Annotated in this window: 47 protein-coding genes, 1 tRNA gene and 2 pseudogenes; 23 read left to right on the top strand and 27 right to left on the bottom strand. The window is 71.0% G+C overall.

Going from position 1 to position 56,554, the window contains the following annotated elements; genetic code table 11:
• Window positions 1–171 precede the first annotated feature (171 nt).
• Window positions 172–993 carry a DUF4352 domain-containing protein gene (locus ACFXOA_RS15890; RefSeq protein ID WP_385027661.1) on the top strand — a complete coding sequence of 274 codons (822 nt, stop codon included), beginning with the start codon at window positions 172–174 and terminating at the stop codon, window positions 991–993.
• Between the two features lie 223 nt (window positions 994–1,216).
• On the opposite strand, the gene ACFXOA_RS15885 is transcribed toward ACFXOA_RS15890, so the two are convergent.
• From ACFXOA_RS15885 to ACFXOA_RS15875, 3 genes are all read right to left on the bottom strand, one after another.
• The gene (locus ACFXOA_RS15885; RefSeq protein ID WP_385027658.1) at window positions 1,217–1,582 is read right to left on the bottom strand and encodes a hypothetical protein; all 366 of its coding nucleotides are present in this window, start codon (window positions 1,580–1,582) and stop codon (window positions 1,217–1,219) included.
• Entirely contained in the window at window positions 1,579–2,322 is a 744-nt protein-coding gene (locus ACFXOA_RS15880; RefSeq protein ID WP_385027655.1) for an HNH endonuclease family protein, read from the bottom strand. The genes ACFXOA_RS15885 and ACFXOA_RS15880 overlap by 4 nt, the downstream gene beginning before the upstream one ends.
• Window positions 2,323–2,402: 80 nt before the next feature.
• Window positions 2,403–3,269 (bottom strand): hypothetical protein, encoded by an 867-nt coding sequence (locus ACFXOA_RS15875; protein ID WP_385027652.1) that lies wholly within the window; start codon window positions 3,267–3,269, stop codon window positions 2,403–2,405.
• Between the two features lie 103 nt (window positions 3,270–3,372).
• Between ACFXOA_RS15875 and ACFXOA_RS15870 the strand changes: the two genes are divergently transcribed.
• Window positions 3,373–3,975, top strand: coding sequence for a TetR/AcrR family transcriptional regulator (locus ACFXOA_RS15870; protein ID WP_385027649.1), 603 nt, complete (start codon window positions 3,373–3,375; stop codon window positions 3,973–3,975).
• On the opposite strand, the gene mfd is transcribed toward ACFXOA_RS15870, so the two are convergent.
• Entirely contained in the window at window positions 3,953–7,483 is a 3,531-nt protein-coding gene (mfd, locus tag ACFXOA_RS15865) for a transcription-repair coupling factor (RefSeq protein ID WP_385027646.1), read from the bottom strand. The genes ACFXOA_RS15870 and mfd overlap by 23 nt on opposite strands.
• Window positions 7,484–7,665: 182 nt before the next feature.
• Between mfd and ACFXOA_RS15860 the strand changes: the two genes are divergently transcribed.
• Together ACFXOA_RS15860 and ACFXOA_RS15855 are read left to right on the top strand one after the other, a co-directional pair.
• The gene (locus ACFXOA_RS15860) at window positions 7,666–7,911 is read left to right on the top strand and encodes a type II toxin-antitoxin system Phd/YefM family antitoxin (RefSeq protein WP_267075256.1); all 246 of its coding nucleotides are present in this window, start codon (window positions 7,666–7,668) and stop codon (window positions 7,909–7,911) included.
• Window positions 7,908–8,282, top strand: a complete 375-nt coding sequence (locus ACFXOA_RS15855; protein ID WP_385027643.1) for a type II toxin-antitoxin system VapC family toxin — start codon at window positions 7,908–7,910, stop codon at window positions 8,280–8,282. Before ACFXOA_RS15860 ends, ACFXOA_RS15855 begins: the two co-directional genes overlap by 4 nt.
• Window positions 8,283–8,360: 78 nt before the next feature.
• Here ACFXOA_RS15855 and ACFXOA_RS15850 read toward each other — a convergent pair whose 3' ends face one another.
• Complete coding sequence (locus ACFXOA_RS15850) at window positions 8,361–10,943, bottom strand: ABC transporter permease (protein WP_385027640.1); 2,583 nt, start codon at window positions 10,941–10,943, stop codon at window positions 8,361–8,363.
• Window positions 10,940–11,728: an ABC transporter ATP-binding protein gene (locus ACFXOA_RS15845; RefSeq protein WP_385027637.1), complete on the bottom strand. Its 789-nt coding sequence runs from the start codon at window positions 11,726–11,728 to the stop codon at window positions 10,940–10,942. Before ACFXOA_RS15845 ends, ACFXOA_RS15850 begins: the two co-directional genes overlap by 4 nt.
• 383 nt (window positions 11,729–12,111) lie before the next feature.
• Here ACFXOA_RS15845 and ACFXOA_RS15840 point away from each other — a divergent pair, with 383 nt between their 5' ends.
• Window positions 12,112–13,725 carry an MFS transporter gene (locus ACFXOA_RS15840; RefSeq protein ID WP_385027634.1) on the top strand — a complete coding sequence of 538 codons (1,614 nt, stop codon included), beginning with the start codon at window positions 12,112–12,114 and terminating at the stop codon, window positions 13,723–13,725.
• Window positions 13,726–14,026: 301 nt separating this feature from the next.
• Here the strand turns inward: ACFXOA_RS15840 and ACFXOA_RS15835 are convergent, their stop codons facing one another.
• From ACFXOA_RS15835 to ACFXOA_RS15825, 3 genes are all read right to left on the bottom strand, one after another.
• Window positions 14,027–14,926, bottom strand: a complete 900-nt coding sequence (locus ACFXOA_RS15835) for a cellulose-binding protein (RefSeq protein ID WP_385027631.1) — start codon at window positions 14,924–14,926, stop codon at window positions 14,027–14,029.
• A gap of 204 nt (window positions 14,927–15,130) precedes the next feature.
• The gene (locus ACFXOA_RS15830) at window positions 15,131–17,644 is read right to left on the bottom strand and encodes an SUKH-4 family immunity protein (protein WP_385027628.1); all 2,514 of its coding nucleotides are present in this window, start codon (window positions 17,642–17,644) and stop codon (window positions 15,131–15,133) included.
• Entirely contained in the window at window positions 17,641–18,618 is a 978-nt protein-coding gene (locus ACFXOA_RS15825; protein WP_385027625.1) for an SMI1/KNR4 family protein, read from the bottom strand. Before ACFXOA_RS15825 ends, ACFXOA_RS15830 begins: the two co-directional genes overlap by 4 nt.
• A 237-nt stretch (window positions 18,619–18,855) precedes the next feature.
• Here ACFXOA_RS15825 and ACFXOA_RS15820 point away from each other — a divergent pair, with 237 nt between their 5' ends.
• Together ACFXOA_RS15820 and ACFXOA_RS15815 are read left to right on the top strand one after the other, a co-directional pair.
• Entirely contained in the window at window positions 18,856–19,377 is a 522-nt protein-coding gene (locus tag ACFXOA_RS15820) for a YwqJ-related putative deaminase (RefSeq protein WP_385027622.1), read from the top strand.
• Between the two features lie 10 nt (window positions 19,378–19,387).
• Window positions 19,388–19,906 (top strand): SUKH-3 domain-containing protein, encoded by a 519-nt coding sequence (locus ACFXOA_RS15815; protein WP_385027619.1) that lies wholly within the window; start codon window positions 19,388–19,390, stop codon window positions 19,904–19,906.
• 77 nt (window positions 19,907–19,983) lie between these two features.
• On the opposite strand, the gene ACFXOA_RS15810 is transcribed toward ACFXOA_RS15815, so the two are convergent.
• Window positions 19,984–21,300, bottom strand: coding sequence for a sensor histidine kinase (locus tag ACFXOA_RS15810; RefSeq protein WP_385027616.1), 1,317 nt, complete (start codon window positions 21,298–21,300; stop codon window positions 19,984–19,986).
• Between the two features lie 154 nt (window positions 21,301–21,454).
• Between ACFXOA_RS15810 and ACFXOA_RS15805 the strand changes: the two genes are divergently transcribed.
• The 7 genes from ACFXOA_RS15805 to ACFXOA_RS15775 all read left to right on the top strand — a co-directional run bounded on the left by ACFXOA_RS15805 (window position 21,455) and on the right by ACFXOA_RS15775 (window position 27,136).
• On the top strand, window positions 21,455–22,327 hold the full coding sequence (locus ACFXOA_RS15805; RefSeq protein WP_385027613.1) for a hypothetical protein: 873 nt from the start codon (window positions 21,455–21,457) through the stop codon (window positions 22,325–22,327).
• 6 nt (window positions 22,328–22,333) lie between these two features.
• Window positions 22,334–22,404, top strand: a tRNA-Gln gene (locus ACFXOA_RS15800).
• A 107-nt stretch (window positions 22,405–22,511) separates the two neighbouring features.
• Window positions 22,512–23,960, top strand: a complete 1,449-nt coding sequence (gene glmU / locus ACFXOA_RS15795; RefSeq protein WP_385027610.1) for a bifunctional UDP-N-acetylglucosamine diphosphorylase/glucosamine-1-phosphate N-acetyltransferase GlmU — start codon at window positions 22,512–22,514, stop codon at window positions 23,958–23,960.
• Window positions 23,961–24,079: 119 nt separating this feature from the next.
• Window positions 24,080–25,057 carry a ribose-phosphate diphosphokinase gene (locus ACFXOA_RS15790; RefSeq protein ID WP_362540510.1) on the top strand — a complete coding sequence of 326 codons (978 nt, stop codon included), beginning with the start codon at window positions 24,080–24,082 and terminating at the stop codon, window positions 25,055–25,057.
• A 204-nt stretch (window positions 25,058–25,261) separates the two neighbouring features.
• Complete coding sequence (locus tag ACFXOA_RS15785; protein ID WP_385027607.1) at window positions 25,262–25,849, top strand: 50S ribosomal protein L25/general stress protein Ctc; 588 nt, start codon at window positions 25,262–25,264, stop codon at window positions 25,847–25,849.
• 147 nt (window positions 25,850–25,996) lie between these two features.
• The gene (gene pth / locus ACFXOA_RS15780) at window positions 25,997–26,590 is read left to right on the top strand and encodes an aminoacyl-tRNA hydrolase (RefSeq protein ID WP_385027604.1); all 594 of its coding nucleotides are present in this window, start codon (window positions 25,997–25,999) and stop codon (window positions 26,588–26,590) included.
• 75 nt (window positions 26,591–26,665) lie between these two features.
• The gene (locus ACFXOA_RS15775; protein WP_385027601.1) at window positions 26,666–27,136 is read left to right on the top strand and encodes a hypothetical protein; all 471 of its coding nucleotides are present in this window, start codon (window positions 26,666–26,668) and stop codon (window positions 27,134–27,136) included.
• A 50-nt stretch (window positions 27,137–27,186) separates the two neighbouring features.
• Here ACFXOA_RS15775 and ppc read toward each other — a convergent pair whose 3' ends face one another.
• Complete coding sequence (ppc, locus tag ACFXOA_RS15770; RefSeq protein ID WP_385027598.1) at window positions 27,187–29,916, bottom strand: phosphoenolpyruvate carboxylase; 2,730 nt, start codon at window positions 29,914–29,916, stop codon at window positions 27,187–27,189.
• Between the two features lie 327 nt (window positions 29,917–30,243).
• Between ppc and ACFXOA_RS15765 the strand changes: the two genes are divergently transcribed.
• The 4 genes and pseudogenes from ACFXOA_RS15765 (at window position 30,244) to ACFXOA_RS15750 (ending at window position 33,309) form a co-directional block, all read left to right on the top strand.
• Window positions 30,244–31,230, top strand: coding sequence for an acyl-CoA desaturase (locus ACFXOA_RS15765; RefSeq protein ID WP_385027595.1), 987 nt, complete (start codon window positions 30,244–30,246; stop codon window positions 31,228–31,230).
• Window positions 31,227–31,913 (top strand): TetR family transcriptional regulator, encoded by a 687-nt coding sequence (locus ACFXOA_RS15760; RefSeq protein WP_385027592.1) that lies wholly within the window; start codon window positions 31,227–31,229, stop codon window positions 31,911–31,913. The genes ACFXOA_RS15765 and ACFXOA_RS15760 overlap by 4 nt, the downstream gene beginning before the upstream one ends.
• Window positions 31,914–32,004: 91 nt before the next feature.
• A pseudogene (locus tag ACFXOA_RS15755) lies at window positions 32,005–32,601 on the top strand (Uma2 family endonuclease).
• Between the two features lie 210 nt (window positions 32,602–32,811).
• Entirely contained in the window at window positions 32,812–33,309 is a 498-nt protein-coding gene (locus ACFXOA_RS15750; protein ID WP_385027589.1) for a MarR family winged helix-turn-helix transcriptional regulator, read from the top strand.
• Here the strand turns inward: ACFXOA_RS15750 and ACFXOA_RS15745 are convergent.
• Complete coding sequence (locus ACFXOA_RS15745; RefSeq protein ID WP_385027586.1) at window positions 33,268–34,059, bottom strand: LuxR C-terminal-related transcriptional regulator; 792 nt, start codon at window positions 34,057–34,059, stop codon at window positions 33,268–33,270. The genes ACFXOA_RS15750 and ACFXOA_RS15745 overlap by 42 nt on opposite strands.
• Before the next feature lie 277 nt (window positions 34,060–34,336).
• Between ACFXOA_RS15745 and ACFXOA_RS15740 the strand changes: the two are divergent.
• Window positions 34,337–34,774 (top strand): annotated as a pseudogene (locus ACFXOA_RS15740) (GNAT family N-acetyltransferase); the annotation flags it as partial.
• Here ACFXOA_RS15740 and galK read toward each other — a convergent pair.
• Genes galK through galT form a run of 3 tightly spaced genes read right to left on the bottom strand, consistent with a single transcriptional unit; the run spans window position 34,764 to window position 37,953 of the window.
• Window positions 34,764–35,939, bottom strand: a complete 1,176-nt coding sequence (gene galK, locus ACFXOA_RS15735) for a galactokinase (protein WP_385027583.1) — start codon at window positions 35,937–35,939, stop codon at window positions 34,764–34,766. The pseudogene ACFXOA_RS15740 and the gene galK sit on opposite strands and share 11 nt — an antisense overlap.
• Window positions 35,936–36,913, bottom strand: coding sequence for a UDP-glucose 4-epimerase GalE (gene galE / locus ACFXOA_RS15730; RefSeq protein ID WP_385027580.1), 978 nt, complete (start codon window positions 36,911–36,913; stop codon window positions 35,936–35,938). The genes galK and galE overlap by 4 nt, the downstream gene beginning before the upstream one ends.
• Window positions 36,910–37,953, bottom strand: a complete 1,044-nt coding sequence (gene galT / locus ACFXOA_RS15725; RefSeq protein ID WP_385027577.1) for a galactose-1-phosphate uridylyltransferase — start codon at window positions 37,951–37,953, stop codon at window positions 36,910–36,912. The genes galE and galT overlap by 4 nt, the downstream gene beginning before the upstream one ends.
• 237 nt (window positions 37,954–38,190) lie before the next feature.
• On the opposite strand from galT, the gene ACFXOA_RS15720 reads away from it, so the two are divergent.
• Window positions 38,191–39,861 carry a sodium:solute symporter family protein gene (locus ACFXOA_RS15720; RefSeq protein WP_385027574.1) on the top strand — a complete coding sequence of 557 codons (1,671 nt, stop codon included), beginning with the start codon at window positions 38,191–38,193 and terminating at the stop codon, window positions 39,859–39,861.
• 15 nt (window positions 39,862–39,876) lie between these two features.
• The gene (locus ACFXOA_RS15715; RefSeq protein ID WP_385027571.1) at window positions 39,877–40,173 is read left to right on the top strand and encodes a hypothetical protein; all 297 of its coding nucleotides are present in this window, start codon (window positions 39,877–39,879) and stop codon (window positions 40,171–40,173) included.
• A gap of 32 nt (window positions 40,174–40,205) precedes the next feature.
• Here the strand turns inward: ACFXOA_RS15715 and ACFXOA_RS15710 are convergent, their stop codons facing one another.
• From ACFXOA_RS15710 to ACFXOA_RS15690, 5 genes are all read right to left on the bottom strand, one after another.
• Window positions 40,206–40,901 (bottom strand): LuxR C-terminal-related transcriptional regulator, encoded by a 696-nt coding sequence (locus ACFXOA_RS15710; RefSeq protein ID WP_385027568.1) that lies wholly within the window; start codon window positions 40,899–40,901, stop codon window positions 40,206–40,208.
• Window positions 40,902–41,142: 241 nt separating this feature from the next.
• Window positions 41,143–43,071 (bottom strand): PQQ-binding-like beta-propeller repeat protein, encoded by a 1,929-nt coding sequence (locus ACFXOA_RS15705; RefSeq protein WP_385027565.1) that lies wholly within the window; start codon window positions 43,069–43,071, stop codon window positions 41,143–41,145.
• 58 nt (window positions 43,072–43,129) lie between these two features.
• Complete coding sequence (locus ACFXOA_RS15700) at window positions 43,130–45,010, bottom strand: PQQ-binding-like beta-propeller repeat protein (protein WP_385027561.1); 1,881 nt, start codon at window positions 45,008–45,010, stop codon at window positions 43,130–43,132.
• A gap of 311 nt (window positions 45,011–45,321) precedes the next feature.
• Window positions 45,322–45,528, bottom strand: coding sequence for a hypothetical protein (locus tag ACFXOA_RS15695; protein WP_385027558.1), 207 nt, complete (start codon window positions 45,526–45,528; stop codon window positions 45,322–45,324).
• A 147-nt stretch (window positions 45,529–45,675) separates the two neighbouring features.
• A complete protein-coding gene (locus ACFXOA_RS15690; RefSeq protein ID WP_385027555.1) occupies window positions 45,676–47,490 on the bottom strand; it encodes an ABC-F family ATP-binding cassette domain-containing protein in 1,815 nt (604 codons plus the stop codon).
• Window positions 47,491–47,637: 147 nt separating this feature from the next.
• Between ACFXOA_RS15690 and ACFXOA_RS15685 the strand changes: the two genes are divergently transcribed.
• Window positions 47,638–48,279 carry a lipoprotein gene (locus ACFXOA_RS15685; RefSeq protein WP_385027552.1) on the top strand — a complete coding sequence of 214 codons (642 nt, stop codon included), beginning with the start codon at window positions 47,638–47,640 and terminating at the stop codon, window positions 48,277–48,279.
• 62 nt (window positions 48,280–48,341) lie between these two features.
• Here ACFXOA_RS15685 and ACFXOA_RS15680 read toward each other — a convergent pair whose 3' ends face one another.
• The 7 genes from ACFXOA_RS15680 to rsmI all read right to left on the bottom strand — a co-directional run bounded on the left by ACFXOA_RS15680 (window position 48,342) and on the right by rsmI (window position 54,578).
• The gene (locus tag ACFXOA_RS15680) at window positions 48,342–49,655 is read right to left on the bottom strand and encodes an acyltransferase (RefSeq protein ID WP_385027549.1); all 1,314 of its coding nucleotides are present in this window, start codon (window positions 49,653–49,655) and stop codon (window positions 48,342–48,344) included.
• A 73-nt stretch (window positions 49,656–49,728) separates the two neighbouring features.
• Window positions 49,729–50,628: a 4-(cytidine 5'-diphospho)-2-C-methyl-D-erythritol kinase gene (locus ACFXOA_RS15675; RefSeq protein ID WP_385027546.1), complete on the bottom strand. Its 900-nt coding sequence runs from the start codon at window positions 50,626–50,628 to the stop codon at window positions 49,729–49,731.
• A complete protein-coding gene (rsmA, locus tag ACFXOA_RS15670; RefSeq protein ID WP_385027543.1) occupies window positions 50,625–51,497 on the bottom strand; it encodes a 16S rRNA (adenine(1518)-N(6)/adenine(1519)-N(6))-dimethyltransferase RsmA in 873 nt (290 codons plus the stop codon). Before rsmA ends, ACFXOA_RS15675 begins: the two co-directional genes overlap by 4 nt.
• Window positions 51,498–51,506: 9 nt before the next feature.
• Window positions 51,507–52,088: a ubiquitin-like domain-containing protein gene (locus ACFXOA_RS15665; RefSeq protein ID WP_385027540.1), complete on the bottom strand. Its 582-nt coding sequence runs from the start codon at window positions 52,086–52,088 to the stop codon at window positions 51,507–51,509.
• Between the two features lie 136 nt (window positions 52,089–52,224).
• Window positions 52,225–53,094: a TatD family hydrolase gene (locus tag ACFXOA_RS15660; protein ID WP_385027537.1), complete on the bottom strand. Its 870-nt coding sequence runs from the start codon at window positions 53,092–53,094 to the stop codon at window positions 52,225–52,227.
• A 33-nt stretch (window positions 53,095–53,127) separates the two neighbouring features.
• Window positions 53,128–53,508, bottom strand: a complete 381-nt coding sequence (locus tag ACFXOA_RS15655) for a hypothetical protein (protein WP_385027534.1) — start codon at window positions 53,506–53,508, stop codon at window positions 53,128–53,130.
• 173 nt (window positions 53,509–53,681) lie between these two features.
• Complete coding sequence (gene rsmI / locus ACFXOA_RS15650) at window positions 53,682–54,578, bottom strand: 16S rRNA (cytidine(1402)-2'-O)-methyltransferase (protein WP_385027531.1); 897 nt, start codon at window positions 54,576–54,578, stop codon at window positions 53,682–53,684.
• 53 nt (window positions 54,579–54,631) lie between these two features.
• On the opposite strand from rsmI, the gene ACFXOA_RS15645 reads away from it, so the two are divergent.
• Complete coding sequence (locus ACFXOA_RS15645) at window positions 54,632–56,398, top strand: dolichyl-phosphate-mannose--protein mannosyltransferase (protein WP_385027528.1); 1,767 nt, start codon at window positions 54,632–54,634, stop codon at window positions 56,396–56,398.
• The last annotated feature ends 156 nt before the right edge of the window (window positions 56,399–56,554 follow it).

The raw sequence follows: 56,554 nt of genomic DNA, 5'->3' as shown, positions 1-56,554 counted from the left end.
CGTCGGTGTCGCCTGCTGTGTGGGGCGAGCATACCGACTCCCGTGAACCCACCGGTTCACAACAGATACCCTGTTGACTCGGTTCACAAGCAGTGATCTTATTGACCCGACGCACACAGATCCCGTGGATCGCGCCGCTCACAGTCGTCTCCCTGCCGGAAGGGCACAGCCATGTCCCAGCACACCCAGCCGTATCCGCCCCAGCAGCCGTACGCCCCGGCGCAGACGCCCGGCACCCGGCCGGCCCGCAACGGCCTCGGCATCGCCGCGCTCGTCCTCGGCATCATCGGCACCGTCTCGGGGCTGGTTCCGCTGCTCTTCTGGCTCGCGGGCGTCCTGGGCCTGATCGCACTGATCCTCGGCCTCGCCGGCCGGGGCCGTGTCAAGCGCGGGGAGGCCACCAACAAGGGCGTGACGACGTTCGGCGCGGTCCTCGGACTGGTGGCGCTGATCCTCTCCGTGGTCGGAGCGGTACTGACCTTCAAGGCCGTGGACGACGTGGTGTCGGAGCTCGACAAGGCCGTCGTGGACTCCTCCGCCTCGGCGGAGCCCGCCGCCGGTGAGGGGGCGGCCGCCGATGCCGCGGACGGGAAGGACAAGGGCGAGAGCCTGGAGGGCGGCGACTCCGCGGTCTACGACGACGGCCTGCAGATCACGGTCGGAGCGCCGGCGGCGTACGAGCCCGGCGAGTTCGCGATCGGCCACACCAAGGGCAACAGCGCCTACTCGGTGTCGGTCGTCATCGAGAACAAGGGCAAGGAGAAGTTCGACGCGACGCTGGTCACCGTCGACGCCCGCGCGGGCGAGGACGGCGTGAAGGCGGAGCAGATCTTCGACGACAAGACCGGCGAGGGCTTCTCCGGCACGGTCATGCCGGGCAAGAAGGTCACCGCCACGTACTCCTTCGACGCCCCCGCCGACGCGGGGCACCTGACGGTGGAGGTCGCCCCGGGCTTCGAGTGGGACGCGAGCCAGTGGGAGTTGAAGCTCTGACCGCCGGCCCCGCCGGAAGGGCCCGCTCCGGGGCCGCCCGCCCTCACGCGGGACGGCCGGCCCCGGGACGGGCCCTCACGGCGGTCCGGGACGCGGCGGGACGGCGGGGCTGGGGCCCGGCGGGGCGGGCCGGCGGCGGGCTCGTGGCACCGCAGACCGGAGCGCGGGGCGCGGTAGGGCCCGGGGCGCGGTAGGGCCCGGGGCGCGGTAGGGCGCGGTCGCCTCAGACGAAGCTGTCGACGACGAGCAGCAGCGTCGGCACGAGTGTCAGGAGGACGCCCCCCGGCCAGTACAGACGCGGGGCGAGCCCCGCCCTGCGGCACACCGGGTCGTTGGCGAGCCACCAGATCCCCGCGAACACCGCCACCACCGGCACGACGATCACCAGCCACAGCAGCATGCCGTCGTTCTCCGTCGGTTCCCGCAGCGTCCACCCCATTTCCGCGAACGGGCCGTTCGCGAGGACGTACCAGACCAGCCAGACCGGTACGACCCCCGGCACACCGAGCGCCAGGTTGACCCCCAGGGCGGTCAGCCGCCATCCCCAGGTGCACCGTCCCGTGTCCCCCGCAACGGCTTCGGCGCTCATCGGGCGGGCGCCTCCGTCGGGTTGCCGCCGGCTGTCAGCTTCTGCCGCGGGCACCCGCTCAGCACCTTTTTCATGGCGTCCAGCTCGGCAGACGTCACCCACAGGCCGTACTTCTTCTTCACGGAGACCTGCCCGGCGACGTAGTCGCACCGGTAGTCCTTGTTGGGCGGCAGCCAGGTCGCGGTGTCCCCGTCGCCCTTGCGGCGGTTGGTGGACGAGTCGGCGGCCACGAGATTCAGCGGATCGTTGGCGAAAGCCCGCCTCTTGCCGTCGCTCCACTGCTGCGCGCCCTTCTGCCAGGCGTCGGACAGGGCGACGAGGTGGTCTATGTCCACCTTGCTGTGGCCGCGTTCGAACGTGATGCGGGTGCCGGTGTAGGGGTCGGGGTCCAGCACACCGCTGAGGACCTTGCAGCCGTCGGAGTCCCGCGAGACGTCCTCGAGCTGCTCGGCCAGCACGTCGTCACGGGTGCCGCACCCGTTGTGGTCCGTGTCGGCCCAGGCGGACCCGAACTCGTCCCGGTCGTAACCGGTCTTCGGGGCCCGGCCCTTGACCGTGAGCCCCTCCGCCGCCTTGAGCGCGCTGCCCGCAGGAGCGGGAGCCGCCGCACCCGAGGACTGCCCCGGGTCGGGCAGGTCGTCGAGCCCTTCGCACCCGGTCAGGGCCAGGGCTCCGGCGAGGGCCGCGGTCGCGAGAGCGGTGAAGCGGAATCGGGGGCTTGCGGTATGAGGAGGCGTCACAGCCGACCAGGTTAGGCGCCGCACGGCTCTCACGTCACGGGGGTGGCGGAGCTCCGGTGCTCCGCCACCCCGGCCGCCCCTCACACCTTGCCGATGCCCAGCGTCGTCTCGGACGGCAGCAGTCCCGAGCCGATGACCTCCAGCCAGACCTCACCCAGCAGCTCCACGAGCCGCTCCCGGTCCGCGTCGCCCAGCACCGACCAGGGGGCGGCCGCACTCTCGTCCGTGCGGCGCTCCACCTCGGCGCGCAGCGCACGGCCGGCGACCGTCGCGGAACCGTCCGGCCCCACCAGGCCGCGCTCCTCCAGGCGGCCCCGGGCCGCCTCCCACTCGTCGGCGGTCCAGCCCCGGCTCTCGAACACCTGGGGCCGCGCGGCGCCGACGGCGGCGAAGGAGACCAGGGACTCGACGGGGTCGAGCCCCGCCTCCACGAGTGCGGCGACGTGGCCGTCCCCCCGGTGCTCCCGCAGGACCGTCGCGGCCTGCCACAGCGCCAGGTGCGGGGCCTCGGGACGGGCGAGGGCCGCGTTGGCCGCGGCGAGCGGGCGTCCTGTCACGTCAGCGGCCTCCGCCACCCGCCACGCGAGCGCCGAGGCCTCCGCGAACCCCTCACCTCCCACGCCATCACCGAGCAGGGCGCGGTACGCCCGGTCGACCGCCCTCGTCCTGGCCTCCAGCACCGCGTCCGGCGCGGCGACGGACCAGACCGCCGGGACGTACCGCCCGACCATCGCGGGACTGAAACTGTGGAACGTGGAAGCCACCCGGTCCGCGCCCGCCTCCCCCAGCGGCGCGGCCCGCCAGGCGAAGTAGCTCGGCCAGCGCTCGTCGGTCGCGTATCCGAGCGCGGCGGCCTCCTCGAAGCTCTCCGGCGCGTAGTAGACGAGGGCGTGCAGCGGCTCCAGCAGATGCCACATCCTGCGTACGAATCCCAGCTCGTCGGACATGCCGGCCTCCAGCTCCTCAGCCCATCTTGTCAGTGACTAGATTCCCAGAATGCGCCCCACTCACGAACTTGTCAATGACTAGATTGGGCGTACGGTATGCCCCATGACCAGTGAGCGCACCTACCACCACGGCGACCTGCGGAGGGCGGTCCTCACCGCCGCCCTCGACGCGATCGCACAGTCGGGACCCGACGCCCTGTCCCTGCGCGACCTGGCGCGCAGGGCCGGCGTCTCGCACGCCGCACCGGCCCACCACTTCAAGGACCGGACGGGGCTGCTCACCGCCGTCGCCGCGGAGGGCTTCGCCCTCTTCGCCGACGCGCTGTCCCAGGCCCCGGACCTACGGGAGCGAGGCGTCGCCTACGTACGCTTCGCGGCCGGGCACCCCGCCCACTTCCAGGTGATGTTCCGGCCCGAACTCCTGCGCGCCGACGACCCGGACCTCCTCACCGCGAAGGCCCGCGCGACCGCCGCACTGCGTGCCGGGGTCAGCGACCTGCCGGGGGCGGCCCGGGGCGAGGACGAACGCCTCGCCGGCATCGCGGCCTGGTCCCTCGCCCACGGCTTCGCGACGCTCCTGCTCAGCGGCAACCTGACGGACCCGGTCGGCGGCCGGGACCCCGGCGAGGTGTTCCGCGCCCTCGCCGGACTCCTCTTCGACCCGTCCGCGGAGCCCGGACCGCCTACGACCCCAGGATCGTCGTGAGGAACTCGCCCGTCCACGCGAGGAGTTCGCGCCCCACCACCGGCTTCCCACCGATCCGCCCCGCCGTCGGGCGGGGCACCAGGATCTGCTGGGCGGTCTGCTTGATGACGGTCTTCGGGTGGAGGCGCTTGAGCCGCAGCTCCTGCGACTCCCTCAACTCCACCGGCGCGAAGCGGATGTTCGGGCCCTGCAGCACGATCTCGCCCACCCCGCAGGCCCGGGCCAGCATCCGCAGCCCCGCCACCAGCAGGAGGTTCTCCACCGGCTCGGGCAGCTTGCCGTACCGGTCGGTGAGCTCCTCGCGCACCGCCCGGATGTCGTCCTCGGAGTTCGCCGCCGCGATCGCCCGGTAGGCCTGCAGACGCAGCCGCTCGCCCGGGGCGTAGTCGTGCGGGACGTGCGCGTCGACGGGGAGCTCGATCTTCACCTCCAGCGGCGGTTCCTCCTCCACCCCGCCGTCCACCGCGGCCCGGTAGTCCGCGACCGCCTCACCGACCATCCGGATGTACAGGTCGAAGCCGACCCCCGCGATATGACCGGACTGCTCACCGCCGAGCAGGTTCCCCGCGCCGCGGATCTCCAGGTCCTTCATCGCCACGTACATGCCCGCACCCATCTCGGTGTGCTGGGCGATCGTCGCGAGGCGCTCGTGCGCGGTCTCCGTCAGCGGCTTCTCCGGCGGGTACAGGAAGTAGGAGTACCCACGGTCGCGGCCGCGCCCGACCCGGCCGCGCAGCTGGTGCAGCTGGGACAGGCCGAAGTTGTCACCGCGCTCCACGATCAGCGTGTTCGCGTTCGAGATGTCGATACCGGACTCGACGATCGTCGTGGAGACGAGCACGTCGAACCGCTTCTCCCAGAAGTCCACGACGACCTGCTCCAGCTGGCTCTCACCCATCTGCCCGTGCGCCGTCGCGATCCGCGCCTCCGGCACGATCTCGCGCAGCCTGGCCGCCGCCCGGTCGATCGACTCGACCCGGTTGTGGATGTAGAACACCTGGCCCTCACGCAGGAGTTCACGGCGTACGGCCGCGCCGATCTGCTTCTCCTCGTACGGCCCGACGAAGGTGAGGACGGGGTGCCGCTCCTCCGGGGGCGTCGTGATCGTCGACATCTCGCGGATGCCCGTGACGGCCATCTCGAGCGTACGGGGGATGGGGGTCGCCGACATGGTCAGCACGTCCACGTTGGCCCGCAGCTTCTTCAGCTGCTCCTTGTGCTCCACACCGAAGCGCTGCTCCTCGTCGACGATGACCAGGCCCAGGTCCTTGAACTTCGTCTCCGACGAGAACAGCCGGTGCGTGCCGATGACCAGGTCGACCGAGCCGTCCTTGAGCCCCTCCAGCGTCGCCTTCGACTCGGTGTCGGACTGGAAGCGGCTCAACGCCCGCACGTTGACGGGGAACTGCGCGTACCGCTCGGTGAAGGTGCCGTAGTGCTGCTGCACCAGCAGCGTCGTGGGCACCAGTACGGCCACCTGCTTGCCGTCCTGGACCGCCTTGAAGGCGGCGCGCACCGCGATCTCCGTCTTGCCGTAGCCGACGTCGCCGCAGATCAGCCGGTCCATCGGGACGGACTTCTCCATGTCCTCCTTGACCTCGGCGATCGTGGACAGCTGATCGGGGGTCTCCGCGTACGGGAAGGCGTCCTCCAGCTCGCGCTGCCAGGGCGTGTCCGGGCCGAAGGCGTGCCCGGGGGCGGCCATCCGTGCCGAGTACAGCTTGATCAGGTCGGCGGCGATCTCCTTGACCGCCTTCTTCGCGCGCTGCTTCGTCTTCGTCCAGTCCGCGCCGCCGAGCCGGTGCAGGGTGGGCGCCTCACCGCCGACGTACTTGGTGACCTGTTCCAGCTGGTCGGTCGGGATGTACAGCCGGTCCCCGGGCTGGCCGCGCTTGGCGGGGGCGTACTCGACGAGGAGGTACTCCCGCGTCGCGCCCTGCACCGCGCGCTGCACCATCTCGATGTAGCGGCCCACGCCGTGCTGCTCGTGGACGATGTAGTCGCCGGCCTGCAGGGTCAGCGGGTCGACGGACTTGCGGCGGCGGGCCGGCATCCGCCCCAGGTCCTTGCTGGCGGTGCGCTGCCCCGTCAGGTCCGTCTCGGTCAGCACGGCCAGCTTCAGGGCCGGATCGACGAAGCCGTTGTCGATCGCGCCGCACGAGACGTGCACGAGCGACGGGGTGATCTCGGCCAGGTCCTGGTCGAGACGGGCGGCGATGCCCTCTCCCCCCAGGACCTCCACGGTGCGGGAGGCGGGCCCCTGGCCCTCGGTCACGTAGACCGTGCGCCAGCCGTCGGCCAGCCATCCCTTGGTGTCGGCGAGCGCCCGCGCGGTGTCCCCGCGGTACGTCTCCGGGGCGCGCATCCCGAGCTTGAGGGTGTCCTCGGCGATCTCCTCGTCGGCGGCGAAGGGCGCCACCGACCACCACATCATGCCCAGCTCGCGGGCCCGGTCGCGGACGTCGGCGATACCCCACAGGGAGGCCGCGCCCACGTCGATCGGAGCCTCGCCACCGCCCGCGGTGGCCGCCCAGGACGCCTGGAGGAACTCCTGGCTGGTCGCGACGAGGTCCGCGGCCCTGGTGCGGACCCGCTCGGGGTCGCAGACCACCGCCATCGAACCCTCCGGCAGGACGTCGAGCAGCAGCTCCATCTCGTCGACGAGGACGGGGGCCAGCGACTCCATGCCCTCGACCGCGATGCCCTCCGCGATCTTCCCGAGCAGCTCACCCAGCTCGGGGTGCCGCTCCGCGAGGGCCGCCGCCCGCTCCCGGACCTCGTCGGTGAGCAGCAGCTCACGGCAGGGCGGGGCCCACAGCCCGTGCTCGGCGACCTCCAGGGACCGCTGGTCCGCGATCTTGAAGTAGCGGATCTCCTCGACGTCGTCGCCCCAGAACTCCACCCGGATCGGGTGCTCCTCGGTCGGCGGGAAGACGTCGAGGATGCCGCCGCGCACGGCGAACTCACCACGCTTCTCGACCAGCTCGACCCGGGCGTACGCGGCCGCCGCGAGGGCGTCGACCACCTCACCCAGGTCCGCCGTCCGCCCGCTGCTCAGAGAGACCGGCTCCAGGTCGCCGAGCCCCTTGACCTGGGGCTGGAGCACGGACCGTACGGGGGCGACGACCACCTGGACCGGTCCGGTCTCCGGGTCGTCCTGCCGGGGGTGCGCGAGCCTGCGCAGCACCGCGAGACGCCGTCCGACGGTGTCCGAGCGGGGTGAGAGCCGCTCGTGGGGCAGGGTCTCCCAGGAGGGGAACTCCGCCACGGTGTCCGGGGGCAGCAGGGTCCGCAGGGCGGCCGCCAGATCCTCGGCCTCACGGCCGGTCGCGGTGACGGCGAGCACGGTACGCCCCGCGTCGCGGGCCAGCGCCGCCACGGCGAAGGGACGGGCGGCGGGCGGGCCGACCAGGTCCACGTGGGCCCGGTGGCCGTCGGACGCGGCCTTCACCGCTTCGGAGAGCGCCGGGTCGGTGACGACGACGTCCAGCAGACCGTGCAGGCTCATGAAGGGATTCCGTCCGGTGTGGCGAGTGAGCAACGCGAAGGGCCCGACACGTGGAACGGGCCGGGGTGTCCAGAGTACGACGCCGGTGTGTCACCCGCGCGAGGGAACGCCGTTGTCCGGACGGCCGCACCGGAGCTAGCCTTAGTCTGCTAGCTAGTCCGCCTTGGCCCTGTGAGGCAGTCATGGCAGCAGCCCGGCAGTACAACGTGCATGAGGCCAAGACTCACTTTTCGCGCATACTGCAGCAGGTCGAGACCGGTGAGGAAGTCGTGATCAGCCGGGCGGGCGAGCCCATCGCCAAGGTCGTGCCGCTGCGGTCCAAGGTCAACCGCACCGACTACGGCGCACTCAGGGGCCAGATCCACATCCCTGAAGACTTCGACGAGCTCCCCGACGACATCGCCGAAGCATTCGGGATGCGTGGATGAGGATCCTCCTCGACACACACGTCGTCCTGTGGTGGCTCAACGCCTCACCCGAGCTTCCCGAGGACACCAGGGAGCTGCTGCGCACGGAGTCCGACGTCTTCGTCAGCGCTGCCACGCCTTGGGAGATCGCGATCAAGCAGAGTCTCGGAAGGCTGGAGGGCTCCCCGTACCTCGCCGAGCGGGCCAGAGACATGCAGTTCAGGCCTCTTCCGATCACCGCCGAGCACGGCGTCGAGGCCGGCCGCCTCCCCCCGCTCCACCGTGACCCCTTCGACCGCGTCCTCGTCGCCCAGGCAAGGACCGAGGGGCTGACGATCGTCACCCGGGACAAGTGGATCCCCCAGTACGACGTACCCGTCCTGTCCGTCTGAAGGCCGCCACACGAACCGGCCCCGGGGTGTTTGGAGGAACACCCCGGGGCCGGATCCGTCATCCTACGTCCGCCACCATCACCCGTCCGTGGCGATCGCGTTGAGGACGTTCATCCTGCCCGCCCGGAACGCCGGGACCAGGGCGGCGAACAGTCCGACGAAGGCCGAGGCGGCGAACACGGTGAGGATCGTCGGCCACGGGATCTCCAGGACCTGGAGTCCCTCCAGCGCCAGCAGCTTCTGCGCGGAGGTGCCCCAGCCCATGCCCAGGCCGAGGCCGAGCAGCGCACCGAACAGGGCGATGACCACGGACTCCAGCCGGATCATGCGCCGCAGCTGGCGGCGGGAGAGCCCGATGGCCCGCATGAGCCCGATCTCACGGGTCCGCTCGACCACCGAGAGGGCCAGGGTGTTCACCACGCCGAGCACCGCGACGATGATCGCCAGGGCGAGCAGGCCATAGACGATGTTCAGCAGCTGGCCGATCTGGTCCTTCAGGTCCTCCTTGAAGTCGGCCTGGTTCTGCACCTTGTACTGGGGGTACGCCGCGAGCGCGTCCTTGAGGGCGGCGTAGGTGTCCTTCTCCTGACCGTCCTTCGCCGAGGCGAACATCAGCATGTTCTGCGGCATGCGGTCCTCGGTGACGTACTTCCGCGCGGTCCCGGTGGAGAGGTACAGGGCGCCCTGGTCCACGTTGGTGTCGTCGGAGGTGATCGCGGCGACCTTCAGCTTCGCGGTCCGCCCGGCCTCGAAGGCGACGGCGATCTCGTCACCGACCTCGATGCCGTGCCGCGCGGCGTAGTCCGTACCGACCGACATGGCGTCCGCGCCGTACGCCTTGCCGAGGTCCCCGGCGACGGTCTCGCGCCGGAGGTCCTTCGGGTAGGTCGGGTCGGCCGCGGTGACGTGCTGGTCGGCGACCGAGCCGTCGGGGTTGGTGAGCTTCGCGGCCAGCATCCGGTAGTGGGTGACGTACTCGACGCCCGGGGTCTTCTCGATCGCGGCCGCGGCCTGCGGGACGATCAGCTGACCGCTCCCCGACTGGACGATGAAGTCGGTGCCCACCGACTTGTCCAGCTCCTCGGTGGCCGACGCGACCATCGACGACCCGACGACCGAGAGGCACGCCACCAGGGCGAGGCCGATCATCAGCGCGGCGCCGGTCGCCCCGGTACGCCGGGGGTTGCGCAGCGCGTTGCGCTCCGCGAGCCGTCCCACGGGACCGAACAGGCGCAGCACGATCGCGCCGAGGACCCGTACGACCACACCGGCCAGCAGCGGGCCGACCACGATGAAGCCGACGAGCGTGAGGACCACGCCCAGGCCGAGGTAGAGGGACCCCTCGCTCGCCTCGTCCACCCGGGTCGTCACCCACAGGCACGCGGCGCCCGCACCGGTGAGGACCAGGCCGGTCACCGCCCTGACCCAGCCGGACCGGGTGTCCGCCGGGGTGCCCGCGTCGCGCAGGGCGGCCATCGGCGAGACCTTCCCGGCGCGCCGGGCCGGGACGTACGCGGCGAGGACGGTGACGACGATGCCGAGCGCCAGCCCGGTCACCGGGGTCGTCCAGGCGACGGTGAGGTCGCGGGTGGAGAGCTCCATGCCCATCGCGCCCATGAGCTTCATGAGGCCCACGGCGAGGCCGATGCCGGCGGCCACGCCCAGGACGGAACCGACGATGCCGAGGAGGACCGCCTCGACGAGCACCGACCGGTTGACCTGCTTGCGGCTGGAGCCGATGGCCCGCATCAGGCCGATCTCGCGGGTGCGCTGGGCCACCAGCATCGAGAAGGTGTTGACGATCAGGAAGATGCCGACGAGGAAGGCGATCCCGGCGAAGCCGAGCATCGCGTACTTCATGACGTCCAGGAAGGAGCCCATGGAGTCCTTGTTGGCATCCGCCGACTCCTGCTGGGTCTGCAGCTTGTACGCGCCCGTGCCGCCCAGTGCGGCGGCGACGTTCCGCTTCAGCTGTCCGTCGCTGACGCCGGGTTCGGCGGTGACCGAGATCTGGGTGAAGACGTCGGGGGCGCCCAGCAGCTTGCGCTGCGCGGTGGCGGTGTCGAGGTAGACGACGGCCGCACCGGGGTTGGTCACGGTGAACGTGGCGATGCCGGTGATCCTTGCCCGGACGTCACCGGTGACCGTGACCGTGCGGAGCTCGTCGCCGATCTTCAGGTGGTGCTTCTCGGCGGTGTCGGCGTCGACCATGATCTCGGTCGGCCCGCGCGGGGCGTGTCCGGAGGTGATCTCCATGGACCGCAGGTCGTTGTCGGTCCAGTTGCCGGCGATGGTCGGGGCGCCGGTCTCCGATCCCATGTTGGTGTTGTGGGCGTCGACGACGGTGACGGACATGCTCATCACGCCGCCCTCGGCCTTCTTCACCCCGTCCACGGCGGCGACCTGGTCGACGAGGGACGCGGGGAGTGCCGCGGGCCGGCCGTTCTCCGGCAGGTCGTCGGCCTCCTTCGCCGCCTTCGGGCTCACCGTGACATCGGCGGACGAGGCCGCGAAGAGCTTGTCGAAGGTGGTGTTCATGGTGTCGGTGAAGACGAGCGTGCCGCAGACGAAGGCGACCGACAGCAGGACGGCGACGGCGGAGAGCGCCATCCGGCCCTTGTGCGCGAGGAAGTTGCGTCTCGAGGTCTTCCAGACGGTCATGACGTCCGCCCGCGTGCGTCGAAGTCCTTCATCCGGTCCAGGACCTGCTCGGCGGTCGGGTTCTTCATCTCGTCGACGATCGAGCCGTCGGCGAGGTAGAGGACACGGTCCGCGTAGGAGGCCGCCACCGGGTCGTGGGTGACCATGACGATGGTCTGGCCGAGCTCGTCGACGGACCTGCGGAGGAAGGACAGCACCTCGGCGCCGGCCCGCGAGTCCAGGTTCCCGGTGGGCTCGTCACCGAAGATGATCTCGGGCTTCGCGGCGAGCGCCCTGGCCACCGCGACACGCTGCTGCTGACCGCCGGAGAGCTGGGTCGGCCGGTGCTTCAGCCGCTCGGCGAGGCCGACCGTCTCCACGACCTGCCGCAGCCATTCCGCGTCGGGCCTGCGGCCCGCGATGTCCATCGGCAGGGTGATGTTCTCGATGGCGTTGAGCGTCGGGAGCAGGTTGAACGCCTGGAAGATGAAGCCGATCCGGTCACGGCGCAGCTGGGTGAGCTTCTTGTCCTTGAGGCCGGTGATCTCGGTGTCGGCGAGGTGGATCCGCCCCGACGTCACCGTGTCCAGGCCGGCCAGGCAGTGCATCAGGGTCGACTTGCCGGACCCGGACGGACCCATGATCGCCGTGAACTGCCCGCGGGCGATGTCCACGTCGACGTGGTCGAGCGCCACGACCCGGGTCTCCCCCGACCCGTACGCCTTGACGACCTGACGCGCCCGCGCAGCGACGGCCGTGTGCCCTCCGGTGTCCCCTTGCACGGGGGTGGTTACAGCCGTTGTCACGGTTTTTCTCCTATGTCGGTTCTTCTGCGGACGTCACTGCGCACGTTCTGAGTCTGGGTGCGAGGGGGGTCCGGCGCGCTGGTGCACGGCACCGTTTCCGACGGGGGGTTTTCCCCACCGCTCCCCCTGCGGCGGGCCGCATCGGCGCTGTAGGAACAAGGTAAGGAGCGGGACCGGCTCCTCACGTCCTCCGGCGGGAGGAACGGCCCCCGGTCCGCAGTGCGGAGCTTCCCCTAAGGGGCCGCGCCGACGGGATGGGACCTGGGAAGGGCGTCCGCCCGGCACCGGCCCGGCGTCTCACTCCTCGGCTCGGGACTGCCCCGCGGGTACGGCCGGTGAGACAGTGTCACCCCGGAGATAGATGCATAGGGAAGGAACCCTCTGTGGGCGGCACGGAGAGCGTCGGCGGCACGGACAGTCCGGAAGCGTTGCGCGGTCAGCTCCCGCCCCGGACGGCGAAGGAGACCGACCGGGCCCGCCGGCCGGTCGTGGCGGCGCTGATGCTCGGCATGGGACTCGCCGCCATCGACGGCACCATCGTCGCGACCGCCGTCCCGCAGATCGTGGGAGACCTCGGCGGGTTCTCCGTCTTCTCCTGGCTGTTCTCCGGCTACCTGCTCGCCGTGACCGTCACCCTGCCGGTGTACGGGAAGCTCTCGGACACCTTCGGCCGCAAACCCGTACTCGTCGCCGGGATCGTCCTCTTCCTGACCGGCTCGGTGCTCTGCGCCGCCGCCTGGAACATGGCGGCCCTGATCGCCTTCCGCGTCGTCCAGGGTCTCGGCGGCGGCGCCCTCCAGGGCACGGTGCAGACCATCGCCGCGGACCTGTACCCGCTGAAGGAACGCCCCAGGATCCAGGCGAAGCTGTCCACCGTCTGGGCCACCTCGTCCGTGGCCGGCCCCGCGCTCGGCGGACTGCTGGCCGCGTACGCCGACTGGCGGTGGATCTTCCTCGTCAACCTGCCGATCGGCGCCGTCGCCCTCTGGCTGGTGGTCCGCCACCTCCACGAACCCGCCCGGCCCCGCCCCGCGACCCGCCCCCGCGTCGACTGGGCGGGCGCCCTCGCCGTCTTCGCGACCGGGGCCCTCCTGCTGACCGCCCTCGTCCAGGGCGGCGTCGCCTGGCCCTGGCTCTCGGCGCCCTCGCTCGGGCTGCTGGCGGCGACCGCCGCGCTGGCCGCCCTCACCGTCGTCATCGAGCGGCGGGCCGCCGAGCCGGTGATCCCGGGCTGGGTCTGGCGCCGCCGCACCATCGCCTCGGTCAACCTCGCACTCGGCGCCATGGGACTCCTCATGGTCGCGCCGACCGTGTTCCTGCCGACCTACGCCCAGTCGGTCCTCGGACTCGGCCCGATCGCCGCCGGGTTCGTACTGTCGGCGATGACCCTGAGCTGGCCCGTCGCCGCCGCCTTCTCCGACCGCGCCTACAACCGCATCGGCTTCCGCCGCACCGCCATCGTCGGCATGTCCGGGGCGCTGCTGGTCCTGCTCTGCTTCCAGCTGCTGCCCTTCCCCGGCGCCGCATGGCACCCCGCACTGCTCATGCTGCTGCTCGGGGCGGCGCTCGGGCTCTTCCAGCTCCCGCTGATCGTCGGCGTCCAGTCGACCGTCGGCTGGGCCGAGCGGGGCACGACGACGGCTTCGGTCCTCTTCTGCCGCCAGGTCGGCCAGAGCCTGGGCGCCGCGCTCTTCGGGGCCGTCGCCAACGGCGCGCTCGCCTCCCGGCTGGCCGACGCTCCGGTGTCCGGGCTGCCCGGCGACCTGGACGCGGTCTCACACGCCCTGGAGGACACGGCGACCCTCTCCGCCGCGGCGACGGACTACCTGCGGCGGTCCGTGGACACCGCCGTGGACCATGTGTTCGCGGGCGCCGCCGGAGCGGCCGCGCTGGCCCTGCTGGTACTCGTCATCCTGGCGCCGAGACGCTTCCCGGTCCTCGACGAGCACGAGAACTCCGCCCGCACCGCGCGCGACTCCGCAGCCCCCGCCGACTGACCTCTCACCCGGCACGGCTCACCCACCGTCCCCGCTCCCGCGACACCCGCCGAGGGCCCCGGGACAGCCACCGCGCCCGCACACCCCCGCCGTCGGCGCACCCGCCGTGACGCCCGGCACCACGCCCCGGCACCGGCCACCCCGGCCTACGCGGGCGGCACCGACCGCCGGCGGCACCACCCGCCACCGAGCCCAGGACACCCCGGCCCGGCGCACCACCCGGCGTACCACCAGCCGCACCCGGCCAGCCCCGTGGCCGGTCCGCAGCGCCCCGGGACCGCGATCACACCCCGGGACCCGGTCAGTCCCGCACGGACCCCGACACCGCGCGCCCCGTCAGCGCCGCCAGGGAATTGCGCACATGCGTCATGTGCGCGTGCAGCTCCTCACGGGCCTCCTCGTGCTCCCGGAGGATCCGCTCGGTCTCCCGCTCCACACGCTCCTCGGCCACCCTCGCCCCCGAGATCAGCTCCTCCGCCCGCGCCCGGGCATCCTCCTGCTCGTGCCGCGCGGCCTCCTCCGCCTCCGCGAGCTCCTTACGCGCCGCCGCGAGCAGATCCTCCCCACGAGACGTCAGCCCCGCCTCACGCTCCGCCGCCGCGGACTCCGCCCCCGCGATCTCCGCCTCCGCCGCCTTTCCCCGCTCGGCGTGCTCCTGCTCCTGATGGGCCAGCACACCCGCCGTACGACGACGCGTCTCCTCCATCTCCGCCTCCGCGGCCCCCCGCACCTCGCCGGACTCACGGCGCGCCAGCGCCACCAGCGCCCCCGCCTCGTCCCGCGCCCCGGCCAGGGTGTCCTCGGCGCGGGCGTCCGCCTCCGAGCGCGCGGCCGCCGCCCGCTCACGCGCCACCTCACGGACCTCCCGGCCCGCCGCGTCAGCCGCGTCCCGCAGCCCCTGCGCCTCCTCCGACGCCGCACCCCCGACGGCCTCCGCCTCGGCCTCGGCCAGCGCCAGGATCCGCTGCGCCCGCTCACCCAGCGAGCTGTACGTCTGCGGAGCGAGCGACGCCACCACCTCACGCAGCCGCGCCGACTCCGCCGCCAGCTCCTCCGCCAGCGCCGTCAGCCGCGAGATCCGCTCCAGGGCCCCGTCCCGCTCCGCCTCCAGCGAGGAGAACGCCCGGTCCACCTGCTCAGGGCGGTAGCCACGCCCCCGTACGCCGACGAAACCGTGCGCGGACACCGGTCCACCACTCATCCCTGAAGCCCTCTTTCCCGCTCTCCGACTCCCCGACCAACCAGCAATACGTCAAGGATGCGGTAATTGGCCCGGAAGTCGGAATCGATCAGCTGCATTCAGGACGGAAGCGATCCGCGTCACAGGGCGACACGCAAAAGGCGCCCACCCTCACAAAGAGGGCGAGCGCCACACCTGCGACAGCTCAGAACCGGTCGCAACCGATCACAGCAGTCCGTCCCACATCTGCTCCAGCAACACCGACCACCAGCTCTCCGACGACGCCAGCGCCGCCGGATCGACCGCCGCGAGCTGCGCCTGGAAGTCGACCGTCCAACGGCCCGCCTGCTCCGGATTCAACCCGTACCGAAGCCGCCACATCCGGCCCAGCAACGCCATCGACCGCACGAACTCGGGCAGCCCCGTGTTCACGAACTGCGGCGCCACCGACCGGCCGTCCGGCCCCGCCTCCACCGGCACCGCCACGATGTTCGCCGTGCCGTACTGCACACAGATCGCACGGCCGAAGTCCGACCCCATCACCAGATACGAACCCGCGTCCGACGCGGGCTGGATCTGACGCTGCGCCGCGAGCTCCGCCAGCGTCGGCACCACCGGGTGCCCCGGCTGCGCCCAGAAGAACGGCCCGAAATCGGCGGGCAGCCCGGCCCACACCAGCGTCCGCGCGACCACCTCAGGGACACCCTGACGCGACACCGCACGCTGGTCGAACCGCAGCACACCCGGACCGAACGCCCCGTGCATCTCCTCCGCCAGCGCCTCCGGAGGCACCGGCACGGCGGGCGGCACCTGCGGCAGCGGCGCACGCACCGGAGCAGGCCGCGCCGGCCCGTCCGCCACCTGGTGCAGCTCACCCTGGTGCGTCAGCAGATGCTGCATGCCCTGCTGACGGCTCGCATGATCCGTGCCGTACGGAGCCACACTCGTGATCCGGACCTGCGGCCAGGTCTCCCGGATCATCCGCGCGCAGTAACCACCCGGCAGCTCACACGACTCCAGCTCCGTGTGCAGCTCGATGACCTGCTGCGGCGGCACGTTCATCGCACGCAACTCGTGCAGCATCTGCCACTCCGGATGCGGCGTACCAGGCGCCGAACGCCGGATCAGCTGCTGCTCACTGCCGTCGGCGGCACGGAACCGCAGCACCGCCTGGTACCCCGGACCGACCATGGGCTGCCCGGCGGGCTGCTGCGGGTACCCGTACGCACCGGGCGGAGGCGGCGGAGTGTGCGGCCCCTGCCCCCCGGGAACCCCCGGAACCCCCGGAACCCCGGGAGGACCCGGCGGCTGCGGTACGGACGGACCGACCTGCCCCGGACCCGCCAGCATCGTGGCAGCGTGGTGCACCCCACCACCCGGAGGCGGCGTGGAACCGGGCGGAGGACCGGGAGGACCGGGAGGCCCCGGAGGCGGCGTGGAACCGGGCGGCGGCGGTGGCGTGCCCCCCGGAGCACCGGGCGGACCCGGCGGACCCGGAGGACGCGGCCCGCTCGTCCCACCGAGGCTCGCGTCGGCGAACATCGTCGCCGCGTGGTGCACCCCACCACCCGGAGGCGGCGTGGAACCGGCCGGAGGACCGGGAGGACCGGGAGGCCCCGGAGGCGGCGTCGAACCGGGCGGCGGCGGTGGCGTGCCCCCCGGAGCACCAGGAGCACCGGGCGCCTGCGGCGCACCGGGCGGGCCCAGCTGGGACACCAGCTGCGTCGGAATGTAACCACCGGACGCCTCCGGCCCGGCCGGAGGCTCACCGGCCCCCGCCGGACGCGCACCCGGCACACCCGGCACACCCGGAGGCGGAGGAGTCGTCGGGCCATGACCGCGAGCACCACGGGGCGGCACGGCCGCCTTGCTCGTCGCCGCGTCCGAGATGTCCCCCGCCCCAGGAGCCCCGGCCGCAGCGGACGGAGACACAGAGGAAGGAGCCACGGCCCCCGGAGGCGGAGCAAGCGGATCCAGCCCCGGCCCCACAGCCGTCGGAGGCAGCTGACTGCCACCCGACATCAGAGCCGTCGGCGCCTCCGCCGACACCACCGGCGGAGGAGCCCCGTCATCGTCGGAACCCGAAAGGGGCGGCGCGAACACCGTCGCCGGCAGCGGCACACCCCCACCGTCACCGACACCGTTCGTATCCGTACCCGCCCAGGGAGTACCCCCGGCCGGCACCCCGTCATTCGCCGTCGGCTCGTGATCCGGCTCCCCACCGGCCGCCGGCCAGCCCGCACCACCGGCCGGCGCGGGAACAGAAGAAGAGGAAGAGGAAGAGGAAGACGCCGAAGAAGCGGGAGAGGACGGCTCGGCACCACCGGACGACCCGTCCACCCCCGCACGCCGGTCCGGAATCCCCAGCCTGTCCGCAGCCTCCTGAAGCCACTCCGGCGGAGTCAGCAGGAACGACGTCTGATTCAGATCGATACGCTCCGGCGGCTCCGGCGCGGCCGCCACATCCGCCGAAGCACCGTAGTCCTCCTCGTAACGCCGTATCACCTCACCCACCGGCAGCCCAGGCCACAACGTCGCCTCACCACTGTCCCGGGCGATCACCAACCGCTGACGGCCCCCGTCCGAGACAGGCCCCTCCGCCCGGTCCTCCGCCCACACCACGAAACCCAGCTCGAACTCACGGACCCGGACCTCACGATGCTGATACGCCGGCACATCACCGTTGATCCACTCGTCCGCACGCTCCTGCGCCTGCGCGAAGGTCACCACCGCGCTCACCCCTCCACCGGGACGGCCCGCGCGAAGCCACCGTCCACCATCAGGTTCGCCACCGTCTCCAGCTCCGGCGGATTACCCGCCAGACGCTGAAGGAAGGCATCGAAGTCCTCACCGCACGGCAGCAGAAGCCGGTCCACCCGCTCCTGCACACCCCAGCCGTCCCGATCCCGCGCGTCGTCATACGCACAGAACCACACCGACCCGGCATCCGAACCGCGCACCTTCACCGCCAGGATCCCGCCCTGCACAAAACCCACGCCCAGGAAATCCTTCGTGAAATGGTCCCGCAGACACTTGTTCACATACACAAGGTCATTCATCGCCGCCTCCTCACGAACCGTGAAGAACGGCTGGTCCACCAACAGACCCAGCTCGGCATCCAGCGCCGCACCCACCGGAGCCGACCCACCGGCCGCCTTCAGGAACGACCGGTACGCACCCGGAAGGCGATACCCCAGATCCTCCTCAACACCCAGGATCTGCTGCTCACCCACAGCCACCGACCCCTTCGGCAACCTGAAATGCGCAGGCCTCGTCTCCTGCAACGGGCGCGTCCCACGGCGATCCAGATCCACCGCAGTCGTCGCCAGACCACCGTGATGCCGCAGCAGCGCCTTCACCTCGACAGGAACCAGCTCCATCCGCCGGCCACCCGCCACGTGATGCCACGTCCAGCCATGCGGAGTCGCCACCGCGGGAATCGTGTCCCACAGCTCATGACCACTCGCAGCCAGCGCCGCGTTCGCCGACACGTAATCCGTCAACCGCAACTCGTCGACACCGAACCCCGGAGGCGGATCCGCGATCTCCGCGGCCGCACGCGCATACGGCGAAAGCACCGGATAGCCGTCCCCGTCCACGCGCACACCCCTCGGGTGACGCGACGCCCGGACCGGATCCGGGAAGTGAACGACCTGCCCGGCATAGGCCGCGTTCGGTGGCGCGGCTTGCTGCCCGAGCCGACCTGTCGTCATGGCGGTAGCCCCCTGCTGCGTCTGGTGTTCCGCACAGCCTAAGCGGTGACGCAACAGCGCCCCCCGCCCCCGCACCCCACTCACCGAACGTCACCACCGAGTGACTCACACACCACCTCCCACCCACCCCGCCGCGACACGCAGACACGTTTCACCCACCCAGCTTCCCGACCACGCTGCATATTTGGCAGGCTGTCCCCCGCAACTCGGGGGATTGCAGGGAGGGACAACAGCCACATGCACACAGCACAAACAGTGACACCCGGAGACCCGCGACTGAGCTGGAGCACCACCCAGCCCGACCACGCGCCACACCTCCACCACCGCCGCGACGGCATCCTGCCCGCCGTGGCCGCAGCCCTGTCCGTACGCGGAGAGACACTCACCTGCACCGCGGGCAAAGGAGACCAGCCACCGGTCCTCCACCCACTCGTCCAGGACTTCCTCGACACCCTCACCAGCAGCCAACGCGAACGCTTCACCGGACGCTGCCCCGAAGCCATACTCCTGTCACGCCAGCTCACCGCCGCCGACGACAGCCGCTCCAAACGCGCCCAGCGCAAACCCCTCACCAACGGCGAAGCCCGCCGCGCCCTCAAACACGCCCGCCTCACCGCCCGGCGCATCCGAGAGGACGGCGACCCGCTCCACGGCACCTACGCACCCCCCTGCCGCTCCTGCAGCGTGATGCTCGCCCACTTCGGCGTACGCCCCGTCGACCTCACCGACGGCGCGGCAACCACCGCCGAGAAGGGCTGAACCCACCACCATGCACGACCCGACCGGCCTGCCCACCCAGCACAACCGCACCACCGCCGCCCGCTTCCCCACCCCCGTCGACACCGCACTCCGCGACGCCGGATGGCAACCAGGACGCTGGGACATCCGCCAAGCCGAGGAATGGGCCGACGCCCTCCGCGCCCACACCTCCCCCGGCGGACACCGGCACGCCGTCTTCCCCGCCGCCGTCGAAGCCTGGGCCGAATTCGGCGGACTACGAATCACCGCCAACGCACCCGGCCGCCAGATCGCCACCGGCACCCTGCTCATCGACCCACTCAGCGGACTCCACCTCGCCCGCACACTCGGCGACCTCGGACGCGCCCTCGACACGGACGTCGCACCCCTCGGCGAAGAAGGCGACGGACAAGCCGTCCTCGCCATCGACAGCGAAGGCCGCGTCTACTCCATCGACCACACCGGCGACTGGTACCTCGGCTCCGACATCGACCGCGCCCTCGAAACCCTCATGACAGGCACCCAGCCCACACGCCTCACCTCGGCCTGAACACCCGGCACACCCCACACCCCGAACCCCGCCGGCACGAACCCCGCCCACAGCCCGAACCCCGCCAGGACACCCCGCTACGCCACCCCGCCGTCCGGCAACACAGCCGACACCCGGAAACCCCCCGCATCCGTCGGCCCCGACACGAAGACACCACCGAGCCCCAGCACCCGCTCCCGCATCCCCACCAGCCCGTTACCACCACTCGGCAACCCCGCGTCCGCCACCGCACCGTCCGCCGCACCGTTCTCCACCTGCATCGCCACCTCAGCACCCCGGTACGCCAACCGCACCCGCGTCCTCGCACCCGCCGCGTGCTTGTGCACGTTCGTCAACGCCTCCTGCACCACCCGGTACGCCGTCTGCTCCACCACCGGCGCATACGGACGCCGCTCCCCCTCCACCGACAACTCCACCACCATCCCGGCCTCCCGGGACTGCGCCACCAACGCCTCCACCTCGTCCAGCCGAGGCCCGTCCTCCACCGCCACAGCCGCCGCCGCGGCCGCAGCCCGCCCCACCGAAGCCAGCGGCACCCGCCCCGCCGACGGCACCACCGCCGCCTCCCCGCTCCGCAGCACCCCGAGCATCTCCCGCAACTCCGTCAGCGCCTGCCGCCCCATGTCCCCCACCAGCGCCGCGTTCCGCACCGCCTTCGCCGGATCCTTCGGAGCCACCGCCTGCAACGCCGCCGCGTGCACCACCATCAGACTCACCCGGTGGGCCACCACATCGTGCATCTCCCGCGCGATCCGCGTCCGCTCCTCCGTACGCGCCCACTCGGCCCGCTCCTCAGCCCGGTCCGCCAGCAGCGACAGCTCCCGCTCCAGCGAATCCGCACGCTCCCGCAGGCTCTCCATCAGCCTCCGCCGCGCCCCCACGTAGAGGCCGAACAGCACCGGGGGCGCAGTCAGCCCCAACGACATGAACAACGCCACCAACGGGACGTACCAGACACCGGGCCCGAAGTCCGCGTGCGCGTCCACGCTCTGCCTCAACCGGACGTACGACACGACGAGCGTGCCGACCATCGTCATCCCCGTCAGCACGACCGTGATCCGCCGCGGCACCTCGGAGGCCGCCAGCGTGTACAGACCCACGATCCCCATCAGGAAGCCCATCTCGGCCGGAGTCGTCGCGATCGACACCAGCACCACCGCGATCGGCCACCGCCTGCGCAGCACCAGAACCGACCCGGCCAGCAGCCCGAACAGCACCCCGAGCGGCACCGGCAACCCGGTGTCCCCGGCGAACTCCACCCCTTCCAGCGCACACTCCAGCGCCGAGACCAGCGCCAGCCCCACATCCAGGACGACACCACGCCGCCGCTCCCACCACCAGTAGCCGCGGGTGGTCGTTCCCGCCGCCTCCTGGTCTGCCCCCGTTGCGGTCATGGCATCCAGCGTACGGGCGGGCGCATCCCTTTTTCCGGAGACTCCATCAGCACGGAAAACAGCCGATCAAGGTGTAAACGCGGGTAATCGCACGATCCGGCGAATCAGACGCTCTTTCGACCCGGACGTCCGCATTCCGGACGAAGCTGGCCTCATGACACATGCCAGCGGCAAGTACGCGGACTTCGAAGGGCTGCGCGAGAAGGCCATCGCGCTGCGACGGGAAGGGCTCAGCGTCCGGCAGATCAGGGATCGCCTGAAGATCTTCAACAACGACATCCTGAACCGCCTGCTCCAGGGCGAGCCCGCCCCGGAGTGGACGAAACGCCCCCGCGCCAAGGACGACCTACGCGCCAAGGCGCGGGAGCTTCGGCTCCAGGGCATGACCTACGACCGGATCCAGGTGGAGCTGGGGTGCTCGAAGAGCTCGATCTCGTTGTGGGTGCGGGACCTGCCGAAGCCGGAACGCAAGCGGACGAGCGAAGAGGCCTCCGCCATCGCAAGGCGCGGCTGGGAGGCCACCCTCAAGCGGCGTGAGGCGGAACGTCAGGAAGCGAAGCGGGCCGCGGCCGCCGAGTTCGAGACGATGACCGATCGGGAGCTGTTCGCGGTCGGGGTGGCGCTCTACTGGGCGGAAGGCTCCAAGAGCAAGCCCCACCGGCCGCAGGAGAGGGTCACGTTCATCAACAGCGACCCCAACATGATCTCGGTGTACCTCGCATGGCTACGCCTCCTGGGCGTACCACCAGAACACCTTCGCTTCCACGTCCACATCCACGAGACCGCCGACGTCGCGGCCGCGGAGCGCTACTGGGCCGATCTCACGGGCGCCGCACGCTCGGCATTCGGCAAGACCACGCTCAAGAAGCACTCCCCGAAGACGAACCGTAAGAACACAGGGGAGGGATACCAGGGTTGCCTTGTGGTCCGAGTTCTGAAAAGCGCGGACCTGTACCGTCGCATCGAGGGCTCGTGGTGCGGCATAGTAGGTGCTGCAAATCGAGCCGATCACAAGAATCGGACATAGCACCCATCCCGGGTCGTCTAAGGGCAAGACGTCAGATTTTGGATCTGATCATGAGGGTTCGAGTCCTTCCCCGGGAGCTGCTCAGCGGGCCCCGACCCAACCGGTCGGGGCCCGTACTCGTTTCGGGCCTGAACGCCCCCGGTATCCTGCGGGTGTCCACCACCCGAAGCCGAAGGGCACATCCGTGAGCGTCCACCACCCGGCCGCCGTCATCGTCCTCGCAGCGGGTGAGGGCACCCGCATGAAGTCGAAGACGCCCAAGGTCCTGCACGAGATCTCCGGGCGCTCGCTCGTCGGACATGTCGTCGCCGCCTCCCACGAGCTCTCCCCCCAGCACCTCGTCGTGGTCGTCGGCCACGCGGGCGAGCAGGTCACCGCACACCTCTCCGCCGGTGACGTCCCCGTACGCACCGCCTTCCAGGCCGAGCAGAACGGCACCGGCCACGCGGTCCGCATGGCCCTGGAGGAGCTGGGCGGCACCGTGGACGGCACGGTGATCGTCGTCTGCGGCGACACCCCGCTGCTCTCCGGCGAGACCCTGTCCGCGCTGGCCGCCACCCACGGCGCCGACGGGAACGCGGTCACGGTGCTGAGCGCCGAGGTGCCGGACTCCACCGGCTACGGCCGGATCGTCCGTGACGCGGCCACCGGGGCGGTCACCGAGATCGTCGAGCACAAGGACGCCAGCGACGCCCAGCGGGCCATCCGGGAGATCAACTCCGGGGTCTTCGCGTTCGACGGCCGGCTGCTGGGCGAAGCCCTCGGCAAGGTGCGCACGGACAACAGCCAGGGCGAGGAGTACCTCACCGACGTGCTGTCCATCCTGCGTGAGGCCGGCCACCGGGTGGGCGCCTGCGTGGCGCCGGACCACCGGGAGATCCTGGGTATCAACAACCGGCTGCAGCTCTCCGAGGCCCGTCGTCTGCTGAACGAGCGGCTGCTGGAGCGCGCGATGCTGGCGGGAGTGACGGTCGTGGACCCGGCGTCGACGCTGATCGACGCGACGGTGACGTACGAGCGTGACGCGGTCGTGCATCCGGGGACGCAGCTGCTGGGCGCGACGCACCTGGCGGAGGACGCCGAGGTCGGTCCGAACTCGCGGCTGAAGGACACGGTGGTGCACGCGGGCGCGCGGGTGGACAACACGGTGTCGGACGGCGCCGAGGTGGGCCCTGGGGCCACGGTGGGTCCGTTCGCGTATCTGCGGCCGGGTACGCGCCTGGGTGCGAAGGCCAAGGCGGGTACGTACGTGGAGATGAAGAACGCCACGATCGGCGAGGGCACCAAGGTGCCGCACCTCAGCTACGTGGGGGACGCGACGATCGGTGACCACACCAACATCGGTGCGGCGAGCGTCTTCGTGAACTACGACGGGGTGTCCAAGCACCACACGACGATCGGGTCACACTGCCGGACCGGATCGGACAATATGTTTGTGGCGCCTGTCACGGTCGGGGACGGCGTCTACACCGCCGCCGGCTCGGTGATCACCAAGGACGTACCGGCCGGTTCGTTGGCCGTGGCCCGGGGCCAGCAGCGGAATATCGAGGGTTGGGTGGCCCGGAAGCGTCCCGGGAGCGCGGCCGCTCAGGCCGCGCAGGCGGCCGCGTCGGGGTCCGACGGCGAAAGCTGACCGGAAACAGGTGCGTCGCAGTCGGCGTACCGTGATAGATGCTCACCCATTTCGGCTGGCTCGTCGCACATCGGGACACATGCGCGCGGTGCCAGATACACGTCTGAGGAGACTGTGCTGTGACCGGGATCAAGACGACCGGCGAGAAGAAACTGATGCTCTTCTCCGGCCGCGCCCACCCCGAGCTGGCCGAGGAGGTCGCGCATCAACTGGGTGTCGGCCTCGTGCCGACGAAGGCTTTCGATTTCGCCAACGGTGAGATCTACGTCCGCTTCCAGGAGTCCGCTCGTGGTGCCGACTGCTTCCTGATCCAGAGCCACACGGCTCCGATCAACAAGTGGATCATGGAGCAGCTGATCATGCTGGACGCGCTGAAGCGTGCGTCGGCGCGGTCGGTGACGGTGATCGTGCCGTTCTACGGGTATGCCCGTCAGGACAAGAAGCACCGTGGTCGTGAGCCGATCTCGGCGCGTCTGGTGGCTGATCTGATGAAGACGGCGGGTGCGGACCGCGTTCTCACGGTGGATCTGCACACCGACCAGATCCAGGGCTTCTTCGACGGTCCGGTGGACCACCTGTTCGCGCTGCCGATCCTGGCGGACTACGTGGGTGCGAAGGTGGACCGGTCGAAGCTGACGATCGTGTCGCCGGACGCCGGCCGTGTGCGGGTCGCGGACCGCTGGTGCGACCGGCTGGACGCGCCGCTGGCGATCGTGCACAAGCGTCGTGACAAGGACGTTCCGAACCAGGTCAGCGTGCACGAGGTCGTGGGTAACGTCGAGGGCCGGGTGTGTGTGCTGGTCGACGACATGATCGACACGGGTGGCACGATCTGTGCCGCTGCCGACGCGCTGTTCGCGCACGGTGCGGAGGACGTCATAGTGACGGCCACGCACGGTGTTCTGTCGGGTCCGGCGGCCGACCGTCTGAAGAACTCGAAGGTGAGTGAGTTCGTGTTCACGGACACGCTGCCGACGCCGGGTGAGCTGGAGCTCGACAAGATCACGGTGCTGTCGATCGCGCCGACGATCGCGCGTGCGGTGCGTGAGGTGTTCGAGGACGGTTCGGTGACGAGCCTCTTCGAGGAGAAGGAGTAGTCATCACCCGCGGGCGCTGCCCGCGGGTGATCGACTTTGGGCGCGGCCTCTCCGCCGGGTAGACTCATGAAGTTGCTCGGCGAGGGAGGCCGTTCTCATGCGTGGTCATGAGGGCCGGTGGTCCGTTATCGACGCGCTCTTCGTAGCAGGCCTGTCGTGGGCCGGGTGACCATCGGTTTTTCGTCACCTCTCGAGGAGTGCAGCATGGCTGAGATCAAGCTCGACGCAACGGTCCGTACGGAGTTCGGCAAGGGCGCTGCCCGTCGTACCCGTCGTGCCAACCTGGTTCCCGGTGTGGTCTACGGCCACGGTGCCGAGCCGGTCCACATCAACCTTCCGGGTCACGACCTGCTGCTGGCGCTGCGTACGCCGAACGTCCTGATCGGTCTCGAGATCGACGGCAAGGACGCCCTGGTGATTCCGAAGGCCGTGCAGCGCAACCCGCTCAAGGGCGACATCGAGCACGTCGACCTGCTGACCGTGAAGCGCGGCGAGAAGGTCAACGTCGAGATCGCGGTGCACGCCGAGGGTGACCTGGCGCCGGGTGCGAACCTGCTCGAGTACGTGCAGAACACGCTGCTGGTCGAGGCCGAGGCGACGCACATCCCCGAGTCGGTCACGGTTTCCGTGGCGGGCCTGGACGCCGGTGACTCGATCGTCGCCAAGGACATCGAGCTGCCCAAGGGTGCCGTGCTGGCGGGCGACGAGGACGCGATCGTGCTCCAGGTCGTCGCGGCGCAGGCGGAGGAGGCCCCGGCCGAGGACGCCGAGGGTGAGGGCGCCGAGGCCTGAGCCTCGTCCCACCTGCTTGACTGACGGGGTGGTGGTTCCCTTCCGGGGGTTCCGCCGCCCCGTTTTCCTGTTCAGCCCCGGCGGCCCGTGCACCGGCCGTCGTCGACGACGATCCGTGCGTACGCACTGCGAGGAGACCGAGCTCTGATGTCCGATGCCACCGCCCCCTGGTTGATCGTGGGCCTCGGTAATCCCGGTCCTGATTACGCGGCGAACCGGCACAACGTGGGGTTCATGGTCGCCGATCTGCTGGCTGAGCGGATCGGGGGGAAGTTCAAGCGGGCGCAGAAGGCGCAGGCGCAGGTGTTGGAGGGGCGGGTGGGTCCGCCGGGGCCGTCGAGCCGTCGTGTGGTGGTGGCGAAGCCGATGTCGTACATGAATCTGTCGGGTGGTCCGGTGATTGCTCTGCGGGATTTCTACAAGGTGCCGACGGATCATGTGGTGGCGGTGCATGACGAGCTGGATGTCGATTTCGGTGCGTTGCGGCTGAAGTTGGGTGGGGGGGACAACGGGCACAACGGGTTGAAGTCGATGACGAAGGCGATGGGGGCGGATTATCACCGGGTGCGGTTCGGTATCGGCCGGCCTCCGGGTCGTATGCAGGTGGCGGATTTCGTGTTGAGGGATTTCTCGTCGGTGGAGCGCAAGGAGCTGGCGTTGCTGGTGGACCGGTCGGCGGATGCGGTGGAGTGTCTGTTGGCGGAGGGGCTGGAGCGGGCGCAGTCCGCGTACAACTCCTGACATTTCTGCTGCTTGTCAGGGGTTTTCCGGTGGTGGGTTGACCGTGGGCGGGGCTCTGCCCAAGGATCGGCCTCCATGAAGCGGAGTTCCTCGGGGCGGCTGGTGGCCGGTGGCCGTGTTTTCGCGGCGGGCTGTGTCGTGGTGTTGTTGCTGGCCGCGGGTGTGTGGTCGTCGTGGGGCACGGCGCAGCACATCGTTCTGGCGAAGGGGCGGGAGCACGGCACGATGGTGGTGGCGTCGTGTGGTGAGGATTCCTGCACGGGGTCGTTCGCGCCGGACGCGGATGCGGCTGACCGTTCCTCGGTGAGGGTGGAGCGGTCGGTGGCGGCGCGGAAGGGGGATCGTTTCCCTGTCGTGGTGAAGCCCGGGTCCGGGGATGTGGTGCGTACCGGGACTCCGGGCTTTCTGCATGCGTGGGTGCCGTTGGGCGGTGCGTTGGTGCTGGCCGCGCTGGTGATCGGTGGGGGTATGCGGATGACGCGGGCGGCGTGGGGCACGGGGGTCGTGGGTGCGGCCCTGCTGGCGGCGACGTTCGTCGCTCTCTGACAGGGCCGCACCTGTTCGGCGTTGCCGTGTGGGTCAGCCGGTGTTGCGGGTCAGCCGGTGTTGCGGAGGCCTGCGGCGACGCCGTTGACGGTGAGCAGCAGTGCGCGGGCGAGCAGCGGGTCGGGTTCTTCTTCGCGGGCTGCTGCTTGGCGCTGGCGGTCGAGCAGGGATACCTGGAGGTAGCTGATCGGGTCCAGGTAGGCGTCGCGGATGGCGAAGGTCTGCTGGAGCACCGGGTTGGTGTCGAGGAGTTCCTTGCCGCCGGTGATCTTGAGGACTTCCTGGACGGTGAGGGCGTGTTCGGCCTGGATGACGTCGAAGACGTGCTTGAGCTCGTCGGGGACGAGGGTGTCGACGTAGTGGCGGGCGATGCGCAGGTCGGTCTTGGCGAGGGTCATCTCGACGTTGGAGAGGAAGTTCTGGAAGAAGTGCCACTGTCCGTGCATTTCTTCCAGGACGGTGTCGAGTCCGGCTTCGCGGAGTGCCTTGAGGCCGGAGCCGACGCCGAACCAGCCGGGGACGATCTGGCGGGACTGGGTCCAGCCGAAGACCCAGGGGATGGCGCGGAGTCCGTCGAGTGAGACGCCTGAGCCGGGTCGGCGGGAGGGCCGGGAGCCCAGGTGCAGGTCGGCGAGTTGGTCGACGGGGGTGGAGGCGAGGAAGTACGCCGGCAGGTCGGGGTCCTCGACGAGCTTGCGGTAGGCGGCGTGGGCGGCGTCGGAGACGGTGTCCATGGCCGCGTCCCAGCGGGCGAGGGCTTCGTCGGACTGGCGGGGTGCGGTGTGCAGTGCGGAGGCCTGGAGGGTTGCCGCGACGGTCAGTTCGAGGTTTTCGCGGGCGAGTGCGGGGATGAGGTACTTGTCGGAGATGACCTCGCCCTGTTCGGTGACCTTGATCTCGCCTTCGAGGGTGCCCCAGGGCTGGGCGAGGATCGCGTCGTGGGAGGGGCCGCCGCCTCGGCCGACGGTGCCGCCGCGGCCGTGGAAGAGGCGCAGGCGTACGCCGTAGCGGTGGGCGACGTCGCGGAGGCGTCGCTGGGCGCGGTGGATTTCCCACTGGGAGGTGGTGATGCCGCCGAACTTGGAGGAGTCGGAGTATCCGAGCATGACCTCCTGGACGTCGCCGCGGAGTGAGACGAGGCGTCGGTAGGAGGGGTCGGCGAGCATTTCGTCGAGGATGACGTCTGCGGCGCGGAGTTCGTCGGTGGTTTCCAGGAGGGGGACGATGCCGATCTTGGCCCAGCCGCCGTGGAGGTCGATGAGTCCGGCTTCGCGGGCGAGGACGGCGGCGGCGAAGACGTCGTCGGCGCCCTGGCACATGGAGATGATGTAGGACTCGATGACTTCGGGGCCGAAGCGTTCGAAGGCCTGCTTGATGGTGTGGAAGACGCCGAGTGCTTTCTCGCCGGCGGCGTCGAGGGGGGCCGGGGTGGGGGCGAGGGGGCGGCGGGAGCGGAGTTCCTTGGCGAGGAGCTTCTGCCGGTAGTCGCGGGGCATGTCGGCGTAGCGCCAGGATTCTTCGCCGAGGCGGTCGAAGAGCTGGCCGAGGGTGTGGTGGTGGGCGTCGGCGTGTTCGCGTACGTCCATGGTGGCGAGCTGGAGGCCGAAGGCCGAGAGTGTGCGGATGGTGCGGTCCATGCGGCCGTCGGCGAAGAGGCCGCCGCGGTGTTCGCGCAGGGAGGTCTGGATGAGTGCCAGGTCGTTGATGAGCTCGGTGGTGCCGAGGTAGTCGCAGCCGGGGCGGTGGGGGGTGCCCTTGGCGAGGCGCTCGCGGGTGTTGACGAGCTTCTGGCGGATGCAGGTGGCCTTGAGGCGGTAGGGCTCCTCGGCGTTCAGCCGCTTGTAGCGGGGGCTGATCTCGGGGAGGAGTTCCAGGTCGGTCTGGAGGGAGGTGAGGAGTTCGTCGGTGGCTCCGGCGTAGCGGATGGAGTTGGAGAGGAGTCCGCGGAGGTAGTCGACGAGTTCGAGGGCGTCGGTGATGCCGTGTTCGTGCTGGAGGATGAGGATGTCCCAGGTGACGGCGGGTGTCACGTTGGGGTTGCCGTCGCGGTCGCCGCCGATCCAGGTGCCGAAGGTGAGGGGGCGGGTGCCGGCGGGGAGTTCGACGCCGACGCGTTCGAGTTCGGCTGCGAGGTCCTCGAGGACGTCTCCTACGGCGTTGGCGTGGAGTTCGTCGAGGTAGTAGATGGCGTTGCGGGCTTCGTCGGCGGGTTCGGGCCGTACGACGCGGAGCTCGTCGGTCTGCCAGATGAGGTCGATGTTCTCGGCGAGCCGGAGGTCGTGGCGTCGGCGGTCGGCCTCGATGACGGGGGTGTCCAGGAGCTCGGCGATGCGGCGGAGCTTGTTGAGGACGGAGCGGCGTGCGGCTTCGGTGGGGTGTGCGGTGAAGACGGGGCGGACGTTGAGGTTCTTGACCGTCTCGCGCAGGTGTTCGGGGTCGGCGTCCTTGAGCCGGTCGGCGGTGCGGGCCAGGAGGCCGCCTTCCGCGGAGCGGCGGTCGCGCATCTCGTGGGCGCGGTGGACCTGCTCGGTGACGTTGGCGAGGTGGAAGTAGGTGGAGAAGGCGCGCACGAGTTGTGCGGCGGTCTCCAGGTCGGTGTCGCCGAGGAGCTGGGCTGCTGCCTCGCCGTCCTCGCGGGTGAGGGCGCGTACGCGTTCGACGAGGTCGAGGAGGTCCTGGCCTTCCTGGCGTACGAGGGTCTCGCCCAGGAGGTCGCCGAGGCGGCGGATGTCGGCCCGCAGTTCGTGGTTTCCGGCGGGGTTCTGGTCGGCACTGCTCACAGTGTGCGGCTCCTTGCAGTGGTTGAGCACGTCTGTCAGGGGGGCCGGGGCGCTCGCGGTGCTGACGGGTCACCCCGGATATGCAGAGTGCGGACCGCGCTGTCCGACGCCCCCAGGATAGGTGTCGTGGTGACGGGCGTGCTCGCTGCCCTGCGGGGGTGGGGCCGATCCGGGGTAGGGAAGTGGTGGAGGCCCGGTCGCACAAGGGTCGCCCCAGCGGTGTTCTCGTGTCGCGGGCCTCCTCGCTGCCATACTTACGTTGCCGTAGGTTACGGCACCGTAGCCCACGCATTCCGTCATATTTCCTCACCTCACGGGGGACTCCCCATGCCCACCAGCCCGGATGTGATCGACGACGGCCTGCCGCCGACGGCAGGCGGTTCCGCACTCCCCTCCGCCACGCTCGGCGGCGACAAGAAGCGTTCGGTCGAGCAGGTCGCGCTGCTGCTGTTCATCGTGGTGCCGTTCGCGGCCCTGGTCGCGGCGGTGCCGCTGGCCTGGGGGCGCGGGGTCAGCTGGCTCGATCTGGGTCTTCTGGTGGTCATGTACTACTGGGGCTGCCACGGTGTGACGATCGGTTTCCACCGGTACTTCACGCATGGTTCGTTCAAGGCGAAGCGTCCGCTGCGGATCGTGCTGGCGGTGGCGGGTTCGATGGCGGTGGAGGGTCCGCTGGTGCGCTGGGTGGCGGATCACCGCAAGCACCACCGGTTCTCGGACGCGGAGGGTGATCCGCATTCGCCGTGGCGGTTCGGCGAGAACCTGCCGGCTCTGATGAAGGGGCTGTGGTGGGCGCACATCGGGTGGATGTTCAACGAGGAGCAGACGCCTCAGCAGAAGTACGCGCCCGATCTGGTGCGGGATCCGGCGATGCGTGCGATCTCGCGTCACTTCCTGAGTTTCACGATCCTGTCGCTGGCGATTCCGCCGCTGGTGGGCGGGCTGGTGACGTGGTCGTGGTGGGGTGCGTTCACGGGGTTCTTCTGGGGGTCTCTGGTGCGGGTGGCGCTGCTGCACCATGTGACGTGGTCGATCAACTCGATCTGTCACGCGGTCGGCAAGCGGCCCTTCAAGTCGCGTGACCGGTCGGGCAACGTGTGGTGGCTGGCGGTCCTCTCGTGCGGGGAGTCGTGGCACAACCTGCACCACGCGGATCCGACGAGTGCGCGGCACGGTGTGATGCGGGGCCAGATCGATTCGAGTGCCCGGCTGATCCGGTGGTTCGAGAAGCTGGGCTGGGCGCACGACGTGCGGTGGCCGGACGAGTCGCGTATCGCCTCCCGGCGCAAGCCCGTGGCCGCCGACGCGGCATGATTGACGACGTGGCGACCGACGGAAGCACCAGCGGTGACAAGAGCATGCCCGCCCCGACGCGCAGGGCCCGGCGGGTCCGGATGACGGGTAAGGAGCGCCGTGAGCAGCTCCTGGACATCGGGCGCGCCCTGTTCGCCGACAAGGGTTTCGAGGGCACGTCGGTGGAGGAGATCGCGGCGCGGGCCGGGGTGTCGAAGCCGGTGGTGTACGAGCACTTCGGCGGCAAGGAGGGGCTGTACGCGGTCGTGGTCGACCGGGAGATGCGGCAGCTGCTGGATCTGGTCACGGGGGCGTTGACGGCGGGGCATCCGCGGGAGTTGCTGGAGCAGGCGGCGTTCGCGCTGCTGGACTACATCGAGACGTACACGGACGGTTTCCGGATCCTGGTGCGTGATTCGCCGGTGGCGCAGTCCACGGGTACGTTCGCGTCGTTGATCAGTGACATCGCGACGCAGGTCGAGGACATCCTGGGGCTGGAGTTCAAGGCCCGCGGTTTCGACGCGAAGCTGGCGCCGCTGTACGCGCAGGCGCTGGTGGGGATGGTGGCGCTGACGGGGCAGTGGTGGCTGGACGTGCGGAGGCCGAAGAAGGCCGAGGTGGCGGCGCATCTGGTGAATCTGGCGTGGCACGGGCTGGAGAACCTTGAGTCGAAGCCGCGGCTGATAGGGCACCGGAAGAGCTGAGCCCGGGCGCGTCACCCGTCGTGATGACGCCTGCGGATTTCCGGCCGTAGGGTGGTCGGCAGGGCACAGGATCCCGTCCATGGGAGGAACCATGAACGCCGAGCCGACCACCGGGCGCAGCAGCCGCCGGCCGGTGCCCCCGCAGGACGGATACACCGTGGACGACCTGATCACGCTGCCCGATCTCCCGCCGCACACGGAATTGCTCGACGGGAGCCTGGTCTTTGTGAGTCCCCGGTGAGATTTCCACAGCACGGTGATCGGCCTTCTGGTGGCCGGGCTCCGTCACAGCGCGCCGCCCGAACTGAAGGCTCGCCGCGAGATGACCGTGGTCCTCGACCGTCGTAATGCCCCGGAGCCGGACCTCTGCGTCGTCCTGGCGGAGTCGGTCACGAGCCGGGAGCAGACCCGCTTCGAGGCGGGGGACGTGCCGCTCGCCGTCGAGGTGGCCTCCCCGGACTCCGAGGCACGGGACCGTGACACCGAGCCGCAGAAGTACGCGGCGGCCGGCATCCCGAATTTCTGGCTGGCCGAGATGGCCGGCAGCGACAAGCACCCGGTCGTACGGGTCTACGAGCTGGACCCGGTGAACAAGTCGTACGCGCTGGCGGGCATCCATCACGACCGGCTCAAGACCGGTGTGCCCTTCCCCGTCGACATCTCGCTGGAGGCCCTGGACCGGCTGTGAGCGGTCATCCGGCCGTGCGGGTCACCGCGAGGATCCGGCGGAAGGGGAGGACCGTGCCGAGGGCCTGGCGCGGTGGCCGGAGTGCCGGAGGTATTGGCGGGGGTCCCGTAACGGTGCTCTCATGGGTTCAGGATCGGCCGAGCATATCTCGATGTCAAGACACTTGATCTCAAGAGACTTCATGTCGAGGGACCCTTTACACTGATCGTCATGGAGGACGAGGTCGACCGACTGGTCGCTGCATGGCGCCGTGAGCGCCCCGACCTCGACGTGGAACCACTCGAGGTCCTGAGCCGGGTCTCCCGCCTGGCCCGGCATCTGGACCGGGCGCGCAGGATCGCCTTCGCGGAGCACGAGCTGGAGCCCTGGGAGTTCGACGTCCTCACCTCCCTGCGGCGGGCGGGCGCCCCGTACCAGCTCTCCCCCGGCCAGCTCCTCACCCAGACGCTGGTCACCTCGGGCACGATGACCAACCGCATCGACCGGCTGACCAAGAAGAACCTCGTGGAGCGGCTGCCCGATCCCAGCGACCGGCGCGGGGTCCTCGTCCGGCTCACCGCTCTGGGCCGCGACAAGGCCGACCAGTCGCTGGCCGGCCTGCTCGACCAGGAGCGGGCCATCCTGGGCGAGCTGTCGCGTCAGCAGCGGCTCGAACTGGCCGGTCTGCTACGCGAGCTGACCGCCCCGTTCGACAACATCCCCGGCTAGCGGGGCGGGTCCCACCCCGGCGCGGCGGGCGAGCGCCACCGCGGCAAGCGTCGAGTGCACGCCCAGCTTGCCCAGCACGTTCTGCATATGGGTGCGCACGGTGTGCGGGGAGAGGAAGAGCCGCTCCGCCACGGCCTTGCGGCCCAGCCCGGCCACCATGCAGCGCAGCACCTCACGTTCGCGGGGTGTCAGCGACTCGACGAGTTCCTCGCTCTCGGTGCGGTGCTTGCGGGCCGCCGTCAACTCCCGCAGCACACCGGTCAGCAGCGCGGGCGGCAGGTGCGTCTCGTCGCGCAGCACGCCCCGGATGACCGCCAGCAGGCGTTGCAGGGAGCAGTCCTTGGCGACCCAGCCCGAGGCGCCTGCCTGCAGGGCGGCGGCCGCCCGGCGCGGGTCGTCCCTCTCGGCGAGCACCACCGTGCGGATGTGCGGCTGTCCCGAACGCACGCCCGCCACCAGCGAGATGCCGTCGACCGGCGCCTCGGACTCGGCACCCGGCACGCCCCGCGGTGCGGGCACGTGCCTGGTGCCGTTCGACGGGAGGACGCCCAGGTCGGCGTCGACGAGCATCACGTCGTACCGGCGCCCCTCCGTGACCGCGCGCTCCATGCAGCGCAGCGCGGCGGGGCCGCTGCCCGCGGCGGACACGTCGACGTCCGGTTCCGCGGCGAGGGCCGCCGCGAGGGACTCGGCAAAGATGCGGTGGTCGTCGACCACCAGAACCCGGATACGCGCCACAGACACCCCCATGCTGTGTGAACTCTGGGACGCCCCGTCATGGCCGACCCCCCGGCGGACGGAGCCGCGGGGCCGGCACCCGGAGCGTGTGGGTGGTGTCCGGTGCGCGGCCGCCGCCGTGTGCCGGACACCGCCGGCCCCGGGCACCGTGCCCGGCTGTCTCGTCCCCTGAAACGACACCGGCCCCCACCGGTGCTGAGCATCAGAGTACGGGGGCCGGTGGGCGGCGGAAGCGGATTCGCGGAACTGCCCGCCCGGGGTCGTCCGACAGCCCTTTAGGGTGTTGCCCATGTTCCGCCTTGAGACAGAAGTGGACAAGGAACGTCGTGTTCTGCTGGGCCGGCGGCTGCAGGACGACAACTGGGACGGATCACCGCAGCTGAGGGCCCTGCGCGGCACCTCTGCCGAGCATGACGCACCGCTGGAGGTCTGGCTCCTGGACGGACGGGGTGCGCTGGCCGGCGGGCTGAGCGGCCGGACGTGGGCCTACTGGCTCCATGTGGACCTGCTCTGGGTCGATTCCCCGCACCGGGGTCACGGCCACGGCTCGCGGCTGCTCGCCGAGGCCGAGCGCCTCGCCCGCGACGACCGGTCCTGTACCCGCTCCCGGCTGGAGACCTGGGGTTTCCAGGCTCCGGAGTTCTACCGGAAGCAGGGGTACGAGGTGGTCGGCACGGTCGAGGACTACCCGCCCGGTGTCGCCGAGTTCATCCTGGTCAAGCGGCTGGAGCGATCCGGCGGGCACCTGCCGAGGGCACGGCGGGGAAGATTCCCGGGGTGGCGTGGCCGGCGGCGGTGAAGGCCTCCGTCACGGCCTTGGCGACGGTGTCGGCCATCGCCTCCTCCACCAGCACGATCGCCGAGCCGCCGAAGCCGCCTCCGGTCATCCTGGCGCCCAGCGCCCCGGCGGCGTTCGCCGTCGAGACCACGAGGTCCAGCTCAGGGCAGGACACCCGCAGGTCGTCCCGGAGCGAGCGGTGCCCGTCGTCGAGGACCGGGCCCGCGGCACGGACGTCTCCGGCGTCGAGCAGCGCGATGACCTGCTCGACCCGGTGGTTGTCGCTCACCACGTGGCGGACGTAGCGCACGACCGACTCGTCCTCGCCCGCCGCCTCCAGCCGCTCCAGTGCGGCGTCGAGGTCCTCGTAGGGCAGGTCGCGGAGCGTCTCGATGCCCAGCGCGCGGGCCCCCGCCTCGCAGCCGGCCCGGCGCTCGGCGTAGGCGCCGTCGCCCAGGGCGTGCTTGACGCGGGTGTCCACGACGAGCAGCCGCAGCCCGTGCGCGGCGAGGTCGAAGGGGACCTGGCGCAGGGTGAGGTCACGGGTGTCGAGGTGGAGGGCGTGACCTTCGGTGCAGCAGGCCGAGGCCATCTGGTCCATCACACCGCAGGGCACTCCGACGAAGGCGTTCTCGGCCCGCTGGCCGATGACGGCCAGCTCGGGGGCGCCGAGACCCAGTTCGAAGAGGTCGTTCAGGGCGAGGGCGGTGACCACCTCCAGGGCGGCCGACGAGGAGAGCCCGGCTCCGACCGGCACCGTGGAGGTGAGCTGGATGTCCGCGCCGGTCACCGGGTGGCCGGCCTCGCGCAGCGCCCAGACGACCCCGGCGGGGTAGGCGGCCCAGCCGTCCCCGGAGCGGGGTGCCAGTTCGTCGACGCGGAGCGTGACGACGCCGCCCGGCACGTCGGTGGAGTGGAGCCGCAGCTGCCCGTCGGTACGGCGGGAGACCGCGGCGCGGGCGTGGTGCGGGAGGGCGAGCGGCATGACGAAGCCGCCGTTGAAGTCGGTGTACTCACCGATCAGGTTCACGCGCCCGGGTGCGGCCCATATCCCCTCGGGCGCGGTTCCGTACAGCTCGGTGAAGGAGGCGGCGAGCTCGGCGTTGTCGGTCATGGTGCGGTGGGCTCCTCTCGGCGGGCGAACGTCCACGCGTCGGCGACGATGGCGGCCAGGTCGGCGCGCGAGGGCTGCCAGCCGAGCCGCTCGCGGGCGGTGGCGGCCGAGGCGACGAGGACGGCCGGGTCGCCTCCGCGGCGGGGCGCGGCCGTCTCCGGGATCGGGTGGCCGGTCACCTGGCGGACGGTCTCGATGACCTCGCGCACGGAGAATCCGTTGCCGTTGCCGAGGTTGCAGATGAGGTGCTCGCCGGCGGTGGCGGCGTCGAGGGCGAGCAGGTGCGCCTCGGCGAGGTCGGCGACGTGGATGTAGTCGCGGACGCAGGTGCCGTCGGGGGTGGGGTAGTCGTCGCCGTAGACGGAGATCGACTCGCGCTGTCCGAGGGCGACCTGGAGGACCAGCGGGATCAGGTGGGACTCGGGGCTGTGGCGTTCGCCGCAGCTTCCGTAGGCGCCCGCGACGTTGAAGTAGCGCAGCGAGACGGCGGCGAGGCCGTGTGCGGTGGCCTCGCCGCTGATCATGTGGTCGACGGCGAGCTTGGACGCGCCGTAGGGGCTGGTGGGCGCGGTGGGGTCGGACTCCGTGATGGGGCTGGAGACGGGTTCGCCGTAGGTCGCGGCGGTCGAGGAGAAGACGAGGGTGCGCACACCGGCGTCGCGCATGGCCGCGAGGAGCGCGGTGGTGCCGCCGACGTTGTTGACCCAGTACTTCTCGGGGTCGACGACGGACTCCCCGACCTGCGAGTACGCGGCGAAGTGCAGCACGCCGTCGTAGGAGGCGTCGAGCCACTTCGCGGCGTCCTGGATCCGGCCCTCGATGAACTCGGCGCCCGCGGGGACGCCCTCACGGAAGCCGGTCGACAGGTCGTCGAGGACGGTCACGGTGTGACCGGCCTCCAGCAGATGCGCGGCGACGACACTGCCGACGTATCCCGCGCCACCCGTCACCAGGTACTTCTTGGTGTTGCTCACTCGCTCGCTACCTCTCGCAGTCGCTGGGCCGCGGCCTCCGGCGGCACATCGTTGATGAACACTCCCATGCCTGACTCGGAGCCCGCGAGGAACTTCAGCTTGCCGGTGGTCCGCCGGATGGTGAACAGCTCGAGGTGGAGCCCGAACTCCTCCCGGTCCGGGACCCGGAAGGGGGCCTGGTGCCATGCGGAGATGTACGGGGTGGGCGGCTCGCCGGGGCCGAAGATCCGGTCGAATCGCCTCAAGAGTTCCAGATAGACCTGTGGGAACTCTGTCCGCGCGGCCGCGTCCAGCTCCCGGAGGTCGGGAACGCGCCGCCGGGGGTGGAGGTGGACCTCGTAGGGCCAGTGCGCGGCGTACGGCACGAAGGCGACCCAGTGCTCGGTCTCCAGGACGACACGGTCCCCGTCGGCCAGTTCCCGGGCGACGACGTCGTCGAAGAGGTTGCGGCCGGTCGCGGCGCGGTGGGACTCCATGGAACGGAACATCTGCTCGGTTCGCGGGGTGACGAAGGGGTACCCGTAGATCTGGCCGTGCGGGTGGCCGAGGGTGACGCCGATCTCGGCACCCCGGTTCTCGAAGCAGAACACCTGGGTGACCTGCGGGAGCTCGGCGAGGTCCGCGGTGCGGTCGGTCCATGCCTCGAGGACGAGGGCAGCCTGTTCCTCGGTGAGCCCGGCGAAGGAGGTGTCGTGGTCGGAGGTGAAGCAGACGACCTCGCAGCGCCCGGAGTCGCCGGCGAGGGAGGGGAAGCGGTTCTCGAAGACGACGACGTCGTAGTCGGTGTCCGGGATCTCGCTGTGCCGGCCCTCGCCCGAGGGGCACAGGGGGCACTCGTCGGCGGGCGGGTGGTAGGTGCGGCCCTGGCGGTGGGAGGCGATGGCCACCGAGTCGCCGAGGAGCGGATCGCGGCGGATCTCCGAGGACGTCGAGACGGCGTCGAGGGGCCGCGGGTCCACCGCGTCGCGCACGGCGTCGTCCGCGGAGTCGTAGTAGATCAGCTCACGGCCGTCGGCGAGCGTCGTAACCGTCTTCTTCACCAGGGTCCTCCATCAGACGCCCCCAAACATAACCGCACATAACAAACCACAACTCAACAGGCCAGTCAATGGCGCAGGATCCTGTGGCCATCCTGAGCGAGAGAAGCAGTCATACCGTGACATTGCGACCAGTCCGATCACGATCAAACAAAGAACGTCATGAGACCTGTTCATTTTCTGAACACAAAGGCGTAGGTTCCGACGGGTTCAGTTCGCGCAACGAAGCGAGTACCCCCCATGCAATATCTGGCTGAAGGGCTCCGGCTCCCCACGAACGGGCTCGATTACACAATCCTGGCGATCTACTTCGTCGTGGTGCTCGGCATCGGCTTCGCCGCCCGGGCCAGTGTGAGGACGAGCCTCGACTTCTTCCTGTCCGGCCGGTCGCTGCCCGCGTGGGTGACGGGTCTGGCGTTCGTCGCGGCGAACCTCGGCGCGACCGAGATCCTCGGCATGGCGGCGACCGGCGCGCAGTACGGCGTCGCGGTCGTCCACTGGTACTGGATCGGCGCGATCCCCGCCATGGTCTTCCTCGGCCTGGTGATGATGCCGTTCTACTACCGGTCGAAGGTCCGCTCGGTGCCGGAGTTCCTGCTGCACCGGTTCGACAAGTCGGCACACCTGCTGAGCTCCATACTCTTCGCCTTCTCGGCGATCCTGATCGCGGGCGTGAACCTCTACGCCCTGTCGATCGTCGTGGAGGCGCTCCTCGGCTGGCCGCAGTGGGTCGCGATCGTCGTCGCGGGCCTCTTCGTCCTCGTCTACATCACCATCGGCGGCCTCTCCTCGGCGATCTACAACGAGGTGCTGCAGTTCTTCGTCATCCTGGCGGCCCTGATCCCGCTGACCCTGCTGGGTCTCAAGCGGGTCGGCGGCTGGGACGGGCTGAGCGACTCCCTGACGGAGCAGCACGGCGCGGACTTCATGACCGCCTGGGGCGGTACCGGCATCGGTGACGCCAACCCGCTCGGCGCCAACTGGCTGACGATCATCCTCGGCCTCGGCTTCGTGCTCTCCTTCGGGTACTGGACCACCAACTTCGCCGAGGTGCAGCGCGCCCTGTCCGCGAAGAACCTGTCGGCCGCCCAGCGCACCCCGCTGATCGCCGCCTTCCCGAAGATCTTCATCGTCTTCGCCGTGATGATCCCCGGCCTGGTCGCCGCCGTGCTCGTGCCCAAGATCGGCACGCCCGGCTCGGACCTCACGTACAACGACGCGATCCCGCTGCTGATGCAGGAGCTGCTGCCGAACGGCGTGCTCGGCATCGCCGTGACGGGTCTGCTGGCCGCCTTCATGGCGGGCATGGCCGCCAATGTGTCGTCGTTCAACACCGTGTTCACCACGGACATCTGGCAGCGGTACGTGAAGAAGGACCAGCCCGACGCGTACTACCTGCGCTTCGGCCGGCTGATCACCGCCGTGGGTGTGCTGGCCTCGATCGGCACCGCGTTCATCGCCGCCAGCTTCTCCAACATCATGACGTACCTGCAGACGCTGTTCTCGTTCTTCAACGTCCCGCTCTTCGTCGTCTTCATCATCGGCATGTTCTGGAAGCGCGCCTCGATGAAGTCCGGTGTCTGGGGCCTGCTGGCCGGTACGACGGCCGCGATGGTGAACTACTTCGTGATCTACAAGCAGGGCATCATCGACATCCCGTCCGACCAGGGCGCCAACTTCGTCTCCGCCATCGTCGGGTTCGTCGCCGGCGCGGTCGTCATGGTCGCCGTGACCCTCTTCACCGCCCCGAAGCCGGTGGAGGAACTGGCCGGCCTGGTCTACGGAACCGAGGCTCCGGACGCCGACGAGGTGCCGGACGAGGGCGACAGCGCCTGGTACCGCAAGCCCGCACTGCTCGGCTGGGGCGCCATCGTCCTGGCGACCCTGTGCTACCTGCCCTACTCGCTCTGATCGGAGGCACCCACCATGTCCGACGCAAAAGAAGCACACAACGAGGTCTCCGAGCTGGAGCGCAGGTCCGCGACCGCGGCCCGGCTCTTCGACATCCGGCGGATCATCGGCGGTCTCTTCGTGGTCTACGGAGTGATCGTCACCATCGCCGGCATCAGCCCGTCCGACGCCGACCTGAAGAAGGCCGAGGGCGTCCACATCAACCTCTGGACCGGCATCGCCATGCTGGTCCTCGGGCTCTTCTTCCTGATCTGGATGAAGCTGCGCCCGGCGCAGGCACCGCAGGAGATCCCCGGTACGCCGGAGAGCTGACCGACACCCGTGGGGGCCGGCCGATCACTCGTTCACACGAGCCGGTCCGGCCCCCGCGGCGTTCCCTCCGCCGCCCGGTCCAGAAGTCCGGTGCGGGCGGCGAGGGCGGCGGCCTCCAGCCGTGAGCCGACGCCCAGTTTCATCAGCACCCGCTGCACATGGGTGCGGGCGGTGCTCGGGGCGATCCGCATGCCCGCCGCGATCTGCCGGGTGTCCTCGCCCTCGGCGACCCTGACCAGCACCTCGACCTCGCGCGGTGTCAGCATCCGCAGCAGCCGCCGGCCCTCGTCGTCGGGCTGTGCCACCGGGTTCAGCAGCTCGGCGAACGCGCCCCGCAGCAGTTGCGGGGCGACCGCCGTCTCCCCCGCGCGGGCCTTGACCATCGCCCGCTCGACGCCCTCTATGCGCTCGTCGTGGCGTACGTAGCCCGCGGCGCCCGCCGCGAAGGCGGCCGCGATCCCGCGCGGGCTCGGTACCGGTCCGAGGACCACCACGGCCACCTGGGGACGTTCGCGTCCGATCCGCACGATCGGGTCGAAGGCGCCGGGCTCGGCGGGCGAGGCCGTACCGAAGAGGCAGACCTCGGGGGCCCGGCTGACGACCAGTTCCGCGGCCCCGGACGTCGGCGCGGCCGCGGCGAGCACGCGGTGCCCGCGCAGTTTGAGCGCCGAGGCGAGTGCCTCGGCGAGGAGTCTGTGGTCATCGACCACCATGAGCCGCACGCCCATCCGTCAAGCCCCCATGTGTGCGGCGCCGGACGCCGCGTAACCCCGAACAGGCCCCCCGGCCTCTCTGACCCGGCAAGTTACACGCTTGTTCGACGTGACGCGCCCCTTACGGGACAGAATCCCCCCGGAATGCCGAATACGTGTCTTTCGGGGCCGCGGACGTCGGAAAAGGACCGGCCCTGCCGGTCGGGTGATCAACCGGCAGGGCCGTCAAGGGTGTCCGGGCGCGGGCCCGGGTGGATCAGTCGGTGCTGAAGGAGACGACGAGGTACTGCTTGTCGTCCAGGCCCGACTTGCTGGGCTCACTGACCATCTTCTCGGAGATGAACAGCCGGCCCTTCTCGTAGATGAACTCGGCGTAGTTGATGGAGAAGCTGGTCTCGGCGTCGCGCACCGACTCGTCGTCCGGGTTCGTCATCAGCACGGTCTGCTCGAACGTCGAGCCGTTGATGGAGACGATCTGGCCGCCCTTGTCGTACGGGGGACGCTTGTAGGCGATGACGTTGGAGCCGTCCATCCGCAGCGGGGTGAGGGAGTACCGGTCCCCGGCGTCGGCCCGGCCGCCGACGAGCTTGCCCGTCGTGAGGTCGAAGGCGACGATCTCGTTGGTGTCGCCGTACTCGCCGCCGCCCTCGTGGTCCTCGGTCGGCACGTACAGCCTGTTGTTGCCGACGGCGAGGGAGGTGCACTGCTCGACCTCGGTCGCCTGGCAGTCCGCGGCGTACTTGTCCGCGTCGGCGGAGATCCGGACGATGAGCTTTCCGGTGGCCGCGTCGATCGAGAAGAAGTCGGAGATGCTGCTGCCGTCCCCGGCGGTGTCACCGACGTCCGCGGCGACGACGAGCGGCTTGGTGGAGACGATGCTCGCGTACTCGACGCCGGCCGGCATGTCGTACGAGGAGAGCGGTGCGCCCGTGGTGGGGTTCAGGGACTGGATGCTGAGCTGCGGCTCGTCGTAGCTGCCGCACTTGCGGACCACGGCGAGTGCGTCGCCGCCGCCGTACCCCATGTCGTAGCAGTTGTCGGCGTCCGCCTTCGGCTTCCAGAGTTCGGCGCCGGTCGCGAGGTTGAACGCGGCGCCGCCGCTGGTCCCGCCCGCGGCGACCGTGGAGCCGCTGAGCGTGACCTCGCTGAACCGTACGGGCTTGTCACCGGTGGTCGGCGAGGTGACGGACTTGCTCCACATCAGCTTGCCGGTGGCCAGGTCGATCGCGCCGACCTGGTTGCAGGACGGGTACTTGTCCGCGGCGCTCGGCTTGCCCTCCTCGAAGGCGATCGCCGTCTTGTAGTCCTTGCTCATGTGCCGGGACGCGGCGCAGAGCTGGCCCTCGAGCGGGATCGACCAGAGCTTGGTGCCCTTGGCGATGTCGTAGCCGACGATCTCGTAGACGCCGGTCTTCACGTACGCCTTGTCGGTGACCCAGGAGCCGTCGACGACGGTGGTGTCGGTGACCTTGGGGTGGGGCAGCTGGAAGCCGACCTTGGACTTGGTGTCGGCGGGCGCCTTCTCGGTGCCGCCGGCCAGGCCGTCGCCCTCGCCGCCCTTGCCCTCGCCGCCGGTGGTTCCCGCCGAGGACGCCTGGTCCTTCTTCGTGTCACCGCCGTCACCGCCGCTGGAGGCGTAGAGGACACCGCCGCCGACGATCAGCACCACGGCGACCACCGCGGCGACGATGATCTTCATCTGGGTGTTGAACTTCTTGCCGCCGCCCGGCGGGGTGCCGTACTGCGGCTGCATGGGCGCGGTCGGGTAGCCGTATCCCTGCGGGGGCATACCGGGCTGTCCGGGCTGGCCCTGCGGGAAGCCGTAGCCGGGCTGTGTCGGCGGCTGGCCGGGGGGCGGAGCCTGCGGGAAGCCGTAGCCGGGCTGTGTCGGCGGCTGGCCGGGGGGCGGGCCCTGCGGGTAGCCGTACGCGGGCGGCGTCGGCGGCTGCCCCGGCGCGGGAGGCTGCGGGGCGCCGTACCCGCCGGGGGGCGGGGGCGGCGGGCTGCCGTAGCCGCCGGCGGGCGGGGTGGGCGGAGTGGCCGGGGGCTGCTGCTTGGCGAGCGGGTCGGACGGCGGCGGGGTGGGCGCGCCGAACCCTTCGGGCGGCGGGTCCTGGGGTGCGCCGAACCCGCCCTGGGGCGGCTCGTTCGGCGGTTCGCTGGGCGGCTGGGGCGGCTGGGTCATGGCGTACGTACCTCTGCGGAGTCTGTGGGGAGGGGGCTGCGGTTGCCGTCGTCGGCCGTCACTTGCCGAAGGCCATCATGGTCGTCTGCTCCTTCTCCTCCTCGTCGTTGCTCGCGCTGACGCGGTCGCTGACGATGAAGGAACGGCCGCCGGACCAGAGGACCTTGGAGGAGAAGAAGTTCTCGATGCGGGTCGTGGAGTCCGGGTGCTGCAGCACCACCTTGGGCGCGCCGCCGGTGGGGGCGATCGTCGCGATGGCCCCGCCCTTGTCGTAGGAGGGCTCCAGGTAGACGAGGACGTTGCCGCCCTCCATCCCCAGGGGCTTCATGGTGCGTTCGGCGGGTGCGTTCGACTTCCACTTGGTCTTGCCGGTGTTCAGGTTGAACGCCAGGACCTTGTTGGTGCGGGCGGAGCCGCTGGTGTCGTCCTTGGTCATCATGTAGAAGGTGTTGGCGTCGGCGGCGACGCCGGAGCACCCTTCGAGCTTCTCGCCGAAGACGGCGAAGTCGTGGCCGCAGTCGACGGTGGGGTTGTCGCCCTTGTCGCTGATCAGCTGGGACCGTAGTGTGCCGTTCTCCTTGAGCGCGAGGATGCCCCACTTCTTCTCCTCGCGCTGGGTCAGCGAGACGACGAGCGGGCTGACCGAGTAGACCTTGTCGACCTCCCAGCCGCGCTTGGGCTGGTAGGTCCACTTGGCCTTGCCGGTGGCCGGGTCGATCTCCTGGATCTGGTGCTGCGGGTTGTCGAGGTCCTCGACCCGGCAGCTGGTCGCGGCGATCAGCTTGGGGCCGCCGGCGAAGGCGAACGGCTTGCAGTTGCCCGACGGGGTGGAGAACAGCTCCGAGCCGTCGCTGACCTTGTAGGCGTTGGAGTTGCTGGTGCGGCCGACGGTCACGGTGTCGCCGCTGATCGCCAGGCCGATGTCGGAGAGCAGGTCCCAGGTGCCGTTCTTCTTGACCGACTTCTTCCATCCGGCCTTGCCGGTGTTGAGGTCGATCTGCTGGAGGACGGAGCAGTCGGCCTTGTCGGTGGTCCCGCTCTTCACGCCGATGACGATCTTTCCGTCGGCGGTGGGGTTCCCGGGCGCGGCGCACATGTCGGCGGGCAGCGGCAGGGTCCACTTCTGCTTGCCGTCGGCCACCGAGTAGCCGTTGACGGAGCGGTACATGCCCTTGACGAGGGTGTCGCCGACGATCCACGGCCCGTACACGTTCGCGCCGTTGCGCGGCAGGTCGATGTCGTTCGTCGTCAGCCAGAGGACCTTCGCCTCGCCGGGCTTGCGCCCGGCGTTGAGGTCGTCGTTCGTCTCGCGTCCGTCGCCCTTGCCGTCGCCCTGGTCGACGCTCTCCGAGGCGCTCGGCGCCGAGGGGGCGGCCGTGGGCTTGGCGACGGGGTCCTTCTCGTCGTCACCGCTCGTCAGGAGGAAGAACCCGCCGCCGACGACCAGGAGTGCGGCGAGTGCCGCCCCGATGATGACGGCCGGCTTGCCCTTGAAGGGGCCGCCGCCGGAGCCGCCGGGCGCGGGCGCGCCGGGGTACTGCTGCTGCGGGTAGCCGTACCCGGGCTGCTGGCCGTAGGGGCCGGGCTGTCCGTACGGGCCCGGCTGCTGGGCGTACGGGCCGGGCTGCTGGCCGTAGGGGCCGGCCGGGGCGCCGTAGGGGCCGGGCTGCTGGGCGTAGGGGCCGGGGGCGGCCTGGCCGGGCGGCTGTCCGGGTGCCTGGGGGTAGCCGTGGCCGGGCTGCGCGCCGGGGGCCTGCGGGTAGCCGTAGCCCGGCTGGGCGGGAGGCGGCGTCTGCGGTGCGCCGGCCGGGGGCGGCGGTGTGGCCGGCGCCTGCGGCGGAGCTGCCGGGGGTGACTGCGGCTGAGGCGGCGTGCCCTGCGGTTCCTGCGGAGCCCCGAAGCCCCCCTGCGGCGGTTCCTGGCTGGGCGGCTGGGTCATCAGCGCGTCCCCCTTCGTGCGGTCCGGTGCCCGGTCCGGTCTCCCCCGCGATTCCGCTGGGCTCAGAGGATCGGCTGAAGGAGATTCTCTGAATTCCCCCCGGAAAGGAGCGAATCGGGCATGGCTTCCGCGGCGTTACGACAGTCGAGCGGGGCTTCTTTGTACCACCCGCGCCACCCTCGGTCAGGATCGGTCCATCCCCTGTTCCCAAGGGAGGACCGGGCCGTGATACCGCTGTTATGCGCCTGCGGGGCGGCCGGGCGGGCCGGGTTTCCCGACGTCACGTCAACTCTCGCCCCGAGGTACCCGTTTCACCGGTGACGGCCTCCTCGCCCTGCGGCCCGATGGCGGGCGCTCCCGTGGCCGGCCGTCTCCACCTCGTCCTCGCTGATCCGCTCGGGGAGCAGATGGGAGCGGCCTCCCCGCCGGACGGCCCCGGACTGGAAGACGAAGGCGCCGGGAGGCCGGGTCATCAGCACGTCCCCCTTCGCGCGGTCCGACGCCCGGTCCGTCCACATGACCGGGCGGCCTCCTTCCGCCACCCGCCCTGGACAGTCTTTCGCGAACGGGTCGCATGCGAGAAGTCCTTGGGGGCGGTCCGCACGGGAGCGCCCTCTGGGCGGCGGGCCGGGCGGGCTCGGGCGCCCCGTCCCGGCCGCCCGCCGTCAGGCGTCCTCGGCCAGTTCCAGCCAGCGCATCTCCAACTCGTCGCGTTCGGCGACCAGCTCGCGCAGTTCGGCGTCGAGCTTCGCGACCTTCTCGAAGTCGGTGGCGTTCTCGGCGATCTGGGCGTGCAGCGACGTCTCCTTCGTCGACATCTTCTCGAGCTGCCGCTCGACCTTCTGCAGTTCCTTCTTCGCGGCGCGGGCCGCCTGCGGGGAGACCGTCTCGGCCTGCGTGGGCCGGGGCGCCGGAGCACCGGCGGACGCGGGGGCGGCCGCCTCCTCCATGCGCTGCCTGCGCTCGATGTACTCGTCGATACCGCGCGGCAGCATCCGCAGCGCACGGTCGCCGAGGAGCGCCATGACCTTGTCCGTCGTCCGCTCGATGAAGAAGCGGTCGTGGGAGATGACGATCATCGATCCGGGCCAGCCGTCGAGGAGGTCCTCCAGCTGGGTCAGGGTCTCGATGTCCAGGTCGTTGGTGGGCTCGTCGAGGAAGAGGACGTTGGGCTCGTCCATCAGGAGGCGCAGGATCTGCAGCCTTCGCCGCTCACCGCCGGAGAGGTCGCCGACCGGGGTCCACTGCTTCTCCTTGGCGAAGCCGAACTGCTCGCAGAGCTGTCCGGCGGTCATCTCGCGGCCCTTGCCGAGGTCGACCCGGTCGCGCACCTGCTGGACCGCTTCGAGGACGCGCAGGTTCTTGTCGAGTTCGGCGACCTCCTGGGAGAGGTAGGCGAGCTTGACCGTCTTGCCGACGACGATCTTCCCGTCGGCGGGCTGGACGTCACCCTGGCTGCGGGACGCCTCGGCGAGCGCGCGCAGCAGCGAGGTCTTGCCCGCGCCGTTGACGCCGACCAGGCCGATGCGGTCGCCGGGGCCGAGCTGCCAGGTGAGGTGGGTGAGGAGGGTCTTGGGCCCGGCCTGGACGGTGACGTCCTCCAGGTCGAAGACGGTCTTGCCGAGGCGGGCGTTGGCGAACCGCATCAGCTCGCTGGTGTCGCGCGGGGGCGGCACGTCGGCGATCAGCTCGTTGGCCGCCTCGATGCGGTAGCGGGGCTTGGAGGTACGGGCGGGGGCGCCGCGCCGCAGCCAGGCCAGCTCCTTGCGCATCAGGTTCTGCCGCTTGGACTCCTCGGTGGCGGCGATGCGCTCGCGCTCGGCGCGCGCGAAGACGTAGTCGCTGTAGCCGCCCTCGTACTCGTGGACGGTGCCGCGTTGGACGTCCCACATGCGGGTGCAGACCTGGTCGAGGAACCAGCGGTCGTGGGTGACGCAGACGAGCGCGGAGCGCCGGGCGCGCAGGTGGCCGGCCAGCCAGGAGATGCCCTCGACGTCGAGGTGGTTGGTGGGCTCGTCGAGGACGATGAGGTCCTGTTCGGCGATGAGCAGCTTGGCCAGCGCGATCCTGCGCCGCTCTCCGCCGGAGAGCGGGGCGATGACGGTGTCCAGGCCGTGCTCGAAGCCGGGGAGGGCGAGCCCTCCGAAGAGTCCGGTCAGCACGTCGCGGATCTTGGCGCTGCCCGCCCACTCGTGGTCGGCGAGGTCGCCGATGACCTCGTGCCGGATGGTGGCCTCCGGGTCGAGCGAGTCGTGCTGGGTGAGGACACCGAGGCGGAGCCCGCCGTTGTGGGTGACCCGGCCGCTGTCGGCCTCCTCCAGCTTGGCCAGCATCCGGATGAGCGTCGTCTTGCCGTCGCCGTTGCGGCCGACGACGCCGATCCGGTCGCCCTCGGACACCCCGAGGGATACACCGTCGAGCAGGGCACGGGTGCCGTACACCTTGCTGACCTGCTCGACATTGACCAGATTGACGGCCATTTCACTCCTGCCTCGGGGCTCCCCGCTGCGGGGAACGCTCGACGTCCCAGAGTAGTCGCCGCGCGGGGTGCGGTAGCGTGCGGCGATCGGTCATGGGGCGTAACCCCAGGTCGGAGCGGGTCGGAACATCTCTGGGGTGGGGACTTCATGATGCGTGGTGCGATACGGGCCCTGATACCGGCGTTCCTGACGGCGGCCGCGCTGGCCGGCTGCTCGTCGTCCGCGGACGGCGGTACGGACGAGGGCAAGAACGGGGACACCGCCCCGCCGGAGGCGGCGGAGAGCACCGGAGCGGAGGAAGGCGGCACGGTCGGCGGTGCCGGTTCGCCGTGCGAGCTCCCGGTGACCTTCGCACTGGCCGCGGACTGGAAGCCGCAGGCGGTCACGGTGGAGCCGGACTCCGGCCTCGCGGAGCTGACCGAGCAGGGGACGGTCACGCTGGTCTGCGAGATCGACGCGAAGCCCGCCGGGAGCATCGGCTACATCCGGGTGTGGCGGGGCGGGGCGCCCGGCGAGGACCCCGCCGAGGCGCTGAAGGCCTTCGTCACGGACGAACCGGGCGCGGGCGAGGCGGTCTGGACCCGGGTGAAGGCGGGAGCCCTCGCGGCCACCGAGGTCGCCTACACGGTGGACGGCGAACTGCTGGACGAGCCGAAGAAGGAGCGGGCCTTCGCCGTCGCCACGCCCGGCGGGCCGGTGGTGGTGCACCTGGGCGGGCTGGACTCCGACGAGCACGAGGCGATGCTCCCGGCCTACGAGCTGGCGAAGCGGACCCTGAAGGTGGGCTGACGGGCACGCCGTACCGCCGGGTGCACCGCGGCCGGCCCGGGACCGGTCTCCGGGGGCGGCACTCACCGTCCGGCCCGTTCGACGAGCAGCCAGCCGCCGAGGGTCATGGCGACGGCCGCGGGTGCGCTGACGTGAACGGCGATCAGCAGTGCGGTACGGCCCTCCAGCAGCCCCGCGTAGCCGACCATGGACAGTGCGAGCACGCCCAGCAGGGCGAGGGTGACGCCGAACGCCGAGAGTGCCCCCGTGCCGGTCGAGGCCCGGGGCGCGAGGGTGGGGGCCGGGCGTTCGAAGGTGCGGAAGACGGCGACGAGTGCCGCGGTGAGGGCGAGGGCAGCGGCGACCCGGACCGGCACCTGTGCCCACCAGGCCCCGGTGGCCGGCTCGGGCAGGGCGACGCCCAGGGCGAGCATCGCCCCGTACACCCCGAGCATCGCCGTGAGGTGCCAGAGGAACGCGGTCATCGCCACGCCGTTGGCGGCGACGACGGCGCGCCAGACCCGGGGACGGCCGGCGAACCGGGTGCCGTACGGCCTCAGCAGCCCGACCGCCCCGACCAGCCAGAGACCGTGCGCGAGCAGGGCGAGGGTGGGCGGCGCCATGTTGCTGATCTTCTCGCCCGGCATCCCGACCATGGACAGCGGATACGGACCGCATGCCACCAGCGCGACGGCCGAGGCGAGCCCGGCGCCCGCGAGGAGCCCGGGCCTGCGGATGCGGTCGTCGGCGTGCAGGAAGCCCAGCTGGTGCACGGCGAGCCAGACGAAGGCGAAGTTGAGGAACTCGACGTAGGGCACTCCGGCGGCGAAGCGCAGTACGTCGACGGCCGCGGCGGCGGTGACCAGCGCGGCGAACGCGCCCCAGCCGTGCCTGCCGTGCGCCCTCAGCAGGAGGGGGGTGCACGCCACCATGGCGAGATGGATCCCGATGAACCACAGCGGCTGGGTCACCAGCCGCAGGGTCACCCCGGTCAGCCCGCCGTCACCTCCGGCCACTGCGACGGCGAGCGCGGCGGCGCCCCACACCAGGACGAACACCATGGTGGGCCGCAGCAGGCGCTGGAGCCGGGCCCGCAGGAAGGCGGGGTACACGGAGTCCGTGGAGCCCTCCGGCCGCCGACGCAGCAGTGAGCGGTAGGACAGGGCGTGGGAGAAGCCGCCGACGAAGAAGAAGACCGGCATGATCTGGAGGGCCCAGGTGAGCAGTTGCAGACCGGGGACGACGGCGAGGAGGTTGCCGACCCCGTCGGTGGTGACGGCCGCCATCAGCCAGTGGCCGAGGACGACGGTGCCGAGCGAGGCGACGCGCAGCAGGTCGATGTAGCGGTCCCGGGTGGCAGGTGTGGCCCCGGCGAGTTCGCGAACACGTGATCCCATGGGGGTACGGTCGCGCCGGGCGGGGTGTCCCCGGGAGCGCGACCGTACTCAAATCCCTTGTCAGTAGCGCCTGTCAGACGACGACGGCCCCGGGCGCCGGCGACACCGCGACCCGGGCGCTGCGGCAGGTGCCGGATGCCAGCAGTGCGTCGGCGACCTTGTGCGCCGATTCCGCGTCGGCCACCAGGAACGCCGTGGTCGGCCCCGATCCGGAGACCAGGGCGGCCAGGGCGCCTGCCGAGGTGCCCGCGGAGAGGGTGTCGTTCAGGGCGGGCCGCAGCGAGAGCGCCGCGGCCTGGAGGTCGTTGGAGAGGGCGTCCGCGAGGGCGGTGGTGTCGCCCTTGCGCAGGGCGGTGAGCAGCGCGGGCGAGGCGACGGGCGCCGGGACGTCCGTCCCTTCGGTGAGGCGGTCGAACTCGCCGTAGACGGCGGGCGTGGAGAGGCCGCCGTCGGCGACCGCGAAGACCCAGTGGAAGGTGGAGCCGACCTCGACGGGCGTGAGCATCTCTCCGCGCCCGGTGCCCAGCGCCGCGCCTCCGACCAGGCTGAAGGGCACGTCGCTGCCGAGCTCGGCGCAGATCTCCAGGAGTTCCTCCCGGCTCGCGCCGGTCCCCCACAGTGCGTCGCAGGCCAGCAGGGCCGCGGCGCCGTCCGCGCTGCCGCCGGCCATACCGCCGGCGACGGGGATGTCCTTGGCGATGTGGATGTGGACGTCCGGGGCGAGCCCGTGCCGTGCGGCCAGGGCGGCCGCGGCGCGGGCGGCGAGGTTGGTGGCGTCGAGCGGGACCTGGTCGGCGTCGGGCCCGGAGCAGGTGACGCGGAGCGCCTCGGCGGGGGTGACGGTGACCTCGTCGTACAGGCCGACGGCGAGGAAGACGTTGGCGAGGTCGTGGAAGCCGTCGGGGCGGGGGGCGCCCACCGCGAGCTGCGCGTTGACCTTGGCGGGGACGCGGACGGTGACGCTCTGGGTCATGCGGTCGGCTCCGGCTTGTTCTCGGCGATGGCGGCGAACTCCTCGACGGTGAGGGCCTCGCCGCGGGTCTGCGGCGCGATCCCGGCGGCGGTGAGGGCGGCCTCGGCGGCCGGCGCGGAGCCCGCCCAGCCGGCGAGGGCGGCGCGCAGGGTCTTGCGGCGCTGGGCGAACGCGGCGTCCACGACGGCGAAGACCTCGGCCCTGCTCGCGGTGGTCCGGATCGGCTCCGCGCGGCGCACGAGGGACACCAGACCCGAGTCGACGTTGGGGGCGGGCCAGAAGACGTTGCGTCCGATCGATCCGGCGCGCTTGACGTCGGCGTACCAGTTGGCCTTGACCGAGGGGACGCCGTAGACCTTGTTGCCGGGCCGGGCGGCCAGCCGGTCGGCGACCTCCGCCTGCACCATGACGAGGGTCCGCTCGATGGTGGGGAAGCGCTCCAGCATGGTGAGCAGCACGGGAACGGCGACGTTGTACGGCAGGTTGGCGACGAGCGCGGTCGGTGCCGGGCCGGGCAGTTCGGTGACGAGCATCGCGTCCGAGTGGACGAGCGCGAAGCGGTCGGCCCTCTCGGGCAGCCGTGCGGCGACGGTGGCGGGCAGGGCGCCGGCGAGGACGTCGTCGATCTCCACGGCGACGACCCGTCCGGCCGACTCCAGCAGGGCCAGGGTGAGGGAGCCGAGGCCGGGCCCCACCTCGACGACCACGTCGTCGGGTCGCACCTCGGCGGTCCGTACGATCCTGCGGACCGTGTTGGCGTCGATGACGAAGTTCTGGCCGCGCTGCTTGGTGGGGCGTACGCCCAGCGCTGCGGCCAGCTCGCGGATGTCTGCGGGGCCCAGGAGGGCGTCGGGCTCTGTGGTGCTCACCCGTCAAGCCTACGGCCGCCGGAGGGCCGGGAATCCTCCGCCCGGCGGCGTCGCGGCCCCGGCTGCCTCGCGGCGTACGACGACCTCGTCCCCGTCGTCGAGTCCCGTGCCGGGGGCGGGCACGACATGGTCGAGGGCGCCGACCGGGACGCCCTCCGTGTCGAGGAGCTCGCCGACGTCGTCCGCGAAGGTGTGCAGGGTGCGCGACGTCCCGTCCACGTCGACGCGGACCGCCTTGTCCTGGGCGAGGAAGGCGGCGGTGCCGCCGGCGAGGACGACGAGGACCAGGGCCCGGGGTACGAGGCTCCGCAGCGGCGTCGGCGCGCTCCGGTGGCGCCGCACCGCCCGGTGGCCGGCGTGGCGCCCCTGACGCCCTGCCGGGGTCCGGAGGGCGGGGCGCGGCTGCGGGGCCAGCGGGGTGTCCAGCACGGTCGGGTCGTGGACCTGGATCCGGGCGGGCAGGATGCCGGCGACGAGCGTCTGCTCCTCGTGGAGGGAGCGCGGCGGTGGCACGGGGACGGCCCGTGCCGCCGCCTGCCCCGTACGTCCCTCGCCGCGCGGTGCGCGGTGACTGCCCTGCGAATGGCCCACGACGCTCCAGGAACTCCGGTTTCCGACCCCGATGCGCGGGCACGATAGCGGACGTCCCGTCACCTTCCAAAGTCGTCCGATTACCCTACGTGTCGGGGCGGCGGGGTGCGGGCCGCGGTGAGCGGCGGCCTGGCCGTCAGAAGTCGAACGCCCGTGCCGTGTTGTCGTGGACGGCGGCGGCCAGGGTGTCCTCGTCGGTCCCCCGCACCTCGGCCATCGCCCGGAGCGTGACCGGGATGAGGTAGGGCGCGTTGGGCCGTCCCCGGTAGGGGGCGGGTGTCAGGAAGGGGGCGTCCGTCTCGACGAGCACCAGCTCGGTGGGGGCGACGGCCAGCGCGTCGCGCAGCGGCTGCGCGTTCTTGAAGGTGACGTTGCCGGCGAACGACATGAAGTACCCGGCCCGCGCGCAGATCCGGGCCATGTCGGCGTCCCCGGAGTAGCAGTGGAAGACCGTCCGCTCGGGCGCGCCCGCGTCCGCGAGGATGCGCAGGACGTCGGCGTGGGCCTCCCGGTCGTGGATGACCAGCGCCTTCCCGTGCCGCTTGGCGATCTGGATGTGCGCCCGGAAGGACTCCTCCTGGGCGGCCATGCCCTCGGGTCCCGTGCGGAAGTGGTCGAGTCCGGTCTCGCCGACGGCGCGTACGTGGGCGAGGGCGGCCAGCGCGTCGATCTCGGCGAGTGCCTCTTCGAGCGCGGCCCGCCCACCCGGCTCGCGTACGCCCTGGCGCGACCCCTCTCCCCCGGGGTCGCCGTGCACGATGCGGGGCGCCTCGTTGGGGTGCAGGGCGACGGAGGCGTGGACGGAGGGGTGCGCCGCGGCCGTCTCGGCGGCCCAGTGGGAGCCCTTCAGGTCGCAGCCCACCTGCACGACGGCGGTCACGTTGACCGCCGCGGCACGGGCCAGCGCCTCCTCGACGGTTCCGTCCTGCATGTCGAGGTGGGTGTGGGAATCGGCGACCGGAACCCTGAGGGGTTCGGGGAGCGGCGGGGCGTCGGTACGGCTCATGCCCCCGACTCTACGAGGGCACGGGCCCTCGTCTCACCGCCGGTGGAAGGGGTGGAGCAGATCGGACAGCTGCCAGTGGCGGGCCTCCCCGCCGGCGGGCGTGACAGCGGAGGCCGCGATCCGCTCCCCTTCGGGCCCGCCGGGGCGTGAGGCGTTCTGGCGCTGGAGCAGCTGCTGGACGGTGGACACCCGGCCGGACCGCATGATCCGGACCAGATGGCCGCCGCAGTTGGCGCAGGTCGGGGTGGAGAGCGGCGAGGGAACCCGCTCCCCGTCCGCCTTGTACACGACGAAGGCGTTGCCGGAGCCGTCGACGTGGTGCTCTATCTCGTAGGCCTGTTCCCAGCCGTGTCCGCACCGCATGCAGGCGAAGGCGTACGCCTCGTGCGCGGTGGTCGCTGCGATCTCACTCATGCCTGCTCCTCTTGTCCTGTGGACAAGCACTCCGGACAAGCACTCCGGATGGTGCGTTCCACTCCCAAGTGGACGCCTCTTCCGGTGGCCGACGCACCAGGTCTGCCGAGTATTGGAACGCTTTTGGCCGATCCGTGGGCAAAGGGCCCGTTACGCGGCTCGCGCTTTACATTTCAGGCTAGTCCTTTGCCCTGGTCCTGGCCGGTCCGAGCAGCGTTCTTTGCCGCCACCACCGCATCGAAGACCTCACGCTTGGGCAGCCCCGCCTCGGCGGCGACGGCCGCGATGGCCTCCTTGCGCCTCTCCCCCGCCTCCTCGCGCACCTGCACCCTGCGTACCAGCTCCTCGGCGTCCAGGTTCTCGTCGCCGGAGTCCGTGGCGCCCTCGACCACGACGGTGATCTCGCCGCGCACGCCCTCCGCCGCCCAGGCGGCGAGGTCGCCCAGCGGGCCGCGCTTGACCTCCTCGTAGGTCTTGGTCAGCTCGCGGCACACGGCGGCCCTGCGGTCGGCGCCGAAGACCTCGGCCATGGCGGCCAGGGTGTCGTCCAGCCGGTGGGGTGCCTCGAAGAAGACCATGGTGCGGCGCTCCGCGGCGACCTCGCGCAGCTTCCCGAGCCGCTCGCCGGCCTTGCGCGGCAGGAAGCCCTCGAAGCAGAAGCGGTCCACGGGCAGGGCGGACAGCGCGAGGGCGGTCAGCACGGCGGACGGGCCCGGCACGGCGGTGACCTTGATGTCCTGTTCCACCGCCGCCGCGACGAGGCGGTAGCCGGGGTCGGAGACCGACGGCATCCCCGCGTCGGTGACCAGCAGGACGCGGGCGCCGCCGGCCAGCGCCTCGACGAGTTCGGGCGTGCGCGCCGACTCGTTGCCCTCGAAGTACGACACGACACGCCCCGTCGTGTGGATGCCGAGCGCCTGGGTGAGCCGGCGCAGCCGCCGGGTGTCCTCGGCGGCCACGACGTCGGCCGTCTCCAGCTCGGCGGCGAGCCGTGGCGGGGCGTCCGCCACATCGCCGATGGGGGTCCCTGCGAGTACGAGCGTTCCAGTCGTTCCAGTCACGTCGGCCATACTCCCAGCACGGACGGCACCACTCGCACAGCCGCGTTCCCTACGATGGCGCGGTGACGAGTACCGCACCCGAGGCCCGGCAGGGCGACGACGCCGGGGAACACGCCGGTGACCAGGCGCATTCCTGGCAGCGGCGGCTGCGCCGCTTCGGCCATTCCCCGAGCCCGGAGACGGGGCTGCGCGAGCGCCTCGTCCCCCCGTACACCCGCCCCGGCGGGCAGTTCTGGTCGGTGCTCTCCGTGCCGCCGGTCCTGGCGGAGCGCCTGGTGCGCTGGTCCGCCTGGGGCGGTCCGCTCCTGGTGGCGCTGGTCGCCGGGGTGCTGCGGTTCTGGAACCTCGGCAGTCCGAAGGCGGTGATATTCGACGAGACGTACTACGCCAAGGACGCCTGGGCGCTGGTGAACCAGGGGTACGAGGGCTCCTGGCCCAAGGACATCGACAAGCAGATCCTCAACCACCCGTCCTCGGTGGACGTCCCGGTCGACCCGGGCTACGTCGTCCATCCGCCGGTCGGCAAGTGGATCATCGGGATCGGCGAGCAGATCTTCGGGTTCACGCCGTTCGGCTGGCGGTTCATGGTGGCGCTGCTCGGCACCCTCTCGGTGCTGATGCTGTGCCGTATCGGCCGCCGGCTGTTCCGTTCGACGTTCCTGGGCTGCCTGGCCGGGACCCTGCTGGCCGTGGACGGGCTGCACTTCGTGATGAGCCGCACCGCGCTGCTCGACCTGGTGCTGATGTTCTTCGTGCTCGCGGCGTTCGGCTGCCTCGTCGTCGACCGCGACCGGTCCCGGGCCAGGCTGGCCGCGGCGCTCCCGGTGGACGAGGACGGCCTGCTGCGCCCGGACTCCCACGTCGCGGAAACGCTCCGCCTGGGGTGGCGTCCGTGGCGGATCGCGGCGGGCCTGATGCTCGGCCTCGCCTTCGCCACGAAGTGGAACGGGCTCTACGTCCTGGCGGCTTTCGCCGTGATGGCGGTGCTGTGGGACGTCGGCGCCAGACGCGCGGCGGGCGCGGTGCAGCCGTACCGCGCGGTGGTCCTGCGGGACCTGCTGCCGGCGTTCCTCTCCACGGTGCCCGTCGCGATCGGCACGTACGTCCTGTCGTGGACCGGCTGGATCGTCACGGACAAGGGCTACTACCGCGACTGGGCCGCCACCGCGGGCAAGGGCGGCAACTGGACGTGGCTGCCGGACTGGCTGCGCAGCCTCTGGCACTACGAGTACCAGGTCTACGAGTTCCACATCGGGCTGACATCGGGCCACACCTACCAGTCCAACCCGTGGAGCTGGATCGTCCTGGGCCGCCCGGTGTCGTACTTCTACGAGGAGCAGGCGGGCTGCGTCACCTCGGAGACCGGCAAGTGCGCCCGCGAGGTCCTGGCCATGGGCACCCCGCTGCTCTGGTGGGCGTCCTGCGTGGCCCTGCTGTACGTCCTGTGGCGCTGGTTCTTCCGGCGCGACTGGCGGGCGGGTGCCATCGCGTGCGGGGTGGCGGCCGGCTGGGTGCCCTGGTTCTTCTACCAGGAACGGACCATCTTCCTGTTCTACGCGGTGGTGTTCGTCCCGTTCCTCTGCCTGGCGGTCACCATGATGATCGGCGCGATGCTCGGCCCCGCGGCCGGCACCGGGACCAAGGACCGGATCGGTCTGATGACCACCGACCCCACGGGTGAGCGCAGACGCATGCTGGGAGCGATCGGGGCCGGGGTCCTGGTGCTGCTGATCATCTGGAACTTCATCTACTTCTGGCCGATCTACACAGGCACGTCGATCCCGGACACGTCCTGGCGCGACCGGATGTGGCTGGACACCTGGGTGTAGCAGGGAGAACGAACCAGGAGGGCCCGGCAGTCCGCCGAGCCCTCCTGGTCATCGGCGCCCCGCGCCCGCCGGGAATTGCGGGACAGCCCTCAGCGGCGGGGCCGGGCGGCGGCGCGTGCGCGGCGCGCCCGCTCGAACTCGGCGGCGTCCGGCATC

It is taken from the genome of Streptomyces sp. NPDC059166, from assembly GCF_042755185.1.
GTDB lineage: Bacteria > Actinomycetota > Actinomycetes > Streptomycetales > Streptomycetaceae > Streptomyces.
This window is presented reverse-complemented; position numbering and strand designations above follow the sequence as displayed.

Bases quoted from the DNA above. Each gene is read 5' to 3' on its own strand.
- ACFXOA_RS15685 (WP_385027552.1), top strand. From the start codon at position 47,638: ATGATGCGTGGTGCGATACGGGCCCTGATACCGGCGTTCCTGACGGCG.
- ACFXOA_RS15760 (WP_385027592.1), top strand. From the start codon at position 31,227: ATGATTGACGACGTGGCGACCGACGGAAGCACCAGCGGTGACAAGAGC.
- ACFXOA_RS15810 (WP_385027616.1), bottom strand. From the start codon at position 21,300: ATGACCGCAACGGGGGCAGACCAGGAGGCGGCGGGAACGACCACCCGC.
- ACFXOA_RS15890 (WP_385027661.1), top strand. From the start codon at position 172: ATGTCCCAGCACACCCAGCCGTATCCGCCCCAGCAGCCGTACGCCCCG.
- ACFXOA_RS15835 (WP_385027631.1), bottom strand. From the start codon at position 14,926: ATGAGTGGTGGACCGGTGTCCGCGCACGGTTTCGTCGGCGTACGGGGG.
- ACFXOA_RS15705 (WP_385027565.1), bottom strand. From the start codon at position 43,071: ATGACCCAGCCGCCCCAGCCGCCCAGCGAACCGCCGAACGAGCCGCCC.
- ACFXOA_RS15655 (WP_385027534.1), bottom strand. From the start codon at position 53,508: ATGAGTGAGATCGCAGCGACCACCGCGCACGAGGCGTACGCCTTCGCC.
- ACFXOA_RS15750 (WP_385027589.1), top strand. From the start codon at position 32,812: ATGGAGGACGAGGTCGACCGACTGGTCGCTGCATGGCGCCGTGAGCGC.
- pth (WP_385027604.1), top strand. From the start codon at position 25,997: ATGTCCGATGCCACCGCCCCCTGGTTGATCGTGGGCCTCGGTAATCCC.
- ACFXOA_RS15715 (WP_385027571.1), top strand. From the start codon at position 39,877: ATGTCCGACGCAAAAGAAGCACACAACGAGGTCTCCGAGCTGGAGCGC.
- ACFXOA_RS15875 (WP_385027652.1), bottom strand. From the start codon at position 3,269: ATGTCCGACGAGCTGGGATTCGTACGCAGGATGTGGCATCTGCTGGAG.
- ACFXOA_RS15860 (WP_267075256.1), top strand. From the start codon at position 7,666: ATGGCAGCAGCCCGGCAGTACAACGTGCATGAGGCCAAGACTCACTTT.
- ACFXOA_RS15820 (WP_385027622.1), top strand. From the start codon at position 18,856: ATGCACACAGCACAAACAGTGACACCCGGAGACCCGCGACTGAGCTGG.
- ACFXOA_RS15805 (WP_385027613.1), top strand. From the start codon at position 21,455: ATGACACATGCCAGCGGCAAGTACGCGGACTTCGAAGGGCTGCGCGAG.
- ACFXOA_RS15710 (WP_385027568.1), bottom strand. From the start codon at position 40,901: ATGGGCGTGCGGCTCATGGTGGTCGATGACCACAGACTCCTCGCCGAG.
- ACFXOA_RS15680 (WP_385027549.1), bottom strand. From the start codon at position 49,655: ATGGGATCACGTGTTCGCGAACTCGCCGGGGCCACACCTGCCACCCGG.
- ACFXOA_RS15855 (WP_385027643.1), top strand. From the start codon at position 7,908: ATGAGGATCCTCCTCGACACACACGTCGTCCTGTGGTGGCTCAACGCC.
- ACFXOA_RS15690 (WP_385027555.1), bottom strand. From the start codon at position 47,490: ATGGCCGTCAATCTGGTCAATGTCGAGCAGGTCAGCAAGGTGTACGGC.
- ACFXOA_RS15815 (WP_385027619.1), top strand. From the start codon at position 19,388: ATGCACGACCCGACCGGCCTGCCCACCCAGCACAACCGCACCACCGCC.
- ACFXOA_RS15695 (WP_385027558.1), bottom strand. From the start codon at position 45,528: ATGTGGACGGACCGGGCGTCGGACCGCGCGAAGGGGGACGTGCTGATG.
- ACFXOA_RS15660 (WP_385027537.1), bottom strand. From the start codon at position 53,094: ATGAGCCGTACCGACGCCCCGCCGCTCCCCGAACCCCTCAGGGTTCCG.
- ACFXOA_RS15720 (WP_385027574.1), top strand. From the start codon at position 38,191: ATGCAATATCTGGCTGAAGGGCTCCGGCTCCCCACGAACGGGCTCGAT.
- mfd (WP_385027646.1), bottom strand. From the start codon at position 7,483: ATGAGCCTGCACGGTCTGCTGGACGTCGTCGTCACCGACCCGGCGCTC.
- ACFXOA_RS15850 (WP_385027640.1), bottom strand. From the start codon at position 10,943: ATGACCGTCTGGAAGACCTCGAGACGCAACTTCCTCGCGCACAAGGGC.
- rsmI (WP_385027531.1), bottom strand. From the start codon at position 54,578: ATGGCCGACGTGACTGGAACGACTGGAACGCTCGTACTCGCAGGGACC.
- ACFXOA_RS15825 (WP_385027625.1), bottom strand. From the start codon at position 18,618: ATGACGACAGGTCGGCTCGGGCAGCAAGCCGCGCCACCGAACGCGGCC.
- ACFXOA_RS15700 (WP_385027561.1), bottom strand. From the start codon at position 45,010: ATGACCCAGCCGCCCAGCCAGGAACCGCCGCAGGGGGGCTTCGGGGCT.
- ACFXOA_RS15675 (WP_385027546.1), bottom strand. From the start codon at position 50,628: ATGACCCAGAGCGTCACCGTCCGCGTCCCCGCCAAGGTCAACGCGCAG.
- ACFXOA_RS15745 (WP_385027586.1), bottom strand. From the start codon at position 34,059: ATGGGGGTGTCTGTGGCGCGTATCCGGGTTCTGGTGGTCGACGACCAC.
- galK (WP_385027583.1), bottom strand. From the start codon at position 35,939: ATGACCGACAACGCCGAGCTCGCCGCCTCCTTCACCGAGCTGTACGGA.
- ACFXOA_RS15785 (WP_385027607.1), top strand. From the start codon at position 25,262: ATGGCTGAGATCAAGCTCGACGCAACGGTCCGTACGGAGTTCGGCAAG.
- ACFXOA_RS15765 (WP_385027595.1), top strand. From the start codon at position 30,244: ATGCCCACCAGCCCGGATGTGATCGACGACGGCCTGCCGCCGACGGCA.
- ACFXOA_RS15775 (WP_385027601.1), top strand. From the start codon at position 26,666: ATGAAGCGGAGTTCCTCGGGGCGGCTGGTGGCCGGTGGCCGTGTTTTC.
- ACFXOA_RS15885 (WP_385027658.1), bottom strand. From the start codon at position 1,582: ATGAGCGCCGAAGCCGTTGCGGGGGACACGGGACGGTGCACCTGGGGA.
- ACFXOA_RS15870 (WP_385027649.1), top strand. From the start codon at position 3,373: ATGACCAGTGAGCGCACCTACCACCACGGCGACCTGCGGAGGGCGGTC.